We start from the raw sequence: 56,926 nt of genomic DNA, 5'->3' as shown, positions 1-56,926 counted from the left end.
ATTGCCTCGCGATAGGAAATCTGATTTAACAGGACTGCGTTTTCAAAATACCGCGGATCGGCATTTAAAACACCCGGTACATCTTTCCAGATGGTCACGCTTTCGGCATTCAGACAATACGCAAAAATAGCCGCCGTATAATCGGAACCTTCCCGTCCTAAAGTAGTTGTAAAGTTGTTTTCGTCCGATCCTAAAAATCCCTGAGTGATGTTCAGAACGTTCTTTTTGATGTTTTTGGAAATGGTTTTCTGTGTTAATTCCCAGTCGACAATCGCATCACGATACGTATTATCTGTTTTTATCAAATTACGTACATCCACCCATTGGTTTCGGATACCGCTATGATTAAAGTAATAACTCAGAATCGTAGTTGATACAATTTCGCCATAACCTACAATCTGATCGTATACAAAGTTATAGTTGGGCGATTTGTTGATGTCCAGAAAATGCTCCATATCGGTAAAATGCCGGTTTACAGCTGCAAATACCTCGTGCTTTTCGTCTTCAAACAAATCCAGTAAAATCTGATTGTGGTATTTCTTGACTTCCTGAATGGAAGCCTTGAGCTCCGCCGATTTATCAAAATAGTTCTTTATAACCACTTCCAAAGCATTTGTGGTTTTTCCCATTGCCGAAACAACCAGAAGAACATCGTCAAAACCTACTTGCTGCAAAACGTCGTATACGTTTTTAATACTATCGGCATCTTTTACAGAGGCGCCACCAAATTTGAATACTCTCATTGTTTAAAAATTAGACCTATATAATAGTATGATTACACTCGCTTTAACGCGGTTGTAAGCTGTTTGTAAAATTGCTTATTCCGGCTTCGTCCATTTGTACGACATACCAGTCTTTTAAAACTTTTGCACCCGATTTTTCGTAAAAGTCAATCGCATTTTGGTTCCAGTCCAGTACAGCCCATTCGATACGGCGAACATTGTCTTTTTCGCCTTGTTTGATTACTTCGGCATATAAAGCATGTCCCAATCCGGTACCGCGCATTTTTTCGCTTACAATCAAATCTTCCAGATGAATCGTTTTGCCTTTCCAGGTCGAATAACGATAATAGAATAAAGCCATACCGACAATCTCATGGTCGACTTCGGCGATAAAGGTTTTAAAAAGCGGGTTTTCACCAAAACCGTCGCGCACCAGTTCCTCGGCGGTAACCACTACGGCATCGGGTTCTCTTTCAAATAGCGCCAATTCACGGATCAGTCCGAGTACGGCTGGCATATCTTCTTTTTGTCCTTTTCGGATGTTCATTTTACGGAAATTAAGTGTTTTATTATTGCCGGAATAAAATCTATTGGCATTGCACAAAAATAGCGATATTTGTACTCGAAAACACAACAACAACTCTAATAAATAATGAAAGATCGCAATATAACGTTAGGTGAGTTTATCATTGAAAAACAGGAAGAATTCAAGTACTCATCCGGGGAATTGTCCCGAATTATCAATTCCATCCGTCTGGCGGCAAAAGTGGTGAGCCACAAAGTAAATAAAGCCGGATTGGTCGATATCGTAGGAGCGGCCGGTGAACAAAATATTCAGGGCGAAGACCAGCAAAAGCTGGATGTATATGCCAATGAGGTTTTTATTCAGACGTTGATCAATCGTGAGATTGTTTGCGGAATTGCGTCCGAAGAAAACGACGATTTTATTACCGTTCAGGGAAAAGATGCCAGTCACAATAACAAATATGTAGTGTTAATGGATCCGTTGGACGGCTCGTCCAATATCGATGTAAACGTATCGGTAGGAACGATTTTCTCGGTTTATCGTAGAATTACGCCGATGGGAACACCGGTAACACTGGAAGATTTTTTACAACCGGGCGTAAATCAGGTGGCAGCAGGTTATGTAATTTATGGTACGTCGACCATGTTGGTGTATACGACCGGTCACGGGGTAAACGGTTTTACGTTAAACCCGGCTATCGGTACGTTCTATCTGTCGCACCCGAATATGAAATATGCACCCGACGGAAAAATCTATTCGATTAACGAAGGAAATTATATTCATTTCCCACAAGGGGTTAAAGATTATATCAAATATTGTCAGTTGGAAGAAGGTGATCGTCCGTATACGTCCCGTTATATCGGAAGTTTGGTATCCGATTTTCATAGAAACATGATCAAAGGCGGAGTTTATATTTATCCGACCAGTTCCAAAGCGCCAAAAGGAAAACTACGTTTGTTATACGAATGCAATCCAATGGCTTTTATCGCTGAGCAGGCCGGAGGAAAAGCGTCCGATGGTTTTGATCGTATCCTGGAAATTAAGCCGACCGAATTGCACCAACGCGTACCGTTTTTCTGCGGAAGCCGAAACATGGTGCAAAAAGCAGAGGAATTTATGGCTAATGCCGCTCAATAATAGAAAGACCTGTCAGGTTTTACAAAATCTGACAGGTCTATAAAACAAAAAAGTCCTGAGAATTCAGGACTTTTTTTATTCGGTATAACCGGATTATTTGTTCATGTTTTGCATTTCGTAAATAAACGTATCCAGATCTACATTTAAAACCAATAACGAAAACGCTTTGTCTACAATATAAGAAGCGTTACTTGGTGTAAAGCCTAACGCTAGTACAAAACGGATTAGGATTTCTTTTTGTTTTGGCCCTAGAATATGATCCGCATAAACCATACGGGATAAATCATACAAACGCTCTAAACGTTGTGTGTATAAATAAGGAGGATTAACCGGATATTTTAAAGGATTCTCCAGGATTTCTTCATATTCCTCTTTTGAAATTTCCAACTGAATGGCCAACTTATCTAAGAAGTTTCTTTCCTCCTGAGTCAGGTCGCCGTCTGCAATGGCAACGCGTACGATAGCCGAAAAATGACCCTTGTTTCGGGACTTGAATTCGCTATCAAATAAATCTGAAAATGACATAACTTTTACAATTAAATGGTGTTGTGCAGGTACAAATATACTTTATTTCCCATCCTGTTAAAACAAAATGGTAGCTTTTGTTGACGGAGTATATAAATATCAAAAATAATTGTAAGTTTGGATTCCCAAGTCAATTTAAAAGAAATACTATGTCAGAATTTTGGATATACTTTAATATCGGTTTGCGTCATGTGCTCGATATCAATGCTTATGATCATGTTTTGTTCCTGATCGCTTTGGTGGTTCCCTATGCGTTTAAAGACTGGAAACGGGTGTTGTTACTCGTAACGCTTTTTACTCTGGGACATACTTTGTCACTCATGCTTTCGGTTTATGGAATCGTATATATCAAAGCCAATCTGGTCGAATTTCTAATTCCGATTACCATTTTGGTTACGGCATTGTTTCATTTGTTTACCGCTGGAAAGTCATCCAAAAACGAAAGTGTCAGTTTTGTGGCTTTCGTGACGCTTTTCTTCGGAATTATTCATGGATTGGGCTTTTCCAATTACTTTAAAACCATATTGCCGGGCGCCGCATCCGATAAATTACTGCCGTTACTCGAATTTGCACTCGGTATCGAAACAGCCCAAATTATTGTAGTACTGGTAGTATTAATCCTTTCCTATATTATCCAGACTTTTTTCCGCTTTTCCAAACGCGACTGGACACTGGTTATGTCGGCTTTTGTGATCGGTGTGGTATTGCCAATGATCATTAGTAGCGAAATTTGGAACCGCTAAAAAAAATGCTTATCTTTTCAGTATCAGTAGCGAAACGTTTGCGTATTTTTGTATTCCGTATTCCTGCTGTCCGCTATATCGTGTTGGTGTAACAAGGATGTCGCTTCCATCAGGGCTATAGGGATAGGCCATTACCTTTTGTGGTGGTTTACAAGTAACTAATACATTTAATGAAAGAACAAAAACGGAATAAGTACGATAAGGCCTATCTGAGAATTGCAAAAGAATGGAGTCTGTTGTCGTATTGTAAAAGAAAACAGGTTGGTGCAATCATTGTAAAAGACCGTATGATTATTTCCGACGGTTATAACGGAACACCATCCGGATTTGAGAATTGCTGCGAAGACGACGAAGGATACACCAAATGGTATGTGTTGCACGCCGAGGCGAATGCAATCTCGAAAGTGGCACGATCAACACAATCCTGTGAAGGCGCAACCTTATATATTACCCTATCGCCTTGTAAGGATTGTAGTAAACTGATTCATCAGTCCGGTATTAAACGGGTTGTTTATTATCAGGGATATAAAGATGAAGAAGGACTTGATTTTTTGAGAAAAGCAGGTGTAGAGGTAGAGCATATTGCTGATTTGGATTGATATGAAAATTAAAAAAATATACTTGCCGGTAATCATCACTACGGCACTCGCTGTGGGTGTGCTTATTGGGGGCTATCTTAACTTTTCTGCCCCAACGGCGAATTTTTCCTCAAACGCCAGTAAAAATAAACTCAATAAACTACTGGATTTTATCAATAACGAATATGTCGATGAGGTCAATACCGATTCGATTGTGGATATTACTGTAAACGGTATTCTAGAAAAACTGGATCCGCATTCGGTTTATATTGCTAAAAACGAGTTTGAATCGGTGGCGCAAAGTATGAAAGGTGACTTTGTGGGAATTGGAGTCAATTTTTATACCTATAAAGATTCGGTGGCGGTTATCAAACCGATTGCCGGCGGACCTTCGGAAAGAGCCGGAATCCGTGCGGGCGATCGTATTTTGTTTGCCGGTAACACAAAGTTGTTCGGAAAGAAAATATCCAACGACACGCTTTTTTCAAAACTCAAAGGCGAAAGAGGATCCAAAGTGGAGCTGACCATTTTTAGAAAAACGGAAAACAAAAAGTTTAAAGTCAATGTAACCCGCGATTTAGTGCCAATCAAAAGTGTGGACGTGGCTTTAATGCTCGATAATAAAACGGGATATATTAAAATCAATCGTTTTGCCGAGACCACTTTTAAAGAATTCCATCAGGGATTGTTAAAGTTAAAAGCGGCCGGAGTAAAAGAACTCATTGTCGATGTTCGGAATAATGGCGGAGGCTATATGGAACGCGCGGTGGAAATCGCAGACGAATTCCTGAAAGATAAAGAACAGATCGTTAAAATCAAAAACCGAAAAGGAGTGGAGGACGTGAGTAATGCTACTTCGAAAGGAAGTTTTGAAAACGGGAAACTATACATTCTGATCGATGAAAACAGTGCCTCGGCAAGTGAAATTCTAGCCGGAGCAATTCAGGATAACGATCGCGGACTTATAGTTGGAAGACGATCGTTTGGAAAAGGCCTCGTACAACGGGAAATGCCTTTAGGTGACGGATCTGCGGTTCGTCTAACGGTGGCACGTTATTATACGCCTTCGGGACGATCCATCCAAAAACCGTATAACAAAGGCTTGGAAGAATATTACGGTGATTTTGAAAAGCGTTTCGAGAACGGCGAATTATACGCATTTGATAGTATCAAAGTTGCGGATAGTTTGAAGTTTAAAACCAAAAAAGGAAAAACGGTTTACGGTGGCGGTGGTATCATTCCGGATATTTTTGTCCCGATGGAAGGAAAACATGGCGATGAAGCATTGAATATGATTATGCAATCCGGAATCGTGAGTTATTTTGTTTTTGAAGAACTGGATCACGAAAGAATGCAATTTCAGAAGTTAAGCATTCCGGAAGTGGAAAATAAAGTGATCAAGACCGACTTTTATTATGATGGTTTCCGTAAGCATTTGTCAAAAAGCGGACTGATTTTTAATCTGGATAAGCATAAAGATAAAGTGAAACAATATCTGGCTGCCGAATTTGTGCGTCAGTTGTTTGATGAACAACATTATTATCAGTTGATTCTAAAAGAGGATCCGATGATTAAAGCGGTATTGGAAGCGGCTAAAAAATAGAGTAAAAGAAAAGGGAGCTTAGCTCCCTTTTTTATTTTCGTATACTGTCGTGCGAATGGGTTTCGATACCGTTGTTCCACAATGTAAGAAGGTCTGTCGCTACCGATGCACCACTTCCGGCGGCTATCGCAAGCTGACTTCTCCATCCGGCCAAAGTTCCGGCTACATAAATACCGTCGGCAACAAGATGATCATTGTTTTTAAGTTGAATGCGATTCTTCTCCGGTAAAGCTTTACGGTGCGGTTCAATGTAATGTTCCAGTCCTTCTATTCCAAAAAGGTTGGAGGAACCGATGGCAACTACAATCGCACGGGTTTTATAGGATGCTTTGTTAGTCGTTACAGTAAAGTCGCCCGATGTTCCTTCGACTTTGATTACTTTTTCGTCTGGAATTTGTACGATATGAGGGTAGGTTTGCGCCAGATGATCCGTACTTTCGGTTAGAATTTCCGAACCCAGTTTTCCTGCCGGAATACCATAGGCGTTATTAAATAGCGCGTCTTGTAACGACGACGCCTTCTGGTGGGTGATAATGCCTATTTTTTTGTCGGTTACAAAACTCTTTTTATGAGCCGACCCTAATATAAGGGCACACGAAACCCCGGCTACACCGCCACCAATTAGCAACACATCAAACATGTCTTAGTTTCCTTTTGTTTTTTCTTCGATGGCTTTCGACATCTTGAAGATTAATAAAATACAAACAGCGCATAATGAGGCCACAATGCCGATTAACGCCACTAAACTGTTGCCTTCAAAAAGATTCGAAAAATCCAATAACGTTACGTTAAACACAATTAACCCCAACGCGGCAGCGATTAGTATGTATGAGAAAATTTTCATTGTAAATAAAAAAAGAACTACGAGTAGTTAAATTATGGCGGTGAAATTAGTAAAAATCTACTTAAACAAATAGACCTTTAACATTCGCTGCGAATAATTTAACAGCGATGGCTAAAAGAACAACGCCAAACACCTTACGGATAACACCCAGTCCGTTTTTACCCAATGTTTTTTCGATTCGGGATGATGATTTTAAAACAAGGTATACGATTAGAATGTTGGCCAGAATACCAAAAATGATGTTGATTGTCTGGTATTCCGAACGCAATGATAATAAAGTAGTCATCGTTCCGGCTCCGGCAATTAACGGAAAGGCGATGGGTACGATGGATGCCGTATTGGGGGCATCATCTTTATAAAGTGTGATCCCTAAGATCATTTCCAATGCCAGGAAAAACAATACAAACGAACCGGCTACGGCAAACGAGTTGACATCGATTCCGATCAGTTTTAAAATTTCATCTCCTACAAAAAGAAAGGAAATCATAATAACAGCCGCTACTATAGAGGCTTTTTCAGATTGTATATGGCCTACTTTGTTGCGTAAATCAACAATAATCGGGATGCTTCCGAAAATATCGATCACCGCAAATAAAACCATTCCTACCGTAAAAATTTCTTTCCAATCGAATCCCATACCTATTATTTTTTTAAGACTGCAAAATTATATAAATTTATAACAAAAAATCTAAAAACAAGGTTAATATTTAACATAAAAATAAAATTGACCTCGAAATGTCTTTGTTTATTGCTTATTTCGTAATGAAAGAGGGTGTTTTGCCCCGTGTTAAAGTCCGTATTAATTTGTACCTTTGTCGGCTAATTAATGAATTCCGAGTATAATGTTTCAGTTAGGGAAAACCATCGTGTCTGAGGAAATTCTTGAAAAAGAATTTGTGTGTAATCTGTCGGCTTGTAAAGGGGCTTGTTGTGTGGATGGTGATGCCGGTGCGCCACTTGATCAAAGTGAAGTGGCAATTCTGGAGAAAATTTATCCCATCGTAAAACCGTTTTTACGTCCCGAAGGTGTCGCTGCAATCGAAGCGCAGGGAACTTCAATCGTAGGTTCGGATGGCGAACTGGAAACACCGTTAATTAACGGGGCGGATTGTGCGTATGTTATTTTTGATGGGCCAACGGCGCTTTGTGGTATTGAACAGGCGTACAACCAAGGTTTGGTCGATTGGAAAAAACCGGTTTCCTGTCATTTGTACCCGATACGGGTTAAAGACTTTTCCGATTTCGCTGCGGTGAATTATCACAAATGGCATATCTGCGACGATGCGTGTTCGCTTGGAAAAGAGTTGGAAGTTCCGGTGTATAAATTCGTAAAAGAAGCATTGGTTCGTAAGTTCGGGCCGGAATGGTATAGCGAACTTGAAAAGGTGGCCGAAGAACTTAAAAAGTAGGCTGGCTGTTTTCTTTCGGAAAGGCTTTAATCTGGTGTGTTTGCACGGAAAGTGTTTCTTTTTTTAACTTTACGTTATTTTGTAATGTATTGTTTTTCAAAAATATAGGTTTTTAAACGCGGCTTGAAAGAATTTTCTTCGCTTGTTAAAAACTCGTCTTAATTGTGAATAAGTTTGACTCGATTTGTCTTTCTTTTTCCGTTTCAAATACCAATCTTTGTAGTGTGTTTTTCTTTAGAAAAACATAAAATTAATCTTTTAAAAGTCAATGTACTATGTCGGTGATAGAACCAATTTTGCAAGAGAATAAAGACCGTTTTGTTATTTTTCCAATCAAACACCACGATATCTGGGATTGGTATAAAAAAATGGAGGCTAGCTTTTGGACGGCAGAGGAAATTGACTTACATCAGGATTTGACCGACTGGAATACCAAGTTAAACGACGACGAGAAATATTTTATCAAACATATTTTGGCATTCTTCGCGGCTTCCGATGGTATCGTAAATGAAAACCTTGCGGAAAACTTTGTAAACGAAGTGCAATATCCGGAAGCGAAGTTTTTCTACGGATTCCAGATCATGATGGAAAACATTCATAGTGAGACCTATTCTCTTTTGATTGATACCTATGTAAAAGACGAGGCTGAAAAAAATGAATTGTTCCATGCTCTAGATGTTTTTCCTGCCATTCGCAAAAAAGCAGATTGGGCATTACGCTGGATTGAATCCGATTCGTTTGCCGAAAGATTAATTGCTTTTGCGGCCGTAGAAGGAATCTTTTTCTCCGGAGCTTTCTGTTCGATTTTCTGGTTGAAAAAACGCGGTTTGATGCCGGGACTTACTTTTTCGAATGAGTTAATCTCAAGAGACGAAGGGGTACATTGCGATTTTGCGGTTCACTTACACAACCACCATTTGGTAAACAAAGTACCGAAAGAGAGAATTGTGGAAATCATCACCGATGCCTTAACTATCGAAAGAGAATTTATTACCGAATCATTACCGGTGAGTTTAATCGGAATGAATGCAACACTAATGACACAATACCTGGAGTTTGTAGCCGACAGATTGTTGGTGGAACTGGGTTGTGAAAAAGTATATAACGCGAGCAATCCTTTTGACTTTATGGATATGATCTCGTTACAAGGGAAAACCAATTTCTTCGAAAAAAGGGTATCCGAATACCAGAAAGCGGGTGTATTAAATAAAGATACCGACTCGCAAAAAATTAGCTTCGACGCTGATTTTTAAAGAACTGTAATCGGCCATGCTAAATGGCGATTGGGGCGAAAACCAATGTGTTTTCTATAAAATTATTTGTATCAATTCATAAATTTTCAATACGATGTATGTAGTAAAAAGAGACGGACGACGTGAGCCTGTAATGTTTGATAAGATTACAGACAGAGTTAGAATTCTATGCTATGGGTTAAACGATTTGGTTGATCCTGTAAAAGTAGCTATGCGAGTTATTGAAGGTTTATACGATGGTGTAACCACATCAGAACTGGATAACCTGGCTGCCGAAACAGCAGCGTCAATGACGGTTTCTCACCCGGATTTTGCACAGTTGGCGGCGCGAATTGCCGTGTCGAACCTGCACAAAAACACCAAAAAATCATTCTCGGAAACCATGACGGATATGTATCAGTACGTAAATCCGAGAACCAACCAGGAATCACCGTTGATTTCGGATGAGGTTTATGAAGTGATCATGGCCAATGCCGAACGATTGGATTCCACAATTATCTATAACCGGGATTTTAACTACGATTATTTCGGATTTAAAACTCTGGAGCGTTCTTATTTGTTGCGTATCAACGGACAAATCGTAGAACGTCCGCAACATATGTTAATGCGTGTTTCCGTAGGGATTCACCTTAATGATATCGAATCGGCTATCGAGACCTACGAGTTGATGTCGAAAAAGTTCTTTACGCATGCAACGCCAACGTTGTTTAATGCCGGAACACCAAAACCACAAATGTCGTCTTGTTTCCTGTTGACCATGCAGGATGATAGTATCGACGGAATTTACGATACCTTAAAACATACGGCTAAGATTTCACAATCGGCCGGAGGAATCGGTTTGTCAATCCACAATGTACGCGCTACCGGTTCGTATATCAGAGGAACAAACGGAACATCCAACGGTATTGTACCGATGTTGCGTGTGTTTAACGATACCGCACGATATGTTGATCAAGGTGGTGGAAAACGTAAAGGTAGTTTTGCAATTTATGTAGAGCCATGGCATGCCGATATCTTCGATTTCCTGGATTTACGTAAAAACCACGGAAAAGAAGAAATGCGTGCACGTGATCTTTTCTATGCGATGTGGATGAACGATTTGTTTATGAAACGCGTTCAGGAAGATGCACAATGGACCTTAATGTGTCCGAACGAATGTCCGGGATTATATGATGTATATGGCGACGAATTTGACGCGATGTATGTCGCTTATGAAAATGCCGGAAAAGGTAGAAAAACCATAAAAGCCCGTGAGCTTTGGGAGAAAATCCTGGAATCACAAATCGAAACCGGTACGCCATACATGCTTTATAAGGATGCGGCCAACCGTAAATCAAACCAGAAAAACCTGGGAACGATTCGTTCTTCGAATCTTTGTACCGAAATTCTGGAGTATACTTCAGCCGACGAAATTGCGGTTTGTAATCTGGCTTCCATATCACTTCCGATGTTTGTGGAAAACGGAGAATTCAATCATACACTACTTTACGATGTTACCAAACGCGTAACCCGTAACCTGAATAAAGTAATCGACAGGAATTACTATCCTGTTAAAGAAGCCGAAAATTCCAATATGCGCCACCGTCCGGTAGGATTGGGTGTACAAGGTCTGGCCGATGCTTTTATCTTATTGCGTATGCCGTTTACCGGTGATGCTGCTAAAAAATTAAATCAGGAAATTTTCGAAACCATGTATTTTGCGGCTCTGACTTCGTCTATGGAAATGGCAAAAGAAGAGGGACCGTATTCGACTTTCGAGGGTTCTCCGATTTCAAAAGGAGAATTCCAGTACAATCTTTGGGGATTGAACGATGGTGATTTAAGCGGTCGTTGGGATTGGGCAAGCCTGCGAAAAGAAGTGATGCAAAACGGAGTGCGTAACTCCTTGTTGATGGCGCCGATGCCTACCGCTTCGACATCACAAATCTTAGGAAACAACGAAGCTTTCGAACCATATACATCCAATATTTATACCCGTCGTGTATTATCCGGTGAGTTTATCGTGGTAAACAAACACCTGTTACAGGATTTGGTAAATCTGGGCTTGTGGAACGAAAACCTGAAACAGGAAATCATGCGTGCCAACGGATCGATTCAGAATATCGATATCATTCCTCAGGAGATCAAAGAACTGTATAAAACAGTTTGGGAAATGAGTATGAAAGATATTATCGATATGTCCCGTCAGCGTGGTTACTTTATCGATCAGTCGCAATCGTTAAACCTTTTTATGGAAGGTGCGACTTTTGCAAAATTAACATCAATGCACTTCTACGCATGGCAGTCCGGATTAAAAACGGGAATGTACTATCTGAGAACGAAGAGTGCTGTCGATGCGATCAAGTTTACATTAAACAACGAGGTGAAGCAGGAAACACCAGCAAAAGAGGAAGAAATCGCTGTAGATGAATTCCGCGCGATGTTGGAGCGTTCCAGAAATGCAGAACCGGACGATTGCGAAATGTGTGGTTCATAATCTGAAAAAACAATGATATAAAACAGCTGTCTTTTGAGATGGCTGTTTCCTTTTTAAGCCAAATTGTATTTGTACATTTGTTCACAACTTAACTAAAATCGTATCGCTTGAGTACTTTATATTTTACCGACAGGAGTAATGTGAATCTGGAAGATGTTGTTTTTAATGAAGCCGTTTCAGGACAGATCAACCAGTTTTTAAAAGAATATCATTTCCGCGAAGTATTGGAACGCTATGAATTGCCGGTGGTGAATAAAATGCTGCTCTACGGAAAAACGGGTTGCGGAAAAACGATGACTGCCAAGGCGATTGCCAAAAAGCTGGATAAAAAGATTATTATCGTAAATCTGGCGAGTATTGTTTCGTCCAAATTGGGGGAAACGGCCAAAAACATCGAGGGCTTGTTTAAAGAAGTGCTGTATGAAAGTGCTGTATTGTTTTTCGACGAATTCGATTCGTTGGGACAAATACGCGATTATGATAATAAGGACAGTAGCGAAATGAAACGCGTGGTGAATGCCATCTTACAGCTGATCGATAATTTTCCAAAAAAATCGATACTCATCGCGGCAACCAACCAGATTCAGATGATTGACGAGGCTTTGGTACGGAGATTCGAATTAAAACTGGAGTTTACACTTCCGTCGCGCGACGTACTCGATACGTATTACAACAACCTGTTGTCAAAATATCCGGCCGAATTTTGTAAGTTGGAACGGATTTACGAGGTGTCGTTTGCCGAAGCGAAAAATCATGTATTTACAGCGGTAAAAAATAATATTATTCAGGCTGAAATCGAAAAACAACAAAATAACTAGATCCCGTTTGGGAATTTAAAATACACTCCTATGATGCATTGGGAACAATTACTGTCATTAAAAAAACAGGGCGATACAAGCAAGCGTTTGCGAAAGGAACAGGACGATACCCGTTTGGGGTTTGAAGTAGACTACGACCGAATCATCTTCTCATCGGCATTTCGTGGTCTGCAGGATAAAACGCAGGTGATACCCATGTCAAAAACCGATTTTGTGCATACCCGACTTACACATAGTTTGGAGGTTTCGGTTGTGGGACGTTCGTTGGGACGTTTGGTCGGAAAGAAAATCCTCGAAAAATATCCCCATCTAAAAGAAATTCACGGTTTCCATATGAACGATTTTGGAGCTATCGTCGCGGCGGCGGCATTGGCGCACGATATCGGAAATCCGCCTTTTGGACATTCGGGTGAAAAAGCAATTGGTGAGTATTTTAAAACCGGAAAAGGATTCAAATATAAAGAACATTTGGAGCCTAAAGAATGGCAGGATCTGATCGATTTCGAAGGGAATGCCAATGGTTTTTCGGTACTTACGGGTTCACGTCCGGGTAACGAAGGTGGTTTGCGAATTTCGTATGCGACCTTAGGGGCTTTTATGAAATACCCGAAAGAAAGTCTGCCGAAAAAACCGACATCCAATATCGCCGATAAAAAGTTTGGTTTTTTTCAGACGGATAAAGTGTTTTTTGCTGATGTGGCGACCGAGTTAGGGCTTATTCCAAATAAAAAAGGCAACGATATCGGTTTCGAAAGACATCCGCTGGCGTTTTTGGTTGAAGCGGCCGATGATATCTGTTATACCATTATCGATTTCGAAGATGGAATTAACCTTGGATTAGTGAATGAAGACTTCGCACTGGAGTATTTGGGAAAGCTGGTTGGACAGATTGATAAAAAGAAATATAGTAGCTTGATCACTAAAGAAGATCGGATTAGTTACCTACGGGCATTGGCGATTAGTAGTTTGATTGGCGATGCGGTTCGTGTGTTTCTCGAAAATGAAGAAGCGATTCTCGAAGGGAAGTTTCATGCGGCGCTGATGGATAAAAGTCAGTATAAAGCGCAGATGGATGATATCCTTGAAATTAGTAGAAAAAATATTTACCAGAGTAACGAAGTGATCGAAAAGGAAATCATGGGATATCAGGTGATCAATACGTTATTGGATAAATTTTGTACGGCGTATAACAATAAGTTCGAAGGAACAGCTACCAATTACGATCAGTTGTTGCTAAAATTACTTCCGGAAAAATTCGTAACCGAAAAAATGAGCCTGTACGAACGACTCATGCACATCTGTCATTTTATATCCATGTTAACTGACGGTAAAGCCTTACAAATTTTTAACATAATTAAAGGTTAAGTGTGATATTATTGATAAGTTAGCAATATTTTTTTGTTAAGTTGAATAAAATTATAATTTTGTGAAACTTGAATTAAAAAGCTAACTAAAAAAATTATGAAAAAAACTACCCTAATGATGCTGCTATTGGCTAGTAGCGCAGGGTTTGCACAATCTCAAAATGAGCAAATCCAACGCTATCTAACCAATAACCATCAAAAGTTAGGCTTATCCCGACAAGATGTCGCGGATTGGTTTGTGGAAAGTGAAGCGAGTTCTTCAACAACGAATATCAATAACTACTACGTAAAACAGCGCTATAAGGGAATTGAGATTTTTAATGCGGTAACCAACTTTTCAGTTAAAAACGGAGAAGTAGTTAATGTCGGAAACCGTTTTATAGCAGATGTAGCAGCAAAAATCAATACCCAGACACCGGTGCTATCGGTAACAGACGGATTGTTAAAGGCGCAAACCCATTTAAAAGTGCCTGCTTTCAGTTCGCAGATTGCTACTAAAATCAGTGATAAAGAATATAAATTAACTAACGGAACGTTAACGGATGATCCGGTTAGTGCAGAGCTTGTTTTCCAGCAAATGGAAGACACTTCCCTGCGACTGGCCTGGGATTATACGTTCTATACGTCCGATTATAAACATTTGTGGAGTGTTCGGATTGATGCGGTAAACGGTGCGATGCTGGAAAATTTTGATTTGGTATTGAGCTGTAATTTCGGTGATGCGAATCATAAAGAACACAACCATACCATCAACTTCAGCAGCAAAGCATTTAAAGATGCAAGTGCATTGGCTCAGGTACAGGGTGGATCGTATCGCGTTTATCCTTATAATGTGGAAAGTCCGAACCACGGAAACCGCGAATTATTAGCGTCACCGCATAACGCCTTGGCTTCTCCTTACGAATGGCATGATACCAATGGTGTTGCCGGTCCGGAGTTTACCACTACAAGAGGTAATAATGTTTGGGCAAAAGAAGATATTGCCGGAAATAACGCGACTACTGGAGTGAGCCCGAACGGTGGTTTAAGTTTGACTTTTGACTTCCCTTACGGCGGAACCGGTGTAGCGGCATCGACCTATACCAGTGCGGCTACCACGAATCTGTTCTATATGAATAATATCATGCACGATATTATGTATCAGTACGGGTTTAATGAAGCCAATGGTAACTTCCAGCAAAATAACTATGGTCGCGGTGGAACCGTGACTTTTAACGGAGATCCTGTTTTAGCAGATTCTCAGGATGGTAGTGGTACAAACAACGCGAATTTCTCCACTCCGGCTGATGGTCAGTCGCCACGTATGCAAATGTATTTGTGGAATGTAGGGCCACGACCTAACTTTTTCCGTATAAATTCACCAGCGTCTTTGGCTGGAGCCTATTTTGCAGTAGATAATAACTTTACAAGCGGTCACGTAGCAGTGCCAGCGGCACCAGCAGGAATTACAGCCGATTTAGCTCTTTTTGACGATGGTGTTCCGGATAATGCCGATGCTTGTACCGCAGCCATCAACGGAACGCAGTTAGCGGGTAAAATCGTTTTGGTTCGCAGAGGATCTTGTGATTTCGTAAATAAAGTAATGTTTGCTCAAAATGCCGGTGCCGTGGCGGTTATCGTCGTGAATAATCTGGATGAATATATGGTTATGGGTGGTGCAAATGCAGGCATCACGATCCCGGCTATTTTGGTAAGTCAGTCGGTAGGAAATGCGATAATTGCCGGTATGCAATCCGGAGCGGTTAATACGACCTTATCTTATGAAACGGTTAACTTCGTGAATTCGGATGGTGATTTTGATAATGGGGTGATTTCACACGAATATGGTCATGGTATTTCTTCCCGTTTAACCGGTGGACCAGCTAATCCGAGCTGTTTAACCAGTACAGAGCAAATGGGTGAAGGTTGGTCGGATTTCTTCGCGTATTTATTACAAATCAAAGCGGGTGATTCTCCGGTTACCGGAAAAGGAATTGCAACTTTCCTTGCCAATCAGCCTACGAATGGAGTAGGAATCCGTCAATATAAATATTCAACCGATTTTGGAATCAATCCACTTACATATGGCGATACCAACGGTTTATCCTATACCGATCAGAATGGTACGTTACGAGTTGATGTGCACGCGGTAGGAACCGTTTGGGCTACTATGTTATGGGATTTAACATGGGCCTATATCAACAAATATGGCTATGATCCGAATATCTATACCGGAACTGGTGGTAATAATAAAGTTTTACGTTTGATCATCGATGCGTTAAAATTACAACCGTGTAATCCTTCGTTTGTTTCCGGAAGAGACGCGATTATCGCAGCTGATCAGGCGACAACCGGTGGGCAGAATTACTGTATGATTTGGGACGTTTTCGCCAGAAGAGGTTTAGGCGTACATGCATCAGCAGGTATGAATAGTGGTGTGGCTGCAATCAACGACCAGGTGGAAGATTTTACAACGCCTCCGCAAGGACCAAACTGTACGATGGCTGTAGATTATTTTGAAAATAAAGATATGATCAAGGTATATCCAAACCCATCTAACGGAACGTTTAATGTGTTTATCGGAAACTATACCGGTAAAGTATCGTTACAGGTGTTTGATATAAACGGAAGAAATGTATACAGTCAGAAAGTGGAAGATTTCAATGTTGAAAAAACAATCAACCTGAAAGGATTACAATCAGGAATGTATATTCTTAAAGTTGAAGGTGATAATTTAAATCATACCCAAAAGGTTATATTGAATTAATTCTAAAATAAAAAAGGTTCCGAAAGGAACCTTTTTTTATATCTTAAAATGTGTAACTCAAACCGATTCCTAATAGTTGTTTAAACTGGATTTTAGGTCCCTGAGTAACCTGTACACCGTCGATCTCTTTTTTCGATTTGATATCATCGTCATAAACAAGATTCGTGCCGATATTGGCCTTTACATATTCGTTAACGACTAGATCCAGTTGTAACTGCCAGTCAACATCAATATTGCCAAAATTATTCAGATAATCGGTATAAAGGCTTAAACGATGGTCGAGGAATATGTTTTTGTAGACTTCGGTTTTCCATTGGTTGGTAACTAAAATACCGACTTCCGTTCGTGATCTTTTACCGTGGGTAATCAGATTTCCGGCTTCGTCGTAGATCGCTTTGTCAACCCCAAAAGCACCTTGATCGGCTAAACGCTGATCCAATACCAATGTAGTTTTTTGAGTTAAAGGTGAAAAATAAGCATTTAGCTTTTGTTCCTTATTGGAATACTCGGCTCCGACACCCAGAAATAAATAGGCCGGCGCAAAGGCTTTGGAAATCGCCAGATCGGTATTCGGATAGGCATATCCGCTGGTAAACTGCGTATTGAAATTTAGTTTCGCACTGTGGTACCAGTTCGAAATACTATCGTGACGGTAACCAAAGGTTGAATTGAACTGAATCGCGTCATCGGTCTTCCGAAGTTCACGCTCTTCCTGCTTGTTAACGCCATAGCGTACGATGAGTTCATTTTTCCACTTCACATTACCTTTGACATAGTTTCGTAAAAAAGCGCCCTTTAAAAGGCCTGAAATGGAATTGTTTCCTCCAACGCTCCAGTTGATAAAAGCGATTTGGCTAAAATCAAGTCCGACACTGTTTTTTTTGTGCCAGTAGGAGGTGGTGTCGGGAATTGTAGTTCTTACTACGTCTTGTGCATTACTTTTCTGAATGGCTAAAATAAAAAGTAATCCGATTAGATACGGAGTAATCTTCATGGTAAATCTAGTTTTTAATTTTCTTTAGTTTGGCAAATGAGGTTAAAATCAATAACTTGAAAATAGCGTTATCAGACTGTTAACATCAATTTTGCATTTTTTTTGCTGCTCAATAACTGTGCCGTGCTCAATAAACTCGTCTGGAATGCCCAGTGTTTTAACACTTAGCCCGGTATAATGAGCACTTACATATGCCGCAATAGTACTTCCGAAACCGCCTAATACGGATCCGTCTTCTATCGTAATCAGTTGTTTGTGGCTGTTACAGATTGCTTCCAGAGTTGCAATGTCCAATGGTTTTATAAACGGAAAATGATAATGGGAAAACAAATCGCGATTTTCTGTTTGTTCCAAAGCCTGTAATACATTGTTTCCTATGGTTCCGGTGGATAAAATGGCAATTTTGCTACCTTTCGAAAGTCTTCGGGCTTTACCGATTTCAATTTTTTCGAACGGAAGTTGCCAGTTTTGAACATAACCTCTTCCTCTCGGATAACGTATTGCTATCGGATGATCCAGTCCTAATTGTGCGGTATACATACCGTTTCGGAGTTCAATTTCATTTATAGGGGCAAATAAAATCAGATTGGGAACACAATTCAGGTAAGCAATATCGAATACGCCCTGATGCGTAGCGCCATCTTCACCAACCAGGCCGGCTCGGTCCAGACAAAATATAACGGGTAAATTCTGTAAGGCCACATCGTGAATGACCTGATCGTAGGCGCGTTGCAGGAAAGTGGAATAGATATTACAAAAGACAACCATTCCCTGGGTGGTCATTCCGGCAGCCAGTGTCACGGCATGTTGTTCGGCGATCCCTACATCGAAAGCGCGGTCCGGAATTTCGTCCATCATAAATTTAAGCGACGAACCGGTGGGCATAGCCGGGGTAATCCCGATGATACGTTCGTTTTGACGGGCCAGTTCGACTAACGTCAATCCGAATACATCCTGGAATTTTGGCGGCAGGTTTTCCTCCAAACGAGGGAGAATCTCTCCGGTTGTTTTGTCGAATTTACCCGGAGCGTGATAACGAACCTGGTCTTTTTCGGCCTGTTCGAGTCCTTTTCCTTTTGTGGTGGTAATATGCAGGAATTTTGGTCCTTTTTTATCTTTTAATCGGATCAGTTCTTTAATCAATAATGGAATATCATGACCGTCGATTGGTCCGGAATAATCAAAGTTTAACGAACGGATCATGTTGTTGTCCCTTGGATTGCTTCCATCTTTTACGGATGTCAGATATTCTTTTAAAGCGCCTACACTTGGATCGATCCCAATGGCGTTATCGTTTAGAATTACGAGTAAATTGGCATCGGTCACACCGGCATGGTTGAGACCTTCAAAGGCCATTCCGGAGGCAATTGAAGCATCGCCCACAACAGCGATATGTTGTTTTTCGACAGCTCCTTGTAACCGGGAAGCTATGGCCATTCCCAAAGCGGCCGAAATAGCTGTGGAGGAATGTCCAACGCCAAAAGTATCGTAAATACTTTCGCTGCGATTCGGGAAACCGGAAATACCGCCCAATTGACGGTTGGTGTGGAATACCGCGGCACGCTCGGTCAGGATTTTATGACCGTAGGCCTGATGTCCAACATCCCATACCAGTTGGTCGTCCGGAGTGTTAAAAACATAATGTAGGGCTATGGTCAGTTCTACAACTCCTAAACTCGCACCCAAATGACCTTCCTTTGTCGATACAATGTCGATGATAAACTCACGCAGTTCCTGTGCCAGAACCGGAAGTTCCGCAATAGGGAGCTTGCGTAAATCGGTGGGAGATAGTATGTTTGATAAGAGTTTTGCTGCCATGGTGCAAAGGTACAATTTGAAATTGTATTTTTGTTTTTATGGAAAACATTTTCACGGACGATTATTTTATGAAAAAGGCACTCCAGGAAGCGGAGATTGCTTTCGAAAAAGGAGAAATTCCGGTCGGAGCTATTGTGGTTGTCGACAATCGGGTAATTGCCAGAAGTCATAACCTGACGGAGTTGTTAAACGATGTTACGGCACATGCCGAAATGCAATCGATTACAGCGGCGGCCAATTTTTTGGGCGGGAAATACCTGAAAGACTGTACGCTTTACGTAACACTGGAACCGTGTCAGATGTGCGCCGGAGCATTGTATTGGAGTCAGATTTCAAAAGTGGTTTACGGTGCATACGACGAGCACCGTGGCTATCGCAAGATGGGAGCGCAACTGCATCCGAAAACAACTGTGGTAACCGGTGTTATGGAACAGGAGTGCGGGGCTTTAATGAAGGCTTTCTTTCAGAAAAGACGCTAATTATAGACATAAAAAAACCGCTCCGTTTCACAACGAGCGGTTTGGATTTATTTAATTTCACTTCCATCTTTGTCGAAGAAGTGATATTCTAAGTACGTGTAAGCGTCACGAGGTATAACTTTCACCCATTTTTTATGTTCAAAAAACCATTTTGAACGTAATGATGGAAAACCTTTAGTTATATAGGCAGCCACAAAGGGATGCGCATTTAGAACCACTTTTTTGTGATCCTTAAAAATTCGTTCTAGATCAGCCGATATTTTATCAATAATCAGGATAGGAGCTTCAATTTCCCCGTTTTCATTATTCGGGTTTTCTTCTCTTGTTTTGATATTAACTTCGGGTCTGACTCTTTGTCTAGTAATTTGAATTAATCCAAATTTGCTAGGAGGCAAGATTTTATGTTTCGCTTTGTCATCGCTCATTTCCTCTCGTAAGAAATCGTAGAGCACTTTACGGTTATCAGGATTTGACATATCGATAAAATCGATTACAATGATACCACCCATGTCGCGCAATCGCAATTGTCGGGCTATTTCGGCCGCAGCAATCAGATTTACTTCTAAGGCAGTGTCTTCCTGGTTTTGCGCTTTGTTGGAGCGGTTACCGCTGTTGACGTCAATTACGTGTAAAGCTTCGGTGTGTTCTATGATTAAATAAGCTCCTTTGCTCATAGAGACCGTTCTTCCAAAAGACGTCTTAATTTGTCGCTCTATATTGTATTTCTCAAAAAGAGGTAACTCTTTCGATTGATAATGCTTAACAATAGATACTTTAGCAGGAGCTATTTCTTGCAAATACTCCTTCGTTTGATAATACAGATCCTCATCATCGATATGAATACCGGTAAAGGTATCATTAAAGACATCGCGTAGTATTGAGGACGCTCTGTTGAGTTCGCCTAATACTTTTGAAGGATGATGAGCTGTAGGGATTCGCTTACACATTGTGGTCCATTTGTCCAACAAATTCTGTAAGTCTTTGTCGAGTTCAGCTACTTTTTTGCCTTCTGCTACTGTTCTGACAATAACACCAAATCCTTTTGGTTTGATAGATTGAACCAAACGTTTTAATCTATCTTTTTCTTCTTTCGATTCGATTTTTTGAGAAATCGAGATACGATCCGAAAAAGGAACTAAAACAACATATCGCCCGGCCAGTGAAAGTTCAGAACTTATTCGTGGCCCTTTGGTGGATATGGGTTCTTTAACTACTTGAACTAAAATTGACTGATTGGCGCTTAACACGTCGGATATAGCACCATCCTTGTCGATCTCAGGTTCAAAAGGAAAGTTTTTTAGGGAGAAATCTTTTATTTTACCTGCGCTTACAAGTTTGATGAATTTCATTAGAGAAGATAGGTTCGGACCCAAATCATGATAATGTAAAAAGGCATCTTTTTCGAAACCTACATTTACAAAGGCTGCATTCAATCCTGCTACGGGTTTTCGGATTTTGGCAATAAAAATATCACCTACCTGAAAGCCGTTTTTTTCGCCCTCTTCTCTGTGCAATTCAATTAGTTTTCCATCTTTTAATAAGGCAAAATCTACCGCTTCTGAACTGGATCGGATAATTAATTCCTTGTTCACATGGTACATTTTTATCCATACAATAATAACAACTATCAAAATAGTGCTACCAGCGTACAGATGGATTAAACATTAAATTTACAGGTTTTACCCGGGAAACCATAATTGGAATAATAAGTGTGATAGCTAGAAACGATTGGTTTGTAGTTAAAAACTTACTGATTTACTCCGTTTTTTATGATTTCAATTTCAATGAACTTTAAACTTTAAAAAGAAAAAAGTAGTTTTAAACTACTTTTTCTTCTTATGACGGTTAGCTCTCGCTCTCTTTTTACGTTTGTGAGTTGCTACCTTATGTCTTTTTCTTTTTTTACCACTTGGCATAAATTGTAGTGTTTAGAGTGATTAATAAATTAGTTAACTTTTACTTCAGTATTCGTTTTCACGCCATCAACAAAAACTTTTGCTGGTTTGAAAGCCGGGATGTTGTGGGCAGGAATCTTAATTGTAGTATTTTTAGAGATGTTTCTACCGGTTTTCTCAGCTCTTGTTTTGATGATAAAGCTACCAAAACCTCTTAAGTATACGTTGTCACCAGTTTCTAATGAGTTTTTTACTTCGTCCATAAAAGACTCAACTGTTGCTTGTACATCTCCTTTTTCTAGACCCAATTTCTCGGAAATTTTCGCTACGATGTCTGCTTTCGTCATTTTCTTTCGTATTTATATTGATGTGTAATTTTTTGAGTTTGCAAATATAGGAATTAAAAATACAATATTTCAACCTTAATCGATTAAAATTTAATTACATAAAGTTTTATTTTTGTATCCTAATTTTTTATAATGGATTTTTCTAACTCGTTAATCCAGTGGTATTTGCGGTCTAAGCGCGATTTGCCATGGCGAAAAACGGCGGATCCCTATCGTATATGGCTGTCTGAAATCATGTTACAACAAACGCGAGTTGCGCAAGGTTTGCCGTATTTTTTAGCGTTTGTTGAAGCCTTTCCAACTGTTTTTGATCTGGCAACTGCCGATGAAGAAAAAGTGCTAAAACTCTGGCAGGGTTTGGGCTACTATTCGAGGGCGCGAAATCTGCATGCTACGGCACAATATATCGCCTTTGAGCGAAATGGGGTGTTTCCCGAAAATTACGAAGGGCTTTTAAAGTTAAAAGGAGTAGGGGAATATACCGCAGCGGCAATTGCATCTATTTCTTATGGAGAGCCGGTTCCGGTGGTCGATGGGAATGTGTTTCGTGTATTGGCGCGGTATTTTGATGTAGAAACGGATATTGCTTCTCCGGCGGCAAAAAAAGAATTTAAAGCCTTGGCAGCCGAATTGTTGCCGGTAGATAAAGCATCGCTGTTTAATCAGGCGATGATGGAATTTGGTGCTTTACAATGTGTGCCTAAAAATCCGGATTGTACTTCGTGTGTGTTTAATGACAGTTGTGTGGCCTTGCAAAAGAAGAAAGTGGATCGTCTTCCGGTAAAATTAAAGAAAACAAAAGTTACCAATCGCTATCTGAATTATATTCTGTTTGTCGATCCATCCGGGAAAACGGTTGTCCAAAAAAGACAGGATAAAGGTATCTGGTTCGGATTGTACGAATTTCCGTTGGTTGAAACAGCAGCTGATATACATCGCGATGTTATGCCGGAGCAACTTATAAAAAGTGTCACAATTCCGGAGGGAGGTCGTTTGCAGGAGTTACGTCTTTTAAACGAAAAACAAATTCTTCATAAGCTTTCGCACCAACATTTGCATATTTATTTTTGGGAGTTAAAGACAACCGATACAATATCAGGCAGTTTGTCATGGGATGATGTTGAGAAGCTTCCATTTCCTATTGTGATATATAATTTTATCACAGAGTACGTAATAAATAAATAGATTTAGTATATTTGAGTTAATAAATAGGTACGAGCCATGAACGGAACGGTAAATAAAGTCATGTTAATTGGACATTTGGGAGATGATGTAAAAATGCATTATTTCGAAGGAGGTAATTGTATTGGACGTTTTCCTCTTGCAACCAATGAGGTGTATATTAACAAAACGACAAACGAAAGAATCACTTCTACAGAATGGCATAATCTTGTGGTGCGCAATAAGGCGGCTGAGATATGCGAAAAATATCTTTCAAAAGGTGATAAGATTTATGTGGAAGGCCGTATCAAATCCAGACAATGGCAAGCCGAAGACGGTACGACAAAGTACACTACCGAAATCCAGGTAACCGAATTTACCTTTTTAACAACGAAAAAGGAAATCGAAAACAATAAACCGGGTTTCCCGACTTCGGGCGATACTTCAAAACCATCATTTGATTCACCGGGTACACCGATGCAAAATGATGATATGCCGTTTTAATTGTTTAACTAATTCTGTTTGATTTGGACCCAGGCCCCGTCAGTTTATTAAGTACTATAGATTTTAACCTTATATTTCTAATTACAGGAATACTATTCCTGTTGTTCTGCTCTGCACTGATATCCGGCGCCGAAACCGCACTTTTCTCACTTACTAAAAAAGAAATCGAAAGCCTGATAGCGATCGACGCTGTCCGGGGAAAACAAATCGGGCGCTTACTGGAAGCGCCTAAAAAATTGTCGATGACTTTTTTGGTGGCGAATAACTTTGCCAATATTACGATCGTGGTTTTGTTTTCCTATCTGGGCGATCGGGTTTTTTCCGAATTGATGGCGATCGGGACTAAAACGCTGCTGGAAATCGCATTGGTAGCGGTATTGATTCTTTTCTTTGGAGAGGTACTGCCTAAAATGTATGCGACCCGAAATAATGTCAAATTTGCTCAGGGTGTTAGCCGTTTAGTGGTTTTTTTAGACAAACTGCTTACGCCGGTAAGTATTCCACTGCGAAAAATCATTATCTATCTGCATAAAAAAATCGGAAGAGAAAAAGAAAGTTTTTCAGTGGATCAGTTATCACAGGCGTTGGAGATGACCGATTATGGCGATACCACCAAAGAAGAACAAAAGATACTGGAAGGAATTGTGAACTTTGGAAATACCGAAGCCCGACAGGTAATGAGTCCGAGAATTGATGTATTTGCGCTGGATATGGAAGATTCCTTTTCGGAAATTGTAGCGCAGATCGTAGAAAAAGGGTATTCCCGTATTCCGGTTTTTAAAGAAGATATTGACCATATTGAGGGTGTTTTGTTCGTAAAAGACCTACTTCCTCATATCGATAAAGCTGATTTTGAATGGCAAAAGTTGCTTCGGGAACCGTTTTTTGTGCCTGAAAATAAAAAACTGGATAACCTTTTAAAGGAATTTCAGGGTATGAAAAATCACCTGGCGATTGTTGTTGATGAATATGGCGGAACTTCCGGAGTGATTTCATTGGAAGATATTCTGGAAGAAATTGTTGGGGATATCAGTGATGAATTCGACGATGAGAATATTGTCTTTTCACAGATCGACACCAAAAACTTTTTGTTTGAAGGTAAAATCAGCCTTAAGGATTTCTATCGGATTGTACCGGTAAACGAAGAGGTTTTCGAAACCAGTAAAGGAGAATCGGAAACACTGGCCGGATTTATTTTGGAGATTTCGGGAAATTTTCCCAAAAAGCATCAGAAAATAAATTTTGCAGATTGTATATTTACCGTCGAATCGGTAGACAAACGCCGAGTCAAACAAATTAAAGTGACCTTGCTCGATGAATAGAATACTTAAAAATACTGCTTTTGCATTGTTGGTGGCTACAGGATCGTTGTTTACGGCTTGTAAAGGCGACACTGTGCCAAAGCCAAAAGCATATCTTAGTCTGGAATATCCAAAACCGGAATATACACCTTTTAACGATGGATGTGCGTTTACTTTTGATGTGAATAGCCGGACTAAGATCAATAAAAAAGGAGTGTGCGGATTCGATATTAATTATCCGAATATGAAAGGAACGATTTATATCGATTATAAGCCGGTTAATAATAATATTGATGTCTTGTTACGGGATGCGCAAAAACTGACCTATGAACACGTGATCAAAGCCGATGATATACAGGAGCAGCCTTTTATTAATGGAAGAGAGAAAGTATACGGAATGTTTTATCAGGTTGGTGGTAATGCGGCAACTAATGCTCAGTTTTATGTGACCGATAGTACCCGACATTTTATAGTAGGATCGGTATATTTTTATACCAAACCCAATTTCGACTCGATAATGCCGGCGGCAAGTTATATTAAAAACGATATGCGCAGGATCATGGAAAGCCTGCGATGGAAATAAAAAAGCGCCCGGAAGAGGCGCTTTTTTTATATCGGAGAGCTTTTGATTACGCTTTCTTTGGTTCTTCTTTCATGTTCGACACTTTATAGGTCTTTCCGTCGGCAACGCCTTCAACCGTTTGTGTTAGTGACGAAGCCGATTGTTTGTTGGCGTCGAATTCAACGGTAGCTGTTTTGGTTTCGAAGTCAACTTTTGCAGAAGTTACACCATCCAAACGGCCTAATTTGTTTTCGATCGTAGCGGCACAACCCATTGCACAAGTCATTCCTTCGATGTTAAAACTTGCCGTTTCCATTTTGGCGGCAACATCTTTGGTGTTCTCGGTAGCTACCGTTCCTTCGGCAGTATTTTTCTCTTCTTTTTTACAGCTAACCAATGCAAATGCGGCAAATGCAAATACGGCTATTTTTTTTGTGATATTCATAAGGACTATTTTAAGATTAAAAAGCTCTTTTGGAGCGCGTTACAAAATTATAAAAAAAGGACCGTTTTCCCGTTTTATTGTTAGACTTTTACGTCTTAAAAAAATACTAAAATGACAAAACAGATCAAATGGATATTACTGATTGGACTTTCTTTAATCTGGGGAAGTTCTTTTATCCTGATTAAAAGAGGTCTTGTTGGATTAACACCTTTTCAGCTGGGCGCTTTGCGGATGTTGTTTGCGGCCGCTTTTTTATTGATTGTAGGATTTCGAAGTCTTACTAAGATTCCTTCGGATAAATGGAAATACATCGCCTTAACGGCTTTTGTCGGGACGTTTATGCCGGTGTTTCTGTTTTCTTTTGCGCAAACGGAAATCAGTAGTGCAACCAGTGCGATCCTAAATTCGTTAACACCTTTAAATACATTGTTGTTGGGGGCTTTTCTATTCGGACTTGAATTTCAGCGCCGACAGTTTTTCGGGGTCATTATAGGGCTTATAGGATGTGTAGTATTGATTTATTCCGGAGCGAAAAGTAATCCCAATCAGAATTATTATTTTGCGATTCTGGTGGTGATTGCGGCGGTTTGTTATGCGATGAATGTAAACCTGATCAAAAAATACCTGTCGGATGTGAATTCATTGAGCATCACGACCGGAAATTTTGTGGTGTTGATGATTCCGGCGATTATCGTATTATCCTGTACCGATTTTTTCCAGGTAGCAGGTCAGGCGCAAGTACAGGAATCAGTACTATATATTGCCATTCTGGGGATATTGGGAACCGGTATCGCGAATATTATTTTCTTTAGACTGATCCAGATGTCATCGCCGATTTTTGCGTCTTCTGTGACTTATTTGATTCCGGTGGTTGCTTTTGTCTGGGGGATATTGGATAATGAAAAAATGGAACTGTTTCAGATTGTTGGAGCGTTGATCATTCTGATTGGCGTTTATTTCTCTGCACGAAAATAAAAAAGGCCGCTTTCTAGCGGCCTTTTATTTTGAATCGGGTTATTGATTACTGAAAGTCAGCAGCAGTAACACCTTCGTTGATTTTTACATCCGATGTAGTGAAATCAAGATCCATACCTACATTCATGATTGTTTTGTAAGGAACTTTGATACCTTTTACTTCTTTATAGTCGCTGTAAGAAACCATTTGTGTCATTTTCTGACCAGCTCTTTCCATCGTTTTTGCTTCTCCAACTTTTAAACCTGTTTTTACATCATAGTATAAAGTCGATTTGCCATTTTCGATAGCATAAGCATCTGCTCCGTTGATCGTTTCGATTCCTTTGATTTTAAGGTCGGCTCTTTTAGCGTAAGCTAATTCCGGGAAAGCAGCAGCGTTTTCTTTTTTCTCTTTGAATTCTTCAGCAGTAAAGTCTTTGCGTTGTCCTTGTTGTACCGCATAAGCTGCTTTGTCGCTCACAACTTGTTTTGACATTGACATACCTGCAACTTTCATTTCCATTAACGATTTGTTATCGGAAGTGTGTTTGCTGATTAATTCCAATGCCTGTCCCTGAATAGAAGCTGTTGAAACGGTAGCAATTGATTTTACTCCGGCTACGGCTTTTTCACCACCAATAGCTTTGATGTAATTGTCGAATACTGTTTTTGCAGTAACTCCGGCAGGAATTGGTTTGTTTACCACTGGTTTTTCAGTTGGGTTTCCGTATTTGTCAAAATAGAAAATAGGTGTTTTTAACGACTCCAATCCTGGTAATACATCCGCTGCTTTTCCAACTACTACAATACGGGTGTTGTCAGAAAGGAAATATTTGTTAGCAGCGTTACGGATATCTTCCGGTGTAACGGCACTGATGTTTTTAATATAGTTTTCGTAGAAATCTTCCGGTAAGTTTTGAGTAGCTGTGTTTAAAGCATAACGGGCAATAGTAGCCGGTTTCTCAATTTGCATTACGAAGTTTCCAATGTATTTGGCTTTTGCATTTTTAAGATCTTCTGCAGAAACCAATTCTGTTTTGATACGTTTTAATTCGTTAAAGAATTCTACAACAGCACTGTCGGTAACAGCGTTTCTAACAGAAGCGGAAGAACGGAATTTAGTTACATATTTTCCGGATCCGATTGAAGAGTACGCACCGTAAGTCCATCCGTGTTTTTCACGTAGGTTTAGGAATAAACGTCCTTCACCACCACCACCTAAGATTTGGTTCGCTAATAAAGTAGCAAAGTAATCTTTGTCGGTCATTTTTAAGTTCACCGTGTTTACCAAGGCAATTTCCGATTGTACTGCGTTTGGCATATCCACAAGGTTGATTTGAGAATACTGAACGTTTTTAGGATCAGAATAGGTTAACTGTGGCGCGATGGCTTTTTTCCAGGAACCGAAAAGTTTTTCAACGGTTTTTTTGGTTTCTTTTAAGTTTACGTCACCAATAACAACAAGGTAAGCATTCCCCGGAACGAAATAGGTGTTGTAGTTTAAAACCACATCGTTTAAGGTTACTTTGTTGATGCTTTCTTCGCTTAAATATTCCCCGTTAGGGTGTGTTTTTCCAAAAGCTAAAACGTTTTCAACGCGAGAAGCTACAGCGGTAACGCTTTTCTCCTGCGATTTGATTCCTTCCAGTAATTTGGCTTTTTCTTTGTCGAATTCTTCCTGAGTGAATACCGGGTGTAAAGCACCTTCGGCCATTAATTCAAGGATTCTTCCGGCATATTTGGATAATCCGCTGGCATTTGCTCCGTTAGAAGAAAAGCTGATGTTAGCTCCTAAAAAGTCGGTTTCTTCGTTAAAAGCGTCTTTTGATATTTTTTTGCTTCCTTTTCCGATCATGCTGCTCGTTAAATCGGCAACACCTTTTTTATCGCCTTCCGCATACGGAGGGTTGTCTAAAGTAAGGGTGTAAGAAACGCGTGGTAGTTTATGGTTTTCAACAACCATTACTTTTAAACCGTTTTTTAGGGTAAAGGTTTCCGGTTTTTTAACATTGATAGTTGGTGCTGGTCCCGGTTTCGGTTGAGGTCTGTCTTGTGCTTGCATAGTAATCGATAAAAACAAGCTCGCTGCTATATATATAAATTTTTTCATGATGAATGGCTGCTTAGTTTTGTGCTTTGTCTTTTGCTGGAGTATAATCTAAAATCAAACGTTGGTTCGGGTTTAAGTATTTCTTCGCCACGTCTCTGATTTCTTCACGCGTAATAGAACGGTAAATATCAATTTCATTATTGATTAGGTTTACATCACCATATAGTAAATAGTAAGATGCCAGATTTTCGGCAACACCTTCCAAATTGGAATTACTGTTTACGTTTTGGTTTTCATACTGGTTTTGTAATTTTTGGAAATCTTTTTCAGAAATTAACTCCGTTTGTAGTTTTGCAATCTCTTCGTCCATTCCTTTAATTAAGTCAGCAGGAGTGTTTGGGCTTAATGGTAAACCGTAGATAAAATACACGCCATAGTCTTCCTGACTGTAGTTGAAAGCTCCGATTTGTAAAGCCATTTTTTTCTCGTCAACCATCTTTTTGTATAGACGGGAACTTTTTCCGTCAGATAAGATAGAAGAGATCATGTCTAATACTCTTGCGTCACGTGTTTTCATCGATGGCGTTCTGTAAGCAGTAACGGCCATTGGGATCTGAATGTTCGGATCTTCGTAAGTCGCGTGGATTGTTTGTGTGATTGGAGCCTCTTCGAATTTTTCACGGGTAATCGGAGTTCCTTTCTGGATTGGTCCGAAATATTTTTGTACCCATTCTTTCGCCTGAGCCGAATCAAAATCTCCGGCAACAACTAATACTGCATTGTTAGGAATGTAGAATTTTTTGTTGAAAGCCTGGAATTCCTGTAATGTCGCTGCATCCAGGTGTTCCATTGAGCCGATTGGTGCCCAACGGTACGGGTGTTTGGTAAAGATGTTCTTTTTAACTTCAGTAAATAAATTACCGTAAGGCTGATTGTCTACACGTAATCTTTTTTCTTCTTTAACAACTTCGTTTTGAGTGTCCACACCGATCTGGTTGATAACCGGGTGCATTAGTCTTTCGGATTCCATCCATAAAGCCAGTTCCAAATTGTTCGACGGGAAAACTTCGTAGTAATACGTTCTGTCGTCCGACGTGTTGGCATTGTTGTTTCCACCGTTGGCGGTTACGATTTTAAACCATTCGCCACGGGCGATGTTTTTGGTTCCTTCAAACAAAAGGTGTTCGAAAAAGTGTGCGAATCCCGTTCTGCTTGGGTTTTCGTCTTTGGCACCCACATGGTACATTACCGATGTAACTACTACCGGTGCCGATGGATCCTTGTGTAAAATCACATGAAGTCCGTTGTCTAAATTGTATTCTTCAAACGCTACTTTCTGCGCTGAAGCTACGCCGCCAAGCATCAGAAGTGAACTCAAAGCCATTAAAGATTTTTTCATAAAAATTAGTAATTTATTTTTGATAACGATATAGGTGTGCAATTTCGGTAAAAAGTTACAGGTAATCGTTTTGTTTTGTGGAAAATATGTACCTTTTTTTGATTAAAATTTGTGTGTGCACCAAAATTACAGGTATATGGTTGTTTCATAAAGAATTAGTTGTATATTTGCAGACTTAAAAATTAATCAAACATTATTGTTATGTACGCAATCGTAGAGATAGCAGGGCAACAATTTAAAGTAAGCAAAGACCAAAAGGTTTATGTTCACCGTTTGGCTTCTGAAGAAGGAACTAAAGTTACTTTTGACAAAGTTCTTTTATTAGATGACAACGGAAACGTAACTTTAGGCGCCCCAGCTGTAGAAGGTGCTTCAGTAGAAGCCCAAGTGTTAAAACACTTAAAAGGTGATAAAGTAATCGTTTTCAAAAAGAAAAGAAGAAAAGGTTACAAAAAGAAAAACGGTCACAGACAATCTTTAACGCAAATCGTAATCAGTGGTATCACTGGAGCGGGAGCTACAAAGAAAAAAGCGACTAAAAAAGCGGAAGCTACAGAAGAATAATTAACATTAAAAACTAATACGTCATGGCTCACAAGAAAGGTGTCGGTAGTTCCAAGAATGGTAGAGAATCAGAATCGAAACGTTTAGGTGTTAAGATTTTTGGTGGTCAAGCTGCAATTGCTGGAAACATTATCGTAAGACAAAGAGGTTCTAAACACAATCCGGGAGAAAACGTTTACATGGGTAAAGATCATACTTTACATGCAAAAGTTGACGGAGTGGTGAAATTCCAGAAAAAAGGAGAAAACAAATCCTATGTTTCTGTAGTTCCATTCGAAGCATAAGAATCTATCTTATCTTACAAGAAAAGATATAAAAGCCCGTTTCTCAGAAACGGGCTTTTTTTGTGCTTATTCGTAGACAAACCTGACAGGTTTAACCTGTGCTAAGTAAAACCTGTCAGGTTTTATTGTTGCTTATTGTTTGCTGCTAGACACCTGATTTAAATACATACTGAGATTAAAACCTGCTAGGTTATAGTGTTATTATTAGTAGCCAAACCTGACAGGTTCATATGCTGAGATTAAAACCTGTCAGGTTTTACTATTAGGTATAAAAAAAAGACCTCAATTTTGAGGTCTTTTCTGTTACAGGATATTTTGGGGATTAATATCTGTAATATTCCGGTTTGAATGGTCCAGAAACTTCAACACCAATATAAGCGGCTTGCTCTGTGTTTAATGTTTCCAGTTCAACGCCTAATTTGGCAAGGTGTAAAGCGGCTACTTTTTCATCTAAGTGTTTTGGTAGCATATATACCTGATTTTCGTATTTGTCGCTGTGTTTCCATAATTCGATCTGTGCCAACGTTTGGTTGGTGAACGAGTTACTCATTACAAAGCTTGGGTGTCCTGTTGCACAACCTAAGTTTACCAAACGACCTTCGGCCAAAATGATAATATCTACACCGTTGATGGTGTATTTGTCAACCTGAGGTTTGATTTCGATTTTAGAAGCACCGTGGTTTTTGTTTAACCAGGCCATATCGATTTCGTTATCGAAGTGACCAATGTTACAAACGATCGTTTTGTCTTTCATCTTCTCGAAATGTTTTCCGATAACGATGTCTTTGTTTCCTGTTGTAGTGATGATGATATCAGCATTACCTACTACAGTATCTAATTTTTTAACTTCATAACCGTCCATTGCAGCCTGTAAAGCACAGATTGGATCGATTTCGGTAACGGTTACAATAGAACCGGCGCCACGGAAAGAAGCCGCTGTACCTTTTCCAACGTCACCGTATCCGCAAACAACTACTCTTTTACCGGCTAACATTACGTCTGTAGCACGACGGATTGCATCCACAGCACTTTCTTTACAACCGTATTTGTTGTCGAATTTCGATTTGGTAACCGAGTCGTTTACGTTGATAGCAGGCATTGGTAATGTTCCGTTTTTCATTCTTTCGTATAAACGGTGTACTCCTGTTGTAGTTTCTTCTGATAATCCTTTAATAGCAGGGATTAATTCCGGATAACGGTCGATAACCATATTGGTTAAATCACCACCGTCATCTAAGATCATGTTTAATGGTTGTCTGTCTTCTCCAAAGAATAAGGTCTGCTCAATACACCAGTCAAATTCTTCCTCGTTAAGACCTTTCCATGCATAAACCTGTACACCTGTTGCAGCAATTGCAGCAGCGGCCTGATCCTGAGTAGAGAAAATATTACAAGAACTCCAGGTAACTTCAGCTCCTAAAGCGATTAAAGTTTCGATTAAAACCGCAGTTTGGATCGTCATGTGAAGACATCCTGCAATACGAGCACCTTTAAGAGGTTGCTCCTCTTTATATTCTGCACGAAGTGCCATTAATCCCGGCATTTCCGCTTCTGCTAATTCGATCTCTTTTCTTCCCCAGGCGGCCAGAGAAATATCTTTTACTTTGTAAGCCACGAAAGGCAATGTTTTTGTGCTCATCTGCTTTATTATTTGTATTTACAAAAAATTTAGTGCAAATTTACGGAATTAGTTTTTAAAATTGGAAGGATAACCGGATATTTCGTGTTTGCCGGAAAAGCTAACGTTTTCGTTATCAGAAAAATAAAAATTTACCGCTTCAATATATAAACCATCCGCGCTAATGCCGCTTTATAAAACAATAAAAATAGATCCTGATACCCGGGTTCTGGTTTGGAAAATCACAGAATCACTGGACGAATTATTCCGCGATAAACCGTTAAAGGACTCGAGCCGCGTACGTGTAAACGGAATGAAATCCGAACAACATCAAAGAGGATTTCTAAGTGTACGAAATCTGTTCGCGGAGCTCGGTTATACCGATTTGGACCTGTATTACGACGCTTTTGGAAAACCACATTTAAGCGATGGTAAGAATATTTCAATTACACATTCCTATGAATTTTCAGCGATTATTGTTGGAAAAAATAATGTCGGAATCGACATGGAGCTGCGACGGGAGAAGATCAGTAAAATTGCTGATAAATTTATCGATCCGGAATTTGCTTTTCTCGATAAATCCGAACCCGATTATATCCGGAAGTTAACCGTGATTTGGGGCGCGAAAGAAGCAAAATATAAAATGTGCAATTCCCGAAGCCTGAGTTTTAAAGACAATATGACTGTTCATCCGTTTGTAATGGACGATAAGAAAGGAACGGCAACCGTCACCAAGGATAATTTTCGAAAAGATTTTGAATTTTATTTTGAAGAAATCGAAGACTTTACATTGGTTTATGCCCTCGAACAAAATACATGCAGATGATGGGGGAAATTTACAAACAAATTATAACGGCACAACAACAGGGAAAACGACTACTGGCTATTTTGCTCGATCCGGATAAAGTGGATTGCGAACAGCTGGATGTCCTGATTGATAAAATGGCACTATCGGGCGCAACACATATTTTTATTGGCGGAAGTTTGTTGTTTAATGATCAGCAGGATGCCATTATTGCAGCATTAAAGGCAAAACTGACGCTGCCGATTTTGCTTTTCCCGGGAAATGCGGCCCATATTACCAATCATGCCGACGGAATGTTGTTTTTGTCGCTTATTTCCGGAAGAAACCCGGAATATCTCATCGGACAACATGTCCAGGCGGCTCCGTTATTAAAACAATCGCAACTGGAAGTAATCTCAACCGGCTATATACTCATTGAAAGCGGAAAGCAAACAACGGTTTCCTATATTAGCGGAACGATGCCGGTACCAAATGACAAACCGGAAATTGCTGTCGCAACAGCTCTTGCGGGAGAAATGATCGGTCATAAAATGATGTATCTCGAAGCGGGTAGCGGTGCGCAATTGCCTGTTCCGTTGGAGACAGTACGTAAGGTCGCAGAAAATATTGCTATTCCGCTTATTGTTGGCGGCGGAATTCGGTCGAAAGCACATATGGAACAGGTCTATCAGGCTGGAGCAACCATGGTAGTAATCGGAACGGCTTTCGAAAAAAACGTCGACTTTTTTTCAGATTTATAAGGTATGGTGGATTTCTTTTTAGATGCCTATAAAAATGCGTCAACGCTACAGATCGTACTGGAGTTTATAGCCTTTGTTTTTGGTATTGCCAGTGTATGGTATGCTAAAAAAGAAAATATTTGGGTCTATCCAACCGGGCTTATAGCGACGACCATTACGGTTTACCTGCTTTTTCAGGCAGGCTATCTCGGCGACATGTTGATCAATCTATATTTCTCGATAATGAGTATTTACGGCTGGTACAATTGGGCCCGAAAAAGAACAAATGTTGATTCTTTGTCCATATCCAGGACAACATTGACCGAAAAAATTATCGGTATATTCTTGTTTTTAATAACAATTATTATAATTTTCGCAATCTATAATTTGTTTGATTACGAAATCAAACACGAAAATTATGTTGACATATTGGCGTCGGGGCTGTTTTTTACCGGTATGTGGTATATGGCCAATAAAAAAATCGAAAACTGGACGCTTTGGATAATCGGCGACATTATCGCGGTACCGCTTTATGCATATAGAGGGTTGGGAATGTTGTCGTTACAGTATTTAATATTTACACTATTGGCAATATCGGCCTATTTAGAATGGAGAAAGATCTTAAACAACGATACTCAAAAGTTATAAAAGTAACCATGTACGGCCCTGAAAGCACAGGGAAAACGACATTGTCCAGACAGTTGGCAGAACATTTTAAAACCATCTGGATACCCGAATATGCGCGAAATTATCTACAGCAAAAATGGGAAGAACAACAGGCAATTTGTGATGAAAGCGATATGCTTCCGATTGCCGTTGGTCAGATGAAACTCGAAAATGAAGCCGTTCAGATTGCCAGTAAGTTGCTGTTTTGTGATACCAATCTGATGGTGACCAAAGTGTTTTCGGAAATCTATTATGGATTTTGCGATGAATTACTGGACGATGCCGCGCGTGAACATAATTACGATTTGTTTTTCCTGACGGATGTTGATGTGCCTTGGGAAAAAGACGACCTAAGGGATCGCCCGGAAAAACGGGAAGAAACCTTTCAGCTTTTTGAAAATGCCTTAATTGAAAATAATAAACCCTATATTATCCTTTCGGGGAATAAAGAACAACGTTTTGAAACGGCGGTAAAAGCGGTGGAAATGTTACTTAAAGCCAAAAGCCTGGGCTTTACATCGGCCGATTTTCTACAAATGTGGCATCGGGGAACCAATATCGATGCTATCGAAAGGCAATTGAAGTTCTTTAACGAAGGAATTGCGAAAATCAACCTTCATAAAATCGCAACGGTAGGCGACGGAATCCGACTCTTTGATGAAGATCAGGAGCAGGAATTGGTCGATTATTTCGAAGCGCGTCAGGATCGGTTTTCGATCGAAAAACTGGTTCCGGCTTCGGGTGCTGCCAGTAGAATGTTTAAATTTCTCGTCGATTTTCTGAATGAGTTTAAATTACACGACGAAACAATCAATGCTTATGTAAATAGAAAGAAAGCATTGGAATTGTCGGTGTTTTTGGTTGGAATAGAAAAGTTTCCGTTTTATGCCGATGTGCTTCAGGAAACAAAATCGGAATACGAAGGTTTTGATGATTTTTCTCAGGATGAAAAATATTACCGTTTTATCGAAACGATGTTGTCACCGGCAAAATTCGATTTTCTGAATAAACCGAAAGGCGTATTGCCGTTCCATCAGGAAAAAGAAGCGATCACAACGCCAATTTATAAGCATCTCAAAGAAGCACAGGCATACACCAATGTAGAGGGTAAGCATCATATTCATTTTACAGTTTCGGAAGAACATTTGGAAGGTTTTTCAGAAGTGGTTTTGACGAATGAAAATGCAGTCGATGTTGACTATTCTTTTCAGGATAAAGCCACGGATACATTAGCGGTTGGCCTTGATAATGATCCGTTCCGACTGGAAGACGGTTCGCTTTTCTTCCGACCGGGCGGACATGGGGCGTTGATTCAGAATCTAAACCGACTGACCAGCGATATTGTTTTCGTGAAAAATATCGATAATGTTTGTTTTAATCATTTTGAAGGGATAGTTCGGTATAAAAAATTATTAGGTGGATTGCTGATACGACTACAGGAACAAATTTTCGAAAGTCTAAAGGTATTGGAAACAACAACCGATCCGGCGATTGTTCAAAAAATAATTGATTTTGCTACCGGCGAACTAAATGTTGTCTTACCGCGTAATTTTTCAAAATATACATTCGAAAACCAAAAGAGTCAGTTGTTTCAGCTTTTAAACCGACCGATACGGGTGTGTGGTATGGTGAAAAATGAAGGAGAACCGGGCGGCGGACCGTTTTGGGTGACGGGTGAAGAAGGCATGCATTCGTTGCAAATTGTGGAATCGTCACAAATAGATCTTCAAAATAAAAAGCAGGCATTAATCCTAAGCGAATCGACGCATTTTAATCCGGTCGATTTGGTTTGTGGTGTAAAAGATTATAAAGGAGAAAAATTCAATCTGGAAAATTATGTTGATCATAATACCGGATTTATTGTCAATAAAACCAAAGGCTGTAAAGATATTAAAGCCTATGAGTTACCGGGCTTATGGAACGGTGCGATGGCCAACTGGATTACGGTTTTTGCCGAAGTGCCGCTTCTGACCTTTAATCCGGTGAAAACCGTAAACGACTTATTAAAACCGGCGCATCAGCCACGATAATATGCAAAAAGAAATACTATTTGCCGAATTACGCTATAAGGCGGTAAGAAGTAGTGGTGCGGGTGGTCAGCATGTAAATAAAGTAGCGACCAAAATACAACTGGTTTTTGATGTTGCAGGTTCCGGAGCGTTTACCGATGATGAAAAAACACTCCTGATGGCGAAACTTGAAAACCGACTAACAAAAGAAGGTGTTTTGTTGCTTAGTTGCGGGGAAAGTCGAAGCCAGCTTAAAAATAAAGAAATCGTGACAACGCGTTTTCTATCGCTGATGCAACAGGCTTTGCAGGTCGAAAAAGAACGAAAAGCAACCCGTATTCCACATGCGGCGGTAAAAAAACGGATTCAAAACAAACGATTTCAGGCACAGAAAAAAGAATCGCGCCGGAAACCCGGAATGGAATAAATTAGGAATTGTGTAATCGCAATAGGGAAAAAACGTTCTTTTTTGTGTTTTTTCTATCCGGATTTGATTTTATGCGATTTCTTTTTATAATTTTGTCCTGTCTCAAAGGGGTGCTTATATCCGGATTCAAAACCGGACAATCGAGCTGAGATCATACCCAATGAACCTGGAACAGGTAATGCTGTTTAGGGAATAAGACATCACAGATGCCGTAGGGTATTCGTGTGTCGTGGAAACATCATTTTTTATTAATCAAAGAATAATTACCCCTTTTATTCGTAACATTTTACGAATGAAAACAGTATTACAATCCGTTGTGGCGTTACTATGTCTTCAGCCGGTGGTGCTTTTCGCACAGGAAAAAACCGTAACCGATTCTACAAAAACAAAACAACTGGACGAAGTATTGGTATCGGCGGTTCGTGCTGCCGACAAAACGCCGGTTACGTTTAGTAATGTCGGAAAAAAACAAATATCCGAACGAAACCTTGGTCAGGATATACCTGTCCTGATAAATTACCTGCCGTCGGTGGTAACCACAACCGATGCTGGGAATGGCGTAGGCTATACCGGAATTCGGGTGCGGGGTAGCGATGCGACCCGTGTGAATGTAACCATTAATGGAATTCCGTATAACGACTCGGAATCTCAGGGAACTTTCTGGGTGAACATGCCCGATTTTGCCTCATCGGTCGAAAGTTTGCAGTTGCAACGCGGTGCCGGAACATCAACCAATGGTGCCGGAGCTTTTGGTGCCAGTTTAAATATGCTAACCGATGGTTATTCGGAAAAAGGAAATGGTGAAATCTCAAATTCCTTTGGAAGTTTTAACACCCGGAAACATACGGTAAAATTCAGCTCGGGATTGTTGAATAACAAATTCGAATTGGCTGGACGTTTGTCGAAAATCAATTCCGATGGTTATATCGACCGGGCGTCTTCCGATCTGAAATCATATTTCCTTCAGGGTACCTATGTGGGGAAAACAACCTTGATCAAAGCATTGGTTTTTGGAGGTTCGGAAAAAACATACCAGTCTTGGAACGGTTTGGATGGGATGGAACTGAAAGATTTAGGTTTGGACGAAAATATGTTGGATAACAATCCGAGGTTTAATATTTCCGGTTTGTATTTTGATGATAACGGTCAGGTGAAGTTCTACGATAATCAAACCGATAATTTTAATCAGGATCATTACCAATTACACTGGAATGAAAAATGGAACGATAACTGGTCGACGAATCTGGCGGCGCATTATACCAAAGGAAAAGGTTATTATGAAAGCTATAAGCGAAGTGGGAAGTTCTCGGAATTTGGATTAACGCCGTTTGTCGATAACGGAACAACAATCTCCAGATCGGATCTGATCAACCAAAAATGGCTGGACAACGATTTCTACGGTTTTACATTTTCATCCAATTATAAAAATGACAAACTGGATATGGTTATCGGCGGTGGTGCTAATAAATTTGAAGGCGGTCACTTTGGAAAATTGTTATGGGTAAAGGAAAAAGCAGCCTACGATTACGGTCAGCTTTTTTACGATGACAAAGGAATTAAAACCGATGTCAACGTATTTGCAAAGGCCACCTACGATATTACATCGGCCTTAAGTTTGTATGGTGATTTACAATATCGAAACGTAAATTACAAAGCGAATGCGGTTAAAACCGGATTGGTGGACGATACGTTCCGCTTTTTTAATCCAAAAGGAGGATTGAATTATGTGCTGAATCCTAAAAACAGTTTCTATTTTTCATATGCCAAAGCCAGTCGGGAACCCAATCGTAACGATTATGAAGGAAACGTTCCGAAACCAGAAAAAATGGACGATTATGAATTGGGATGGCGCTATGCATCGCGAGTAGCGAAGCTAAATGTAAACGCCTACTATATGAAATATAAAGATCAGTTGGTGTTGACGGGTGCGTTGAATGATGTTGGAGAATCGAAACGGGTTAATGTAGATAACAGTTACCGTGTTGGATTGGAATTGGATGCCAGTATTTTTATTTCGGAGAAATGGGTATTGCGTCAAAATGCAACCATCAGCCAAAACAAGATTGTCGATTTTGTAGCGAATAAAGATGGCGAATTGCACAATTTCGGGAAAACTAACATTGCTTTTTCACCCGATTTTATAGCTGGGAATGCGATTACCTGGTTGCCGTTAAAAAACCTACAGCTAACCTTGTTGTCTAAGTTTGTTGGAAATCAGTATATGGGGAATGTCGATTCGGAAAAATCAATCTTAAAATCCTATGCGGTTTCTGATTTTAATATCATTTATGAAATCAAACCGAAAAAGATTTTTAAATCAATTGTGATTACCGGATTGGTGAATAATATATTCAATACCAAATACCAGTCAAACGGGTTTTTCTATACCTACGATGACGATTGGTCCAATCCAAATCAGGTTACGACAATCGAAGGCGTTGGTTATTATCCGCAGGCGCGAATCAATTTTATGGGTGGTTTAACACTGAAATTTTAATTTCTACACCTGACAGGTTTCTAAAACCTGTCAGGTGTGATTATAAAAGTATAAAAAAGGCTGTCCAAAGACAGCCTTTTTTATTAATTGTAAACCCGAACGATATCGCCGACTTGTTCTGTACGATATTGTTTCATCGGATATTGGCCACCGCCAATTCCGGTGTATAAACTATATCTTTTATTGTCGCAGGGACAAACCGCATCAATGCCATCTACATCCATAGTGGAACAATCGCTTAATCCCTGATTCGGACAGGCACGGTCGAAAGCTACAATCCCGGTGGCACCTTTAAAAAGAATAATGCCGCGTACTCCGGCTCCAGGCCCCGATACATACGCATAACCGTTGATAAACTTTAAGGAACTATAAGCCGGAAGGTTTAAGTTGATCGTTAAAGAAACCGGATAGTTAGGTAGGTAAGGGTTATTATTGTTTACAACACTGTCTTTGCTACAGCTTCCGATAAAAGCCGCTAAAAACAATAAAAAGAGGTATTTTTTCATATAAAATCTAGTAAAACAATTGAAAAACAAATTTAATTTAATTAACTTTGACTTGTGCTATAAAGAGCATAATTAAAAACGAAATAAATAAAAAAATATATCTTTGTAGACATAAATCCCGTTTTTGATGGGATTTTTTCTATTTATATAAACGACGAAAATATGACTAAAGTATCTTATTATACTGCCGAAGGATTAAAAAAATTAAGAGATGAGCTGGATCAGCTAAAGAGTGTGGAACGTCCGCGTGCCTCACAGGCTATTGCTGAAGCAAGAGATAAAGGTGACTTGTCCGAAAATGCCGAATATGATGCTGCTAAAGAGGCACAGGGGCTTTTGGAATTGAAAATCGCCAAAATGGAAGAGGTAGTGGCAAATGCTCGTTTGATCGACGAATCACAACTGGATGTTTCGAAAGTATTAGTATTGTCAACAGTGAAAATCAAGAACCAGACCAATGGTATGGAATTGAAATATACGCTTGTGGCCGAAAGCGAAGCGGATCTGAAAACCGGTAAAATTTCGGTTACGTCTCCAATCGGTAAAGGCTTACTTGGAAAATCGGTGGGCGAAATCGCAGAAATCCAGGTGCCAAACGGAACCTTAAAATTCGAAATCTTAGAAATCTCAAGAGACTAATTCCTATGAGCTCCATTTTTACCAAAATCATCAACGGCGAAATTCCCTGCCATAAAGTAGCGGAAGACGATAACTTTCTGGCATTTCTGGATATTAACCCAAATGCAAAAGGACACACGCTTTGTATTCCGAAAACGGAAATCAATAAGATTTTCGATATGGAAGAAGACCATTATCTGGAGCTGATGCGCTTTTCCAGAAAAGTAGCCAAAGCTTTGGAGAAAACCGTGGCTTGCAAACGAATCGGTATGGCGGTGGTAGGCCTTGAAGTACCGCATGTTCACGTACACCTTATTCCACTTCAGGATATGGACGATATGCGTTTCCAGCGTAAAACCAGTTTAACCCAACAACAATTTGAAGAGCTGGCACAGGCTATTGCCAGCAATCTTTAATTAATGAAAAAAATAGTGTTGCTTTTACTGCTTCTGGTTTCCGGAGCGGTGTTTTCGCAGGGTACCAACAGTGGTTTGTGGCTTTACGGTAAGGATGTAGGCTATTCGGACGACACTGCTGTTATCGAAAAAGAAGGAATAGTTGGCGTTGCAAACTGTTATGTCCGCGATGTGCCGTCAACTTCCGGAAAGTTGGTCGATTCTTTACAACTGGGGAAAAGAGTTATGGTAAAAAAGCTAACTCAGAAGACACAGAAAATAAAAGGGATCGATATGAATTGGGTGGAAATCCAATACCTATCCGGTACTACAACCAAAAAAGGCTATCTGTGGCTTGGGTTTCTGGCACTCGATTTTAAAACAACCAATACTCTTTCTTTTCTAACGGTTTTAGAGCGTGTCAGTGCTAAAAAAGAAGAAGATTATATCGCTCAGGAATACATTCTGGGGATTAAAGTTCTGGATCAAAACAACACTTTGTTGGACAGTAAAGAAATACGGAAAAATATTGTCGAAAGTCATTTTCATCAGCAAAGCCTGATGGGGAATTACGGACTTCAGAATATACAAAATATCTATCGGATCAGTTTTAGCGGAGAAGCCTGCGGAATTCCAACCTACTTCTTTTATTTCGGATGGACGGGGAAGAAACTACTGGAACTGCCCGAAAAAATGTCGGTTGCTGATGCCGGTGTTTACTACCATGGCGAAACGTTTATTTTTCCGACTGAACCGGGTGGTAAGCCAGGTCATATCTTTAAAATTACTGAAGAAGCCGAAGAACAGGAATCAGCCAATGAAAACGAATCGGTAATGGAGGAACAGGTCTGGAAAGAAACCTATACCTGGGATGGTGAAAAAGCAACGTTTGTTAAAAAGAATCTGTTGCGTAAGGGATTGATTAAACAGTAGCCTTTTTAAAAGTAATCTGCATCGTGGTTCCTTTTCCGATTTCCGAATGCGCCACTTTAATTTTTCCACTGTGATATTCTTCTACAATACGTTTGGTTAGCGACAGTCCAAGTCCCCAGCCGCGTTTTTTGGTCGTAAATCCGGGATCAAATATACTGTTGAATAATTTCTTTGGAATACCACTTCCGGTATCAGTCACTTTAATCTTTACAAAGCGTTCGGTGTCTTCGATTGCAATATGAAGTTTTCCTTTACCTTTCATCGCATCGATCGCATTTTTAACCAGATTTTCGATAGTCCAACTATGCAAAGCCGGGTTCATCAGGATATGAATCGGATAGTCCGGTGCCTGAAACGTAAATTCAACCTGTTTGGAAGTTCTCGATTTCAGATAGTCATACGATTGTTCCGTTTCCTGTATCAGATCGTGGTCTTCTAATACCGGCTCAGAGCCAATTTTAGAAAAACGATCGGTAATGGTTTGCAGTCGGTTAATGTCTTTTTCAATTTCCGAAACGGTCGTCTCATCTACATCATCCGCTTTCATAATTTCGACCCATCCGATCAGTGATGATAACGGTGTGCCGATCTGATGTGCGGTTTCCTTCGCCATACCGGCCCATAGTTTGTTTTGGGTCGCCATTTTGCTGGCGCGGTAAAAACTGAAAATCATACCACTAAAAAACAGTCCGATAAGCACCAAAGCGATCGGGTAGAATTTTAATTTGGTCAGTAAGGACGAATTGCCGTAATACAGAAACTGATTTTTACCACCCAAATCCATAATGATTGGTTGGTTCTCCGAACGTAATTTGTTCAGATAGGCTTTTGAACGATCCGAATCGGCACTGATTTCCTTATCAACATTGATCATATTGATAATGCTATCTTTGTCTGTAGTCTGGATAATCGGGATAGTGGTATTGTTACTCAGAATCTGAAACGGTAGTTCCACTTCGGTATTTTCATCGGCATTGTTTAGCGTTTTGGTAGCTGTAGCCCAAAGTTCCATCTTTAAACGTTCCTCGTCCTTAAACTTCTGGAAAAAAGTATACGTATTCCATAATATGAAAACCAGGATATTAAAGGAACCCAATATAATAATCCAGCGGATAAGGTTACGTCTTTCGGAAAGATTCATGCGATACAATATTTGTGTTTAAAAGTAAGGAAAAGATATAAGGGAGCAAAAAGAAGATTGGGAAATGCTCTGCCGGGATCAAATTTTCCGGATTATCTGATCGGTTTTGTGTTTTGATTCCGGCTAAAAAAGTATATTTGTCAAAACTTTTACAACCATGCTTAGTGTCGATCCAAAGGAGTTAAATCCGATGAAATTACAAGCGTATTTGCAAGGTGCTGTTGGGCCAAGACCCATTGCTTTTGCGAGTACAATGGATGAAAACGGAAATCCGAATTTATCACCGTTCAGCTTTTTTAATGTGTTTAGTTCCAATCCGCCGATACTGATTTTTTCGCCGGCAAGAAGAGTGCGTAACAATACCGTTAAGCATACTTTAATCAATGCGGAACAAACTGGAGAAGTGGTGATCAATATCGTAAACTACCCGATTGTACAACAGGCATCCTTATCGAGTACCGAATATGGCGATGGTGTAAATGAGTTTTTAAAATCCGGATTAACGATGGTTCCTTCGGATGTGGTAAAACCGTATCGCGTGGGCGAAAGTCCGGTACAGTTTGAATGTAAGGTAAACGATATCGTCAAATTGGGAACCGAAGGCGGTGCTGGTAATCTGATCATTTGTGAAGTGGTGAAAATCCATGTGGACGAAGCGATACTGGACGAAAACGGAGCGATTGATCAACATAAAATCGACTTGGTATCCCGAATGGGCGGAAACTGGTATTCCAGAGCCAATATGGGACTTTTTGAAGTGGAAAAACCGCTTACCACATTGGGAATTGGCGTTGATGCTATTCCGGAATTTATTAAAGAAAGTCCGGTTTTCGACGGGAATGATCTTGGAAAATTAGGAAATGTGGAAGCGTTACCAACCGACGAAGATATCGCTATCTTTGTAAAAGAAGATTTTGGCGTAAAAGCGGTGATTAGTGCCGACGATGAAACCAAAAAACACCAGATGGCTAAAGAATATCTGGATAATAACGAAGTAGCCACCGCATGGAAGGTGCTTTTGTCTAAAAAATAATAAGACGGTTTAGTAATAAACCTCACTATAAAAACAATTAATATTTTTACTATGGAAGTTACAGGGAAAATAAAAGTGATTAACGGAACACAGCAAATCAGTGCCAGTTTTAAAAAGAGAGAGTTGGTTGTAACTACAGAAGAGCAATATCCACAACATATTATGGTTGAGTTTACTCAGGATAAATGTGAATTACTGGATAGTTATAAAGTAGGAGAACAGGTTAAAGTATCGATTAACCTAAGAGGTAGAGAGTGGGTGAATCCACAGGGTGAAGCGAAATATTTTAATACGATCCAGGGATGGCGTATCGAAAGAATGCAGGCGGAAGCGCCGGCAGGTTATGCGCAACCAATGCCTTCGGTTCCGGCAGCCGATGCTTTTGAACCGGCCTCCAATTTTAACGAAGAAGAGCACGACGATTTACCGTTCTAATCCAAAAATAAAAATCCTGATAGTGCTAACTTTCAGGATTTGTTTTTTATAGACCATGTATTTTTTAACCAAAGAACTTTATTTTCCTCCGGTAACCGAAACGGATTTTTCCGGTATCCTGGCCGTTGGTGGCGATTTGTCGACCGAACGATTGCTATTGGCCTATAATTCCGGAATATTTCCCTGGTTTGAAGATGGGGAACCGATTACCTGGTGGGCGCCCGATCCGAGAATGGTGCTGCTTTTGGATGAGTTGAACATTTCAAAAAGTATGCGGAATGTCCTAAACCGGAATATTTTTACGGTAACTTTTAACCGCGATTTTCGGGCGGTGATTTCCAATTGTCAGTCGATAAAACGCGAAGGGCAAAACGGTACCTGGATTACGGACGATATGATTGAAGCCTATTGCAAACTTAACGAATTGGGACATGCGCAATCGGTTGAGGTCTGGCAGGACGAGCAATTAGTTGGCGGATTATATGGAGTGGATCTCGGCCATATCTTTTGTGGCGAGAGTATGTTTGCCAAAGTGTCGAATGCCTCGAAAGTGGCTTTTATCAAATTGGTGGAATATCTAAAAGCGAATAATTATCTGTTACTGGATTGTCAGGTTTATAACGAACATTTGGAAAGTCTGGGCGCTTTCGAAGTGAACCGCGAAAGTTTTATGAAAGTACTAAAGAGTAAAAAAGCTGTTTAAAACAGCTTTTTTTATTTGCTCTATAGTCACACCTGACAGGTTTCCAAAACCTGTCAGGTGTGATAGCTATCAAGTATGAAAAACCTAAAAGTTTAGTTTCGTAAACTGCCACGACAAGGTATTAAAAAGAATCAGCTCGTTTTGCAAGGTCGGTAAACCGATGATCAGCTTCAGGGTTTCATGGGCCATCATCGTACCGATAATTCCGGGTAGCGTACCCATTACGCCATTCAAACTACAATTGGGTACATCTTTCGGATCGGGTGGTTCCGGAAACAAATCGCGAAGCTGTTTACTTCCGTTATGATTAAAAACCGCCAGTTGCCCTTCAAATTTTAAAATACTACCATAAACCAGTGGTTTTTTCAAAATCACGCAGGTGTCGTTCACAAGATAGCGGGTCGCGAAATTATCACAACCATCCACTATCACATCAAAATCCTGTAAAATGGAATTCGCATTTGCAGCAGTTAGTTTTTCATTAAAAACGAGGCAGTTGATTTCCGGGTTTAATTGCCGGATTACAGCAGATGCGATTTCTGCTTTTGGTTGACCAATAGCTGCTTCCGTATATAAAATCTGACGGTGAAGGTTGTGAATTTCTACCGTGTCAAAATCGATAATTCCCAATGTACCCACACCGGCTGTGGCGAGGTATTGCAAGATCGGGCAACCCAAACCACCCGCACCGATAACCAGTACTTTGGCGTTTTTTAACCGTAACTGACCCGCTTCGCCAATTTCCGGTAGGAGCATTTGACGGTTGTATCGTAAAAAATCCTGTATTGTGATCATGTTTTAATTAGTTGTAACTGTTATCCCAGTCTTTCCAAACGGGTTCGTAGCCTTTGGTTGCAATGATTTGTGCGATAATGTTGGCCGGACGTTCGTCACTGGTTTCAAATTGTTCCAGCGATTGCGGATCGACGGCATAACCACCGGGATTGGTTTTTGATCCGGCACTCATACTGGTAACGCCAATCGGTATAATATTGTCTCGGAATCTTTCATTTTCCCGGGTGGAAATCGAAAGTTCCAGGTCTTCATTCCAAAGGCGATACGCACAAATAAGCTGTGTCAGATCGCGGTCGTCCATGATAAAGTTGGGCTCGATAATGCCTTCTGCCGGACGTAACCGCGGAAAGGAAACCGAAAATTTGCTTTGCCAGTAGGTTCGTTGTAAATAATCGAGGTGGAGCGCATTAAAAAAACTATCTGTTCGCCAGTCTTCCAGTCCTAACAGTACGCCAAGGCCGATTTTATGGATACCGGCCGTTCCGATCCGATCGGGTGTTTCAAGTCGGAAGTCAAAGTTTGATTTCTTGCCTTTGGGATGGTACTGTTTGTAAACGTCCCGATGGTAGGTTTCCTGGTAAACGAGTACGGAGTAAACACCCGCGTCGTGCAATTGTTGGTATTCGGTTTCCGAAAGCGGTTGTACTTCTACGGAGATATTCGAAAAATCCGGTTTGATCTGCGCGATGGCTTTTAAAAAGTAATCGATGTTTACCGTATAGTTGGCTTCCCCGGTGACTAATAATACATGATCAAATCCCATTTCTTTTAAAACAACGGTTTCCTGAGTGATTTCAGTTGCCGTGAGCGTACGCCGTTTTAGTTTGTTGTCAAAACTAAAGCCACAATAGGTACAGATATTCTGACATTCATTACTCAGGTACATCGGCGCATACATTTGAATCGTTTTTCCAAAGCGTTTTTTGGTCAGATTGTGACTTATCTGTGCCATTTGTTCCAGATAGGGTTGTGCCGCCGGGGATATCAAAGCGATAAAATCGTCCAGATTTCGTTTGGTGTTTGCTAAGGCTTGTTCGACACGATCGGCCTGGGTTTGGTAAATTTTTGCCTGAATCGTATTCCAGTCATACGTCTCGAAAACAGATTTGAATGTTTTTTTCATAACCGGTTTATTCATATAAAAAAGAAGTCAGCGGACTCGATGCAGCTGCGTTAGATGCGATAGGGGCCAAACGGGCTTCGTAGGCTTTGCGTCCTGCGATTACGGCTTCTTTAAAAGCTTCGGCCATTCGTTCCGGATTTCCGGCCACAGCGATCGCCGTATTGACTAAAACGGCATCGGCTCCGAGCTCCATTGCTTTTGCCGCATCCGATGGGGCGCCTATTCCGGCATCGACGATAACAGGAACCTTGCTTTGTTCGATAATGATTTCCAGAAAGTCGAGCGTTTTAAGTCCTTTGTTGCTTCCAATCGGTGCGCCTAATGGCATTACGGCTGCGGTTCCGGCATCTTCCAGCCGTTTACACAACACCGGATCGGCATGAATATAAGGGAGGATCACAAAGCCGAGTTTGGCCAGCTCTTCGGTTGCTTTTAGCGTTTCGATCGGATCGGGTAACAGGTATTTCGGATCGGGATGTATTTCCAGTTTCAGCCAGTTGGTTTCCAAGGCTTCGCAGGCCAGTTGTGCGGCCAGTATGGCTTCTTTCGCATTCCGTGCACCGGAAGTGTTCGGTAAAAGGTGAATGTGTTTGTGTTGTAAGGCCGTTAAAAGGGTGTCGGTTTCCTTTTGTAAATCCACACGTTTTAAGGCTACGGTTACCAATTCGCTTTCCGAAGCCAGAATTGCGGCTTCCATTTGGGCTGTCGATCCGAATTTTCCGGTGCCTAAAAATAAACGGGAACGAAAGGTTTTATCTGCCAGTTTAAAAGGTTCCATATAGTTTTTGATTGAGTTGGGTGAGTAGTTGTTTTTGATTCGGATGTTGACTGATCATTCCTGAAACGGCGATACCGTAAATGCCGGTTTCCAGTAGCGCATCAACATCGGTTACGGTGATGCCGCCTATGGCATATACCGGAATGTCGTATTGTTGTTGGGCTAACGATTGCAATATGTCGGAATACCCGATAAGCCCTAATAACGGACTTAATTTTTGTTTGGTGGTCGTAAAACGAAATGGCCCCAAGCCGATATAATCGCATTTTTCGTGGTAGCGTTGGAATACCTGTTGCAAGGTGTTTGCGGTACCACCTATTATTTTGTCGGTACCGAGAAGTTGCCGGGCTTTGGATACGGCCATATCGTCCAATCCGAGGTGAACACCATCGGCGTCAATTTGCTTTGCGATTGCGACATTGTCATTGATAATTAAGGTCGCGTTATATTGCAAACAGCTTTTTTTAACGGATTCCGCTAAAAGACACTGTTCTTTTTCGGTTCCGTTTTTAAAGCGCAATTGGATCCATTGGCCGCCATTATTGAGTACGGATTTGATGTGATGCAATTGTTCGTTTGGAGTGTCGCCTTGTGAAATATACTGAAGTTTAGGAAACATAGATCGTTAGTTTTTGTTTGTGATGGTCGTGTAATGACGCAGACATTCCCGGAAGCTTTTTATAGGATCAGTACTGTTCCAGATTGTTCCCAAAAGTGCTATATCATCAAAACCACTTTCCAATGCCATTGCCATGTTTGAAATTGTAATTCCGCCCAAAGCAATCAGTTTGGTATTGGGATTGTTTCTGTTTTTGATGGTTTCCAACAGATTTTCGGACGATTGATAATCGGGTTTGGAAATACTTTGAAAAACCGGACTTAAAAATGCATAGGTGTAATGGTCTTGCAAGTTGTTAAACTCTTCAACGGTATGTGTTCCCGTTGAGTAGTAACACCTGACAGGTTTTTGAAACCTGTCAGGTGTAGCGCGATCCGATTCCCGAATATGAATCCGGTTAATTCCGAAAGCTTCCGCGAGTTCATGGTGTTGGTGTAATACCAGTTTATGCCGAAATAAAATAGGAAGCCGATCGAGATACTGTTGCATTTCGGTTATCGAAAAATCCGGTTTTCGGATATGTAAAAGGGATAATCCCTCCTGAAACATTTCCGATATAATTTCAAATTCGTTTGTTACGCTATCCGGACTGGTAATTACAATCATGACTATAGATAGATTTCTTTTCCGTTTTCGATAAACTCTTCCGATTTTTCCTGCATCCCTTTTTCAGCCACCTCACGGATTTCCTGAGAGATCTTCATTGAGCAGAATTTTGGACCACACATAGAACAAAAATGCGCCACTTTCGCACCATCGGCCGGAAGGGTTTCATCGTGGAATTCCCGAGCGGTGTCCGGATCTAATGCCAGATTAAACTGATCTTCCCAACGGAATTCAAATCGGGCTTTGCTTAGTGCATTGTCACGGTACTGCGCACCCGGATGCCCTTTGGCCAAATCGGCGGCATGGGCGGCAATTTTATAGGTGATCACACCGTCTTTTACGTCTTTTTTGTTCGGTAATCCGAGGTGTTCTTTTGGGGTGACATAACACAGCATGGCGGTTCCATACCAACCAATCATCGCGGCACCAATAGCGGATGTAATATGATCATATCCTGGAGCGATATCGGTGGTCAATGGGCCTAAGGTATAGAATGGCGCTTCGGCACAATGTTCCAGTTGCTTGTCCATGTTTTCTTTGATCATGTGCATTGGCACGTGTCCCGGGCCTTCTATAAATACCTGTACATCGTGTTTCCAGGCAATTTTGGTTAGTTCGCCCAGGGTTTCCAGTTCGGCAAATTGTGCGGCATCATTCGCATCGGCGATCGATCCGGGACGTAGTCCGTCGCCAAGGGAAAAGGCAACGTCGTAGGCTTTCATGATGTCGCAGATTTCCTCGAAATGGGTGTACAGAAAGTTTTCTTTATGATGAAATAAACACCATTTGGCCATGATGGAACCACCTCTTGATACAATTCCGGTTACGCGATTTGCGGTTAGGTGAATATAACGCAGTAGTACGCCGGCATGAATGGTAAAGTAGGAAACACCTTGTTCGGCCTGTTCAATCAAAGTGTCTCTGAAAATTTCCCAGGTCAGGTCTTCGGCGATGCCTTTTACTTTTTCCAAGGCCTGATAAATCGGTACGGTACCAATCGGAACCGGGGAATTTCGGATAATCCATTCGCGGGTTTCGTGAATGTTTTTTCCGGTAGATAAGTCCATAATCGTATCGGCGCCCCAACGACACGCCCATACGGCTTTTTCGACTTCTTCTTCAATGCTCGAAGTCACGGCACTGTTCCCAATATTGGCGTTGATTTTAACCAAAAAGTTTCGGCCTACAATCATGGGTTCGCTTTCCGGATGGTTGATGTTGTTTGGAATAATCGCCCGACCTGCGGCAACTTCACTACGGACAAATTCCGGGGTGATGTGTTTTTTGGGGGTATTGGCTCCAAAACTCTCTCCGCTATGCTGCTGTTGCATGGCGGCCGTTTGTGCGTTTAGTTGTTCGATACGTTGGTTTTCGCGGATGGCGATATATTCCATTTCCGGAGTAATAATGCCTTTTTTAGCGTAGTGCAGCTGACTTACATTATGTCCCGTTTTGGCGCGTTTGGGTTGGTGTAGGTATTCAAAACGCAAATGATCCAGTTTCGGGTTGTTCAGACGTTCTTTCCCATAGTCGGAACTTACGGAATCTAAGATTTCAACATCGTTACGGTCAAGTATCCATTGTTCGCGTAGGCGTTCGAGTCCTTTGCGAACATCGATTGCTACGTTGGGATCGGTATATGGACCACTGGTATCGTAAACCGTTACCGGCGGATTGTGCTCGCTACCGCCATTACTCAGCTTGGTATCGTGTAAGGAAATTTCGCGCATGGCGACTTTAATCGGATGAATTTCACCCGAGATATAGACTTTCGTTGAATTCGGAAACGGTGTTCTTGAAATTTCGTGTTGGTTTTCGTTCATTTTATGTAGTGTTTAGCAAGTTATCATCCTCCCTGGGTTGCAGAAATGATCAGAATGTGATCGTTTTCGGTGATGTAATGGTTGGGCCATTCGGTTTTGGGAATAACCGTGTTGTTAATGGCAAGAGCAATACCGTTTTGCTTATCGGGAAGTTCGCGATATAGCAAATCCTGAACGGTTAGACCGTCGGGTACTGTTACGGGTTGATTGTTGATTGTGATTTCCATTCCTTAAAGTTGCGATATAGGTATACACTTTAGGAATGGCTACATAGAATGAAGTCATTGCACTTTTCCCTACGCCAGTATGAACTGGATCAGGTTCAAAGGGTAAAATCTCAGCCTATATGGTATATAGACACCCCTAAAGTGAAGCAAATGTAATGTTTAATTTGAAATGTAAATCCGGAAAGTACGGATTTAACATTCGGACAGGTGTGGGTTAGTTACGTTTCCAGCAGCTTTCAATATGATCGTTTACCATACCGGTAGCTTGCATATGCGCATAAACTACGGTTGATCCGACAAACTTAAAGCCTCGTTTTTTGAGGTCTTTACTGATCTGATCGGATAGGGGTGTAGTAGCCGGAATATCGCGCAAGGTTGTGCGGGTATTTACTATCGGTCCACCGCCGGTAAATCCCCAGATATACTTGGAAAAACTGCCAAATTCCTGTTGCACCTGCATAAAAGCCTGTGCATTGGAAACGGCTGCTCGGACTTTAAGTTTGTTGCGAATGATGCCCGGATTTTCCAGTAACTCCTGTATTTTTTCTTCGGTGTATTGCGCAACGATTTTATAATCGAATTGATCAAAGGCTTCACGGAAGTTTTCCCGTTTTCGTAAAATGGTAATCCAGCTTAAGCCGGCCTGAAAGGTTTCCAATATCAGAAATTCGAATAACTTCTGATCTTCGTAAACGGGTACGCCCCATTCTTCGTCGTGATATTTTTCGTATAGCGCATCGTTTTTGCACCATCCGCATCGTTCTTTAGTCTCCATCGGATATTGGGTCTTCTGATAAATATTTTTCGATTATATAGTGTCCTAAATAAATCATCGGCGTTAAGCAAATAGCGATGATCAATTTAAAAGTATAGCCGGTTGTGGCCATATTGATGTATTCGGCGGTGGTTATTTTACCGGTCATCCAGAAGGCGATACCGGAAACGATAAAGCTGTCGAATAACTGCGAAATTACGGTTGAACCGGTACTTCGGAGCCAGATCATCTTTTTTCCGGTTTTATTGCGTAAAAACCAGAATATGGATACGTCAATGAGCTGCGAAACGAGAAAGGCGATAATACTGGCGATCATAATCCAGACGCCTTGTCCGAATACCGTTTTAAATTGTTCGTCGGTTACGGTACTGATGCCTTTGGCGGCCGGAATTTGTATGGCTACGAAAAGGATTAGCAAACAATAGGCGATAAGTCCGGCGGTGATAAACGATAATTTTTTAACGCCATCACGGCCGAAATGCTCGTTGATCAAGTCGGTGGTGATAAATACCACAGGCCACGGAATAATTCCGATACTCATAATAAAAGGTCCTATCTGGATCAGTTTTCCACCGGTCAATTCGGCTACAACGGCATTGGCTATAAAGATCCCGGCTAAGATGATATAAACCAGGTCTCTTTTTGTTTTAAACATTTCAGGGTAGTGTTTTTGATATCTATCAAAGGTACTAATTTTGTGTATTATGGATAAAAAATATTTATCCGATTGATCGTGTAACGGATGTAGGATGTGTAAAAAAGAAAACCCTGGTCAATGACCAGGGTTTTGCTATATGATTTTCCCGAAGGACTCGTATTATGCTAAAGCAGCTCTTTTGAAACCTGTAACAGTTAAAGCACCGTCTACTGATTTTACATATTCTGTAACGCTCATTTTTGGTTCTTTAATGTAATCCTGGTTTACTAAAGTGTTGTCTTTGAAGAAACGTGCTAATTTACCTTTAGCGATGTTGTCTAACATAGCTTCTGGTTTTCCTTCCTGACGTAGTAAATCTTTAGCGATTTCGATTTCTTTTTCGATGATAGCAGCATCAACACCTTCTTCGTTTAATGCGATAGGAGCCATAGCAGCCGCTTGCATTGCTACGTTTCTTGAAGCTTCTTCAGCACCGTCAACGTTAGCAGATAAAGCTACTAATGTAGCGATTTTGTTACCAGCGTGGATGTAAGATCCAACGAAAGCACCTTCTAAACGCTCGAAAGAACCGATTTCGATTTTCTCTCCGATAACTCCTGTTTGCTCGATCAATTTGTCAGCAACAGTGATTCCGTTGAAATCAGATGCTAAAAATTCTTCTTTAGTAGCGAAGTTGATTGCTTGATTAGCTAAATCAGTAGCTAATTTTACGAAACCTTCGTTTTTACCTACGAAGTCAGTCTCACAGTTAAGTGAAATCACAACACCAGCAGTTTTGTCAGCGTTAACAACAGCGATAACAGCTCCTTCAGTTGACTCTCTGTCAGAACGGTTAGCAGCAACTTTCTGACCTTTTTTACGTAGGTTTTCGATTGCTAAATCAAAATCTCCATCAGCTTCAACTAAAGCTTTTTTACAATCCATCATACCGGCACCGGTAATTTGTCTTAATTTATTTACGTCTGCAGCAGTAATATTTGCCATTTTGAAAGTGTTTTATTTTTAGGTTAAAAAAATGAAGTCGTTATGTTGATAGTCGCCCCAAAAGTAAGCATCCACCAGCATAACGACTTTATCATAATGTTATTTTTATTCTTCAGATGAAGTCGCTGTAGCTTCTGTTTGAGCAGCTGCTACTTCTCCAGCTGGTTGCTCTTCTTTGTCAGATTTTCTGTCAGAAAGTCCTTCAATGATAGCACCACTTACTAAAGATAAAACTTTGTCGATTGATTTTGAAGCATCATCGTTAGCTGGGATAACATACTCAACCTGACGTGGGTCAGAGTTCGTATCTACCATAGCAAAAACTGGAATGTTTAATTTTTGTGCTTCTTTTACAGCGATGTGTTCCGCTTTGATATCCACTACAAACAACGCAGCTGGTAATCGGGTCATATCGGCAATAGAACCTAAGTTTTTCTCAAGTTTTGCACGAAGACGATCTACCTGTAAACGTTCTTTTTTAGATAATGTCATAAAAGTACCGTCTTTCTTCATTTTATCGATAGAAGCCATTTTCTTAACAGCTTTACGGATAGTTACGAAGTTAGTCAACATACCACCTGGCCATCTTTCAGTGATGTACGGCATGTTTGCTGCTGCAGCTTTTTCTGCAACGATATCTTTTGCTTGTTTTTTGGTAGCTACGAAAAGTACTTTTCTACCAGATGCAGCGATTTTTTTCAAAGCCTCATTAGCCTCTTCGATTTTAGCTGCAGTTTTATATAGGTTGATAATGTGAATACCATTACGCTCCATATAGATGTAAGGAGCCATGTTTGGATCCCATTTTCTAGTCATGTGTCCGAAGTGAACACCTGCTTCTAGTAATTCTTTAACTTCTACTTTGTTTGCCATTTTGTAATAGTTTACGTTCTGTTGTATTAGCAATGGTGAAGTAGCGATAGGTCAGTAAACTGACACTCAGGTCTTCGCCATTTAGATGCTAAACTAATTCCTACCTCAGCAGGAGAGCAACAAAAACTTAGTTTTTTTAATAATAAATAAATATTAACGTTTCGAGAATTGGAATCTCTTACGAGCTTTCTTCTGACCGAATTTCTTACGCTCAACCATACGAGGATCTCTTGTTAGTAATCCTTCTGGTTTTAAGATTGCTCTGTTCTCAGCTTCTACTTCACACATAGCTCTTGCGATTGCCATACGTACAGCTTCTGCCTGACCAGTTGTTCCTCCACCGTATACATTTACTTTGATGTCAAAATTAGCAGCGTTTTCAGTCATTGCTAATGGTTGCATCACTTTGTACTGTAATGTAGCCGTTGGGAAGTAAGTTGTAAATTCTCTTTTGTTTACCGTGATGTTTCCAGTTCCTTCTGTAACATATACACGAGCAACAGCGGTTTTTCTTCTACCGATTTTGTGAATAACTCCCATTACTTTAGATCGTTTAAGTTAACGGTTTTAGGTTGTTGTGCATCATGTTTGTGCTCAGTACCTACATATACATTTAAATTGCGGAATAATTGTGCTCCTAATTTGTTTTTAGGCAACATTCCTTTTACAGCTTTCTCTACTAATAATGCAGGGTTTTTTTGTTGCATTACTTTAGCAGATAAACTTCTTTGACCACCTGGGTAACCTGTGTGACGGATATATGTTTTATCCTCAAGTTTGTTACCTGTTAGGTTGATTTTTTCTGCGTTGATAACAATCACGTTATCTCCACAGTCCACGTGCGGTGTATAACTTGGCTTGTATTTACCTCTTAATAGCATAGCTACTTTTGAAGCAAAACGACCTAAGTTATGACCTTCAGCATCTACAACGATCCACTCTTTTTGAGCAGTTGCCTTGTTAGCTGATACTGTCTTGTAGCTTAAATTGTTCACAATAATTTATTTTAATTAAACATTCCATCCCCAATAAAGGGGTTGCAAAAGTACAAATATTTATTTTAAATACAAATGTCTGTCGAATAATATTTTATCGATTGATAATCAGTCGGGTTATCAATCATTTTATAACGATTTAAGAGTGTCGTTGTCGATTCAGACGCATTTTTTGACCGGATCCGGAAATAGTTACCGTATTAAATACCGGTTTTGGGGTTATTCTTTGGTGAAAGTTAGCTTGTTATCGCCTTGTTTTAAAAGTAATCCTTTGTCTTTAAAGGTAATTTCAATTCCGGCCGGATCAAAAATGAATTCCGTCGGGCTCAAAGCATTTAGCGGAAACGAGTTTTGTCCGGTGGCCTGGCCTTGCAGTTGCCCGTTTTCTACACGGATCGTCAGCTGTAACGGAATCTGCTTGGAACTATACACGCCTTCGTAACTTTTTAAAAGCTTCGGATCAACCGCTACAGATTTCAGATTCGGAAAGCGATACGGGATTTTATAGTAAATACTCAATATACCGATTAAAAGCTCGTTTTCGTTATAATTGTTTCCATTTAGAATAAGAGAAACAGCCATTTTATCGCTCGGATGATACGCAACAACCGATCGGAAATCTTCAATTATTCCGTTATGACCTAAAAAGCGTTTGTCGCTAAAT

The 56,926-nt window shown here is 40.4% G+C and carries 60 protein-coding genes and 2 riboswitches (2 of these 62 cut by a window edge); of the genes, 30 read left to right on the top strand and 30 right to left on the bottom strand.

The window, feature by feature from the left end:
• On the bottom strand, window positions 1–743 hold the 5' portion of the coding sequence (locus AAFN64_RS15185; RefSeq protein ID WP_300486880.1) for an aspartate kinase. The gene continues 511 nt to the left of window position 1, outside the view; only the first 743 of its 1,254 coding nucleotides appear in the window; the start codon lies at window positions 741–743; its stop codon lies off the left edge, out of view.
• Between the two features lie 43 nt (window positions 744–786).
• Complete coding sequence (locus AAFN64_RS15180) at window positions 787–1,269, bottom strand: GNAT family N-acetyltransferase (protein ID WP_300486883.1); 483 nt, start codon at window positions 1,267–1,269, stop codon at window positions 787–789.
• A 105-nt stretch (window positions 1,270–1,374) separates the two neighbouring features.
• Between AAFN64_RS15180 and fbp the strand changes: the two genes are divergently transcribed.
• Window positions 1,375–2,385 (top strand): class 1 fructose-bisphosphatase, encoded by a 1,011-nt coding sequence (gene fbp / locus AAFN64_RS15175; protein WP_300486886.1) that lies wholly within the window; start codon window positions 1,375–1,377, stop codon window positions 2,383–2,385.
• Window positions 2,386–2,478: 93 nt separating this feature from the next.
• Here fbp and AAFN64_RS15170 read toward each other — a convergent pair whose 3' ends face one another.
• Window positions 2,479–2,910 (bottom strand): TerB family tellurite resistance protein, encoded by a 432-nt coding sequence (locus AAFN64_RS15170; RefSeq protein ID WP_300486889.1) that lies wholly within the window; start codon window positions 2,908–2,910, stop codon window positions 2,479–2,481.
• A gap of 149 nt (window positions 2,911–3,059) precedes the next feature.
• Between AAFN64_RS15170 and AAFN64_RS15165 the strand changes: the two genes are divergently transcribed.
• The 3 genes from AAFN64_RS15165 to AAFN64_RS15155 all read left to right on the top strand — a co-directional run bounded on the left by AAFN64_RS15165 (window position 3,060) and on the right by AAFN64_RS15155 (window position 5,834).
• On the top strand, window positions 3,060–3,653 hold the full coding sequence (locus AAFN64_RS15165; protein WP_136403753.1) for a HupE/UreJ family protein: 594 nt from the start codon (window positions 3,060–3,062) through the stop codon (window positions 3,651–3,653).
• A gap of 170 nt (window positions 3,654–3,823) precedes the next feature.
• Window positions 3,824–4,252, top strand: a complete 429-nt coding sequence (locus tag AAFN64_RS15160; protein ID WP_347761093.1) for a dCMP deaminase family protein — start codon at window positions 3,824–3,826, stop codon at window positions 4,250–4,252.
• Between the two features lies 1 nt (window position 4,253).
• Window positions 4,254–5,834: a S41 family peptidase gene (locus tag AAFN64_RS15155; RefSeq protein WP_347761092.1), complete on the top strand. Its 1,581-nt coding sequence runs from the start codon at window positions 4,254–4,256 to the stop codon at window positions 5,832–5,834.
• Window positions 5,835–5,865: 31 nt separating this feature from the next.
• On the opposite strand, the gene AAFN64_RS15150 is transcribed toward AAFN64_RS15155, so the two are convergent.
• The 3 genes from AAFN64_RS15150 to AAFN64_RS15140 form a co-directional block, all read right to left on the bottom strand.
• Window positions 5,866–6,474 carry an FAD-dependent oxidoreductase gene (locus AAFN64_RS15150; protein ID WP_347761091.1) on the bottom strand — a complete coding sequence of 203 codons (609 nt, stop codon included), beginning with the start codon at window positions 6,472–6,474 and terminating at the stop codon, window positions 5,866–5,868.
• A gap of 3 nt (window positions 6,475–6,477) precedes the next feature.
• The gene (locus tag AAFN64_RS15145) at window positions 6,478–6,678 is read right to left on the bottom strand and encodes a hypothetical protein (RefSeq protein ID WP_256552256.1); all 201 of its coding nucleotides are present in this window, start codon (window positions 6,676–6,678) and stop codon (window positions 6,478–6,480) included.
• A 61-nt stretch (window positions 6,679–6,739) separates the two neighbouring features.
• Entirely contained in the window at window positions 6,740–7,315 is a 576-nt protein-coding gene (locus tag AAFN64_RS15140; protein ID WP_256552257.1) for a MarC family protein, read from the bottom strand.
• Between the two features lie 205 nt (window positions 7,316–7,520).
• On the opposite strand from AAFN64_RS15140, the gene AAFN64_RS15135 reads away from it, so the two are divergent.
• From AAFN64_RS15135 to AAFN64_RS15110, 6 genes are all read left to right on the top strand, one after another.
• Entirely contained in the window at window positions 7,521–8,087 is a 567-nt protein-coding gene (locus AAFN64_RS15135) for a DUF3109 family protein (RefSeq protein WP_347761090.1), read from the top strand.
• A 275-nt stretch (window positions 8,088–8,362) separates the two neighbouring features.
• The gene (locus tag AAFN64_RS15130; RefSeq protein ID WP_347761089.1) at window positions 8,363–9,340 is read left to right on the top strand and encodes a ribonucleotide-diphosphate reductase subunit beta; all 978 of its coding nucleotides are present in this window, start codon (window positions 8,363–8,365) and stop codon (window positions 9,338–9,340) included.
• A gap of 94 nt (window positions 9,341–9,434) precedes the next feature.
• Window positions 9,435–11,816 carry a ribonucleoside-diphosphate reductase subunit alpha gene (locus AAFN64_RS15125; RefSeq protein ID WP_347761087.1) on the top strand — a complete coding sequence of 794 codons (2,382 nt, stop codon included), beginning with the start codon at window positions 9,435–9,437 and terminating at the stop codon, window positions 11,814–11,816.
• A gap of 107 nt (window positions 11,817–11,923) precedes the next feature.
• Window positions 11,924–12,634, top strand: a complete 711-nt coding sequence (locus AAFN64_RS15120; protein WP_347761086.1) for an ATP-binding protein — start codon at window positions 11,924–11,926, stop codon at window positions 12,632–12,634.
• 33 nt (window positions 12,635–12,667) lie between these two features.
• On the top strand, window positions 12,668–13,999 hold the full coding sequence (gene dgt / locus AAFN64_RS15115) for a dGTP triphosphohydrolase (protein ID WP_347761133.1): 1,332 nt from the start codon (window positions 12,668–12,670) through the stop codon (window positions 13,997–13,999).
• A 96-nt stretch (window positions 14,000–14,095) separates the two neighbouring features.
• A complete protein-coding gene (locus tag AAFN64_RS15110) occupies window positions 14,096–16,744 on the top strand; it encodes a T9SS-dependent M36 family metallopeptidase (protein WP_347761085.1) in 2,649 nt (882 codons plus the stop codon).
• A 43-nt stretch (window positions 16,745–16,787) separates the two neighbouring features.
• On the opposite strand, the gene AAFN64_RS15105 is transcribed toward AAFN64_RS15110, so the two are convergent.
• Window positions 16,788–17,738, bottom strand: a complete 951-nt coding sequence (locus tag AAFN64_RS15105; protein ID WP_347761084.1) for a DUF3078 domain-containing protein — start codon at window positions 17,736–17,738, stop codon at window positions 16,788–16,790.
• A 48-nt stretch (window positions 17,739–17,786) separates the two neighbouring features.
• Window positions 17,787–19,556 carry a 1-deoxy-D-xylulose-5-phosphate synthase gene (locus AAFN64_RS15100; RefSeq protein ID WP_347761082.1) on the bottom strand — a complete coding sequence of 590 codons (1,770 nt, stop codon included), beginning with the start codon at window positions 19,554–19,556 and terminating at the stop codon, window positions 17,787–17,789.
• Window positions 19,557–19,594: 38 nt separating this feature from the next.
• Here AAFN64_RS15100 and AAFN64_RS15095 point away from each other — a divergent pair, with 38 nt between their 5' ends.
• Window positions 19,595–20,035 carry a nucleoside deaminase gene (locus AAFN64_RS15095; protein ID WP_300486926.1) on the top strand — a complete coding sequence of 147 codons (441 nt, stop codon included), beginning with the start codon at window positions 19,595–19,597 and terminating at the stop codon, window positions 20,033–20,035.
• A 47-nt stretch (window positions 20,036–20,082) separates the two neighbouring features.
• Here the strand turns inward: AAFN64_RS15095 and AAFN64_RS15090 are convergent, their stop codons facing one another.
• Both AAFN64_RS15090 and AAFN64_RS15085 read right to left on the bottom strand, forming a co-directional pair.
• Window positions 20,083–21,636: a ribonuclease E/G gene (locus AAFN64_RS15090; RefSeq protein ID WP_300486929.1), complete on the bottom strand. Its 1,554-nt coding sequence runs from the start codon at window positions 21,634–21,636 to the stop codon at window positions 20,083–20,085.
• A gap of 344 nt (window positions 21,637–21,980) precedes the next feature.
• Entirely contained in the window at window positions 21,981–22,277 is a 297-nt protein-coding gene (locus tag AAFN64_RS15085; RefSeq protein ID WP_136403768.1) for an HU family DNA-binding protein, read from the bottom strand.
• Between the two features lie 132 nt (window positions 22,278–22,409).
• Between AAFN64_RS15085 and mutY the strand changes: the two genes are divergently transcribed.
• From mutY to gldD, 4 genes are read left to right on the top strand one after another with little or no spacing between them, the layout of a single operon-like run.
• Window positions 22,410–23,462 carry an A/G-specific adenine glycosylase gene (gene mutY, locus AAFN64_RS15080; protein WP_347761080.1) on the top strand — a complete coding sequence of 351 codons (1,053 nt, stop codon included), beginning with the start codon at window positions 22,410–22,412 and terminating at the stop codon, window positions 23,460–23,462.
• 36 nt (window positions 23,463–23,498) lie between these two features.
• Entirely contained in the window at window positions 23,499–23,942 is a 444-nt protein-coding gene (gene ssb / locus AAFN64_RS15075; RefSeq protein WP_136403770.1) for a single-stranded DNA-binding protein, read from the top strand.
• Window positions 23,943–23,965: 23 nt separating this feature from the next.
• Window positions 23,966–25,264 (top strand): gliding motility-associated protein GldE, encoded by a 1,299-nt coding sequence (gldE, locus tag AAFN64_RS15070; protein ID WP_347761078.1) that lies wholly within the window; start codon window positions 23,966–23,968, stop codon window positions 25,262–25,264.
• Window positions 25,257–25,826, top strand: coding sequence for a gliding motility lipoprotein GldD (gene gldD, locus AAFN64_RS15065; protein WP_300486939.1), 570 nt, complete (start codon window positions 25,257–25,259; stop codon window positions 25,824–25,826). The genes gldE and gldD overlap by 8 nt, the downstream gene beginning before the upstream one ends.
• Window positions 25,827–25,872: 46 nt before the next feature.
• Here the strand turns inward: gldD and AAFN64_RS15060 are convergent, their stop codons facing one another.
• The gene (locus AAFN64_RS15060; RefSeq protein ID WP_347761077.1) at window positions 25,873–26,250 is read right to left on the bottom strand and encodes a heavy metal-associated domain-containing protein; all 378 of its coding nucleotides are present in this window, start codon (window positions 26,248–26,250) and stop codon (window positions 25,873–25,875) included.
• Window positions 26,251–26,361: 111 nt separating this feature from the next.
• Here AAFN64_RS15060 and AAFN64_RS15055 point away from each other — a divergent pair, with 111 nt between their 5' ends.
• Entirely contained in the window at window positions 26,362–27,225 is an 864-nt protein-coding gene (locus tag AAFN64_RS15055; RefSeq protein WP_347761075.1) for an EamA family transporter, read from the top strand.
• A gap of 46 nt (window positions 27,226–27,271) precedes the next feature.
• On the opposite strand, the gene AAFN64_RS15050 is transcribed toward AAFN64_RS15055, so the two are convergent.
• Both AAFN64_RS15050 and AAFN64_RS15045 read right to left on the bottom strand, forming a co-directional pair.
• Window positions 27,272–29,314, bottom strand: a complete 2,043-nt coding sequence (locus tag AAFN64_RS15050) for a pitrilysin family protein (RefSeq protein ID WP_300486948.1) — start codon at window positions 29,312–29,314, stop codon at window positions 27,272–27,274.
• Window positions 29,315–29,327: 13 nt separating this feature from the next.
• Window positions 29,328–30,653, bottom strand: coding sequence for a pitrilysin family protein (locus AAFN64_RS15045; RefSeq protein ID WP_300486951.1), 1,326 nt, complete (start codon window positions 30,651–30,653; stop codon window positions 29,328–29,330).
• A 201-nt stretch (window positions 30,654–30,854) separates the two neighbouring features.
• On the opposite strand from AAFN64_RS15045, the gene rplU reads away from it, so the two are divergent.
• Together rplU and rpmA are read left to right on the top strand one after the other, a co-directional pair.
• On the top strand, window positions 30,855–31,217 hold the full coding sequence (rplU, locus tag AAFN64_RS15040) for a 50S ribosomal protein L21 (RefSeq protein ID WP_136403777.1): 363 nt from the start codon (window positions 30,855–30,857) through the stop codon (window positions 31,215–31,217).
• Between the two features lie 23 nt (window positions 31,218–31,240).
• Window positions 31,241–31,501, top strand: a complete 261-nt coding sequence (gene rpmA, locus AAFN64_RS15035) for a 50S ribosomal protein L27 (RefSeq protein WP_300485383.1) — start codon at window positions 31,241–31,243, stop codon at window positions 31,499–31,501.
• Between the two features lie 322 nt (window positions 31,502–31,823).
• Here rpmA and ahcY read toward each other — a convergent pair whose 3' ends face one another.
• The gene (gene ahcY / locus AAFN64_RS15030; protein ID WP_347761072.1) at window positions 31,824–33,140 is read right to left on the bottom strand and encodes an adenosylhomocysteinase; all 1,317 of its coding nucleotides are present in this window, start codon (window positions 33,138–33,140) and stop codon (window positions 31,824–31,826) included.
• 163 nt (window positions 33,141–33,303) lie between these two features.
• Here ahcY and AAFN64_RS15025 point away from each other — a divergent pair, with 163 nt between their 5' ends.
• The 6 genes from AAFN64_RS15025 (at window position 33,304) to AAFN64_RS15000 (ending at window position 40,242) form a co-directional block, all read left to right on the top strand.
• Window positions 33,304–33,945 carry a 4'-phosphopantetheinyl transferase superfamily protein gene (locus AAFN64_RS15025; protein ID WP_347761071.1) on the top strand — a complete coding sequence of 214 codons (642 nt, stop codon included), beginning with the start codon at window positions 33,304–33,306 and terminating at the stop codon, window positions 33,943–33,945.
• Entirely contained in the window at window positions 33,942–34,664 is a 723-nt protein-coding gene (locus AAFN64_RS15020; RefSeq protein ID WP_347761070.1) for a geranylgeranylglyceryl/heptaprenylglyceryl phosphate synthase, read from the top strand. Before AAFN64_RS15025 ends, AAFN64_RS15020 begins: the two co-directional genes overlap by 4 nt.
• Window positions 34,665–34,667: 3 nt before the next feature.
• On the top strand, window positions 34,668–35,291 hold the full coding sequence (gene pnuC / locus AAFN64_RS15015; protein ID WP_300485377.1) for a nicotinamide riboside transporter PnuC: 624 nt from the start codon (window positions 34,668–34,670) through the stop codon (window positions 35,289–35,291).
• On the top strand, window positions 35,252–37,339 hold the full coding sequence (locus tag AAFN64_RS15010; RefSeq protein ID WP_347761068.1) for a DUF4301 family protein: 2,088 nt from the start codon (window positions 35,252–35,254) through the stop codon (window positions 37,337–37,339). Before pnuC ends, AAFN64_RS15010 begins: the two co-directional genes overlap by 40 nt.
• A 1-nt stretch (window position 37,340) precedes the next feature.
• On the top strand, window positions 37,341–37,745 hold the full coding sequence (gene arfB / locus AAFN64_RS15005) for an alternative ribosome rescue aminoacyl-tRNA hydrolase ArfB (protein WP_347761067.1): 405 nt from the start codon (window positions 37,341–37,343) through the stop codon (window positions 37,743–37,745).
• A 96-nt stretch (window positions 37,746–37,841) separates the two neighbouring features.
• Window positions 37,842–37,954, top strand: a riboswitch (TPP riboswitch).
• Between the two features lie 83 nt (window positions 37,955–38,037).
• A complete protein-coding gene (locus AAFN64_RS15000; RefSeq protein ID WP_347761065.1) occupies window positions 38,038–40,242 on the top strand; it encodes a TonB-dependent receptor in 2,205 nt (734 codons plus the stop codon).
• 83 nt (window positions 40,243–40,325) lie between these two features.
• Here AAFN64_RS15000 and AAFN64_RS14995 read toward each other — a convergent pair whose 3' ends face one another.
• Entirely contained in the window at window positions 40,326–40,748 is a 423-nt protein-coding gene (locus AAFN64_RS14995; protein ID WP_300485369.1) for a hypothetical protein, read from the bottom strand.
• Between the two features lie 162 nt (window positions 40,749–40,910).
• Here AAFN64_RS14995 and greA point away from each other — a divergent pair, with 162 nt between their 5' ends.
• Genes greA through AAFN64_RS14980 form a run of 3 tightly spaced genes read left to right on the top strand, consistent with a single transcriptional unit; the run spans window position 40,911 to window position 42,694 of the window.
• Window positions 40,911–41,387 carry a transcription elongation factor GreA gene (gene greA, locus AAFN64_RS14990; RefSeq protein ID WP_136403786.1) on the top strand — a complete coding sequence of 159 codons (477 nt, stop codon included), beginning with the start codon at window positions 40,911–40,913 and terminating at the stop codon, window positions 41,385–41,387.
• Window positions 41,388–41,392: 5 nt separating this feature from the next.
• Window positions 41,393–41,782, top strand: coding sequence for an HIT family protein (locus tag AAFN64_RS14985; RefSeq protein WP_347761064.1), 390 nt, complete (start codon window positions 41,393–41,395; stop codon window positions 41,780–41,782).
• 3 nt (window positions 41,783–41,785) lie between these two features.
• Window positions 41,786–42,694 carry a hypothetical protein gene (locus AAFN64_RS14980; RefSeq protein WP_347761062.1) on the top strand — a complete coding sequence of 303 codons (909 nt, stop codon included), beginning with the start codon at window positions 41,786–41,788 and terminating at the stop codon, window positions 42,692–42,694.
• Here the strand turns inward: AAFN64_RS14980 and AAFN64_RS14975 are convergent.
• Window positions 42,684–43,835, bottom strand: coding sequence for a HAMP domain-containing sensor histidine kinase (locus AAFN64_RS14975; RefSeq protein ID WP_347761061.1), 1,152 nt, complete (start codon window positions 43,833–43,835; stop codon window positions 42,684–42,686). The two genes, AAFN64_RS14980 and AAFN64_RS14975, sit on opposite strands and share 11 nt — an antisense overlap.
• A gap of 157 nt (window positions 43,836–43,992) precedes the next feature.
• On the opposite strand from AAFN64_RS14975, the gene AAFN64_RS14970 reads away from it, so the two are divergent.
• Genes AAFN64_RS14970 through aat form a run of 3 tightly spaced genes read left to right on the top strand, consistent with a single transcriptional unit; the run spans window position 43,993 to window position 46,006 of the window.
• Window positions 43,993–44,868: a flavin reductase family protein gene (locus AAFN64_RS14970; protein ID WP_347761059.1), complete on the top strand. Its 876-nt coding sequence runs from the start codon at window positions 43,993–43,995 to the stop codon at window positions 44,866–44,868.
• Between the two features lie 51 nt (window positions 44,869–44,919).
• Complete coding sequence (locus AAFN64_RS14965) at window positions 44,920–45,303, top strand: DUF3127 domain-containing protein (RefSeq protein WP_136403791.1); 384 nt, start codon at window positions 44,920–44,922, stop codon at window positions 45,301–45,303.
• Window positions 45,304–45,358: 55 nt separating this feature from the next.
• Complete coding sequence (gene aat / locus AAFN64_RS14960) at window positions 45,359–46,006, top strand: leucyl/phenylalanyl-tRNA--protein transferase (RefSeq protein WP_347761057.1); 648 nt, start codon at window positions 45,359–45,361, stop codon at window positions 46,004–46,006.
• Between the two features lie 84 nt (window positions 46,007–46,090).
• On the opposite strand, the gene AAFN64_RS14955 is transcribed toward aat, so the two are convergent.
• From AAFN64_RS14955 to AAFN64_RS14890, 14 genes are all read right to left on the bottom strand, one after another.
• Window positions 46,091–46,801 carry a HesA/MoeB/ThiF family protein gene (locus AAFN64_RS14955; RefSeq protein ID WP_347761056.1) on the bottom strand — a complete coding sequence of 237 codons (711 nt, stop codon included), beginning with the start codon at window positions 46,799–46,801 and terminating at the stop codon, window positions 46,091–46,093.
• Window positions 46,802–46,808: 7 nt separating this feature from the next.
• Entirely contained in the window at window positions 46,809–47,924 is a 1,116-nt protein-coding gene (gene thiH / locus AAFN64_RS14950) for a 2-iminoacetate synthase ThiH (protein ID WP_347761054.1), read from the bottom strand.
• A gap of 7 nt (window positions 47,925–47,931) precedes the next feature.
• On the bottom strand, window positions 47,932–48,702 hold the full coding sequence (locus AAFN64_RS14945) for a thiazole synthase (protein WP_347761053.1): 771 nt from the start codon (window positions 48,700–48,702) through the stop codon (window positions 47,932–47,934).
• Window positions 48,689–49,321 (bottom strand): thiamine phosphate synthase, encoded by a 633-nt coding sequence (locus AAFN64_RS14940; RefSeq protein ID WP_347761052.1) that lies wholly within the window; start codon window positions 49,319–49,321, stop codon window positions 48,689–48,691. Before AAFN64_RS14940 ends, AAFN64_RS14945 begins: the two co-directional genes overlap by 14 nt.
• A 6-nt stretch (window positions 49,322–49,327) precedes the next feature.
• Complete coding sequence (locus AAFN64_RS14935; protein ID WP_347761050.1) at window positions 49,328–49,927, bottom strand: thiamine phosphate synthase; 600 nt, start codon at window positions 49,925–49,927, stop codon at window positions 49,328–49,330.
• Window positions 49,928–49,929: 2 nt separating this feature from the next.
• Complete coding sequence (thiC, locus tag AAFN64_RS14930) at window positions 49,930–51,750, bottom strand: phosphomethylpyrimidine synthase ThiC (RefSeq protein ID WP_347761049.1); 1,821 nt, start codon at window positions 51,748–51,750, stop codon at window positions 49,930–49,932.
• A 23-nt stretch (window positions 51,751–51,773) separates the two neighbouring features.
• On the bottom strand, window positions 51,774–51,977 hold the full coding sequence (gene thiS / locus AAFN64_RS14925; protein WP_347761047.1) for a sulfur carrier protein ThiS: 204 nt from the start codon (window positions 51,975–51,977) through the stop codon (window positions 51,774–51,776).
• 49 nt (window positions 51,978–52,026) lie between these two features.
• A riboswitch (TPP riboswitch) is annotated at window positions 52,027–52,125 on the bottom strand.
• A gap of 66 nt (window positions 52,126–52,191) precedes the next feature.
• The gene (locus AAFN64_RS14920; RefSeq protein ID WP_347761046.1) at window positions 52,192–52,752 is read right to left on the bottom strand and encodes a DNA-3-methyladenine glycosylase I; all 561 of its coding nucleotides are present in this window, start codon (window positions 52,750–52,752) and stop codon (window positions 52,192–52,194) included.
• Window positions 52,742–53,407: a queuosine precursor transporter gene (locus AAFN64_RS14915; RefSeq protein WP_256552298.1), complete on the bottom strand. Its 666-nt coding sequence runs from the start codon at window positions 53,405–53,407 to the stop codon at window positions 52,742–52,744. The genes AAFN64_RS14920 and AAFN64_RS14915 overlap by 11 nt, the downstream gene beginning before the upstream one ends.
• A gap of 162 nt (window positions 53,408–53,569) precedes the next feature.
• Window positions 53,570–54,394, bottom strand: coding sequence for a translation elongation factor Ts (gene tsf, locus AAFN64_RS14910; RefSeq protein WP_347067614.1), 825 nt, complete (start codon window positions 54,392–54,394; stop codon window positions 53,570–53,572).
• 105 nt (window positions 54,395–54,499) lie between these two features.
• Complete coding sequence (gene rpsB, locus AAFN64_RS14905) at window positions 54,500–55,267, bottom strand: 30S ribosomal protein S2 (RefSeq protein WP_347761044.1); 768 nt, start codon at window positions 55,265–55,267, stop codon at window positions 54,500–54,502.
• Window positions 55,268–55,420: 153 nt separating this feature from the next.
• Entirely contained in the window at window positions 55,421–55,807 is a 387-nt protein-coding gene (rpsI, locus tag AAFN64_RS14900) for a 30S ribosomal protein S9 (RefSeq protein WP_136403805.1), read from the bottom strand.
• Window positions 55,807–56,262: a 50S ribosomal protein L13 gene (gene rplM / locus AAFN64_RS14895; protein WP_136403806.1), complete on the bottom strand. Its 456-nt coding sequence runs from the start codon at window positions 56,260–56,262 to the stop codon at window positions 55,807–55,809. The genes rpsI and rplM overlap by 1 nt, the downstream gene beginning before the upstream one ends.
• Before the next feature lie 219 nt (window positions 56,263–56,481).
• Window positions 56,482–56,926: the final stretch of a serine hydrolase domain-containing protein gene (locus AAFN64_RS14890; protein ID WP_347761041.1), read on the bottom strand. The gene runs 866 nt beyond the window's last position; only the last 445 of its 1,311 coding nucleotides appear in the window; its start codon lies off the right edge, out of view; the stop codon is at window positions 56,482–56,484.

This window comes from Flavobacterium sp. CAU 1735, from assembly GCF_039888695.1.
Classification (GTDB): Bacteria; Bacteroidota; Bacteroidia; order Flavobacteriales; family Flavobacteriaceae; genus Flavobacterium.
The sequence above is the reverse complement of the archived record's forward strand: the minus strand, read 5'-3'. Positions and strand labels throughout refer to the sequence as shown.

Bases quoted from the DNA above. Each gene is read 5' to 3' on its own strand.
- AAFN64_RS15180 (WP_300486883.1), bottom strand. From the start codon at position 1,269: ATGAACATCCGAAAAGGACAAAAAGAAGATATGCCAGCCGTACTCGGA.
- fbp (WP_300486886.1), top strand. From the start codon at position 1,375: ATGAAAGATCGCAATATAACGTTAGGTGAGTTTATCATTGAAAAACAG.
- AAFN64_RS15170 (WP_300486889.1), bottom strand. From the start codon at position 2,910: ATGTCATTTTCAGATTTATTTGATAGCGAATTCAAGTCCCGAAACAAG.
- AAFN64_RS15165 (WP_136403753.1), top strand. From the start codon at position 3,060: ATGTCAGAATTTTGGATATACTTTAATATCGGTTTGCGTCATGTGCTC.
- AAFN64_RS15160 (WP_347761093.1), top strand. From the start codon at position 3,824: ATGAAAGAACAAAAACGGAATAAGTACGATAAGGCCTATCTGAGAATT.
- AAFN64_RS15155 (WP_347761092.1), top strand. From the start codon at position 4,254: ATGAAAATTAAAAAAATATACTTGCCGGTAATCATCACTACGGCACTC.
- AAFN64_RS15150 (WP_347761091.1), bottom strand. From the start codon at position 6,474: ATGTTTGATGTGTTGCTAATTGGTGGCGGTGTAGCCGGGGTTTCGTGT.
- AAFN64_RS15145 (WP_256552256.1), bottom strand. From the start codon at position 6,678: ATGAAAATTTTCTCATACATACTAATCGCTGCCGCGTTGGGGTTAATT.
- AAFN64_RS15140 (WP_256552257.1), bottom strand. From the start codon at position 7,315: ATGGGATTCGATTGGAAAGAAATTTTTACGGTAGGAATGGTTTTATTT.
- AAFN64_RS15135 (WP_347761090.1), top strand. From the start codon at position 7,521: ATGTTTCAGTTAGGGAAAACCATCGTGTCTGAGGAAATTCTTGAAAAA.
- AAFN64_RS15130 (WP_347761089.1), top strand. From the start codon at position 8,363: ATGTCGGTGATAGAACCAATTTTGCAAGAGAATAAAGACCGTTTTGTT.
- AAFN64_RS15125 (WP_347761087.1), top strand. From the start codon at position 9,435: ATGTATGTAGTAAAAAGAGACGGACGACGTGAGCCTGTAATGTTTGAT.
- dgt (WP_347761133.1), top strand. From the start codon at position 12,668: ATGCATTGGGAACAATTACTGTCATTAAAAAAACAGGGCGATACAAGC.
- AAFN64_RS15110 (WP_347761085.1), top strand. From the start codon at position 14,096: ATGAAAAAAACTACCCTAATGATGCTGCTATTGGCTAGTAGCGCAGGG.
- AAFN64_RS15105 (WP_347761084.1), bottom strand. From the start codon at position 17,738: ATGAAGATTACTCCGTATCTAATCGGATTACTTTTTATTTTAGCCATT.
- AAFN64_RS15100 (WP_347761082.1), bottom strand. From the start codon at position 19,556: ATGGCAGCAAAACTCTTATCAAACATACTATCTCCCACCGATTTACGC.
- AAFN64_RS15095 (WP_300486926.1), top strand. From the start codon at position 19,595: ATGGAAAACATTTTCACGGACGATTATTTTATGAAAAAGGCACTCCAG.
- AAFN64_RS15090 (WP_300486929.1), bottom strand. From the start codon at position 21,636: ATGTACCATGTGAACAAGGAATTAATTATCCGATCCAGTTCAGAAGCG.
- AAFN64_RS15085 (WP_136403768.1), bottom strand. From the start codon at position 22,277: ATGACGAAAGCAGACATCGTAGCGAAAATTTCCGAGAAATTGGGTCTA.
- mutY (WP_347761080.1), top strand. From the start codon at position 22,410: ATGGATTTTTCTAACTCGTTAATCCAGTGGTATTTGCGGTCTAAGCGC.
- ssb (WP_136403770.1), top strand. From the start codon at position 23,499: ATGAACGGAACGGTAAATAAAGTCATGTTAATTGGACATTTGGGAGAT.
- gldD (WP_300486939.1), top strand. From the start codon at position 25,257: ATGAATAGAATACTTAAAAATACTGCTTTTGCATTGTTGGTGGCTACA.
- AAFN64_RS15060 (WP_347761077.1), bottom strand. From the start codon at position 26,250: ATGAATATCACAAAAAAAATAGCCGTATTTGCATTTGCCGCATTTGCA.
- AAFN64_RS15055 (WP_347761075.1), top strand. From the start codon at position 26,362: ATGACAAAACAGATCAAATGGATATTACTGATTGGACTTTCTTTAATC.
- AAFN64_RS15050 (WP_300486948.1), bottom strand. From the start codon at position 29,314: ATGAAAAAATTTATATATATAGCAGCGAGCTTGTTTTTATCGATTACT.
- AAFN64_RS15045 (WP_300486951.1), bottom strand. From the start codon at position 30,653: ATGAAAAAATCTTTAATGGCTTTGAGTTCACTTCTGATGCTTGGCGGC.
- rplU (WP_136403777.1), top strand. From the start codon at position 30,855: ATGTACGCAATCGTAGAGATAGCAGGGCAACAATTTAAAGTAAGCAAA.
- rpmA (WP_300485383.1), top strand. From the start codon at position 31,241: ATGGCTCACAAGAAAGGTGTCGGTAGTTCCAAGAATGGTAGAGAATCA.
- ahcY (WP_347761072.1), bottom strand. From the start codon at position 33,140: ATGAGCACAAAAACATTGCCTTTCGTGGCTTACAAAGTAAAAGATATT.
- AAFN64_RS15025 (WP_347761071.1), top strand. From the start codon at position 33,304: ATGCCGCTTTATAAAACAATAAAAATAGATCCTGATACCCGGGTTCTG.
- AAFN64_RS15020 (WP_347761070.1), top strand. From the start codon at position 33,942: ATGATGGGGGAAATTTACAAACAAATTATAACGGCACAACAACAGGGA.
- pnuC (WP_300485377.1), top strand. From the start codon at position 34,668: ATGGTGGATTTCTTTTTAGATGCCTATAAAAATGCGTCAACGCTACAG.
- AAFN64_RS15010 (WP_347761068.1), top strand. From the start codon at position 35,252: ATGGAGAAAGATCTTAAACAACGATACTCAAAAGTTATAAAAGTAACC.
- arfB (WP_347761067.1), top strand. From the start codon at position 37,341: ATGCAAAAAGAAATACTATTTGCCGAATTACGCTATAAGGCGGTAAGA.
- AAFN64_RS15000 (WP_347761065.1), top strand. From the start codon at position 38,038: ATGAAAACAGTATTACAATCCGTTGTGGCGTTACTATGTCTTCAGCCG.
- AAFN64_RS14995 (WP_300485369.1), bottom strand. From the start codon at position 40,748: ATGAAAAAATACCTCTTTTTATTGTTTTTAGCGGCTTTTATCGGAAGC.
- greA (WP_136403786.1), top strand. From the start codon at position 40,911: ATGACTAAAGTATCTTATTATACTGCCGAAGGATTAAAAAAATTAAGA.
- AAFN64_RS14985 (WP_347761064.1), top strand. From the start codon at position 41,393: ATGAGCTCCATTTTTACCAAAATCATCAACGGCGAAATTCCCTGCCAT.
- AAFN64_RS14980 (WP_347761062.1), top strand. From the start codon at position 41,786: ATGAAAAAAATAGTGTTGCTTTTACTGCTTCTGGTTTCCGGAGCGGTG.
- AAFN64_RS14975 (WP_347761061.1), bottom strand. From the start codon at position 43,835: ATGAATCTTTCCGAAAGACGTAACCTTATCCGCTGGATTATTATATTG.
- AAFN64_RS14970 (WP_347761059.1), top strand. From the start codon at position 43,993: ATGCTTAGTGTCGATCCAAAGGAGTTAAATCCGATGAAATTACAAGCG.
- AAFN64_RS14965 (WP_136403791.1), top strand. From the start codon at position 44,920: ATGGAAGTTACAGGGAAAATAAAAGTGATTAACGGAACACAGCAAATC.
- aat (WP_347761057.1), top strand. From the start codon at position 45,359: ATGTATTTTTTAACCAAAGAACTTTATTTTCCTCCGGTAACCGAAACG.
- AAFN64_RS14955 (WP_347761056.1), bottom strand. From the start codon at position 46,801: ATGATCACAATACAGGATTTTTTACGATACAACCGTCAAATGCTCCTA.
- thiH (WP_347761054.1), bottom strand. From the start codon at position 47,924: ATGAAAAAAACATTCAAATCTGTTTTCGAGACGTATGACTGGAATACG.
- AAFN64_RS14945 (WP_347761053.1), bottom strand. From the start codon at position 48,702: ATGGAACCTTTTAAACTGGCAGATAAAACCTTTCGTTCCCGTTTATTT.
- AAFN64_RS14940 (WP_347761052.1), bottom strand. From the start codon at position 49,321: ATGTTTCCTAAACTTCAGTATATTTCACAAGGCGACACTCCAAACGAA.
- AAFN64_RS14935 (WP_347761050.1), bottom strand. From the start codon at position 49,927: ATGATTGTAATTACCAGTCCGGATAGCGTAACAAACGAATTTGAAATT.
- thiC (WP_347761049.1), bottom strand. From the start codon at position 51,750: ATGAACGAAAACCAACACGAAATTTCAAGAACACCGTTTCCGAATTCA.
- thiS (WP_347761047.1), bottom strand. From the start codon at position 51,977: ATGGAAATCACAATCAACAATCAACCCGTAACAGTACCCGACGGTCTA.
- AAFN64_RS14920 (WP_347761046.1), bottom strand. From the start codon at position 52,752: ATGGAGACTAAAGAACGATGCGGATGGTGCAAAAACGATGCGCTATAC.
- AAFN64_RS14915 (WP_256552298.1), bottom strand. From the start codon at position 53,407: ATGTTTAAAACAAAAAGAGACCTGGTTTATATCATCTTAGCCGGGATC.
- tsf (WP_347067614.1), bottom strand. From the start codon at position 54,394: ATGGCAAATATTACTGCTGCAGACGTAAATAAATTAAGACAAATTACC.
- rpsB (WP_347761044.1), bottom strand. From the start codon at position 55,267: ATGGCAAACAAAGTAGAAGTTAAAGAATTACTAGAAGCAGGTGTTCAC.
- rpsI (WP_136403805.1), bottom strand. From the start codon at position 55,807: ATGGGAGTTATTCACAAAATCGGTAGAAGAAAAACCGCTGTTGCTCGT.